We start from the raw sequence: 57,671 nt of genomic DNA on the forward strand, positions 1-57,671 counted from the left end.
GCGATCTGAAAGATAAAAATCTCGCGCTTGGGATCACCACCAATGACACGGTCAACAAACAAGAGAATGCCGCACACGCGAATACCAACGTGACCGACCGAGAAAATCAAAGGGCCATTCAAGCACAAAAAATAGCACCGCTGACCACTCAGGTGGTCAAAAGTCAGGCGCAAGTGGCATTAACGATTAAATCAGAAAAACCCATCACGGTAGATAACATCGCCCACGATAAAGGACTGGATTTGAGTGTAGATCTGGGCAATATGGCCTTGAGTTATTAATGGTAACCTGCAGTGTTCATTTTTAATAAGACAAGTCGACCCTAGGGTGAAACAAAAGGCTAGTCTTATTTTTAGGCAACATTAAAGAGTGCACTCAATGTCTCTTATTGAAAAAACACCCCTCGCTGCTATTGGTGTGCAGAGCTACTGTCCTTGCACACCAATTCACAGAGCAAAAGCCATGACAACCCAAATAATAAAAGAAAAAGACAACCTACCCGCAACCGAAGAAATGTTACTCAGTGAAATGATAGTTCCAAGCATTCGCACCGCCTCAGAGTTACATGGTCGCCTTACTTGCCTAGATAACATTTACAATGGGGAGGCATAGCATGCTACCGATTAAGAAAGGTCAAGAAGCCACGGTTGAACACATTATATTAGCCGCCTCTCGCGGCCCAATCACCCCTGAAAATATCAAGCTTCCCAATCAAAGCCACAATCATATAACCCTTATCTTTGAGCAACTCGCTTTTTTTGGTTATCTTCAACAATTAGAGAATGGCAAATACACTCGAACATAAAAATTTAACTGTATAAATATACAGCGTAGAATAACATTGATATAATACCTTCAGTTTTTATGCCTTGAGTACCTGAGACCCAGATGAATATTTGGAGAGGAAGCATATCAACCTACACAGCCACTTCCTGTGGCTGTGCTTCTTTGCATTCAAGGCTCTATTTTATTGGAGTATAAAATGCACACAACCACCCTGCACAACGGACAGCTGCAACTTATTCACGCTGACTGTTTGCACTACCTTAACACCTTACCTGATAATTCCATTGATTTAATTTTAACTGACCCACCCTACTTTCAAGTGAAGAAAAACGCATGGGATAACCAGTGGCCAAACGTCGAAACTTTTCTGGCGTGGCTTGATGAAATACTCCTGGAGTTATGGCGCGTACTAAAACCCTCTGGTAATTTATATCTGTTTTGTGGTTCAAAGTTAGCGGCTGATACAGAATTGCTTATCCGTGCGCGGTTTGATGTGTTTAATCATATCGTATGGGCTAAACCATCCGGTGTATGGCGACGAGCACACAAGCCTCACTTACGCTCGTTCTTTCCCTCAACTGAGCGCATTATCTTTGCAGGCCATTATGATTCGGAGGGGTTTGCGAAAGGATGCAGTCAATACGCGACTAAATGCACGGAATTGAAAAAGACCGTGTTTAAACCATTAATGGATTACTTCAAGAACGCGAAAGATGCACTCAATATTTCAGCAAAAGAAATCAATCAAGCCACCAGAACGCAAATGTGCTCGCATTGGTTCTCATCGAGTCAGTGGAAACTGCCAACGGAAGCGCAGTACAAGCAGTTGCAAGAATTGTTCGCATCAAAGAGTGGTCAACTATCCAAAACGCACACAGAGCTCACCAATGAATACCAAGCATTGCACAGTGAATATGGAAACCTCGTCAAAGAGTATGACGAACTAAAAGCGGAATATGAAACGCTAAGGCGTCCTTTTCGGGTTACTGCGGAAGTGCCATATACCGATGTATGGACGTTCGCGCCGGTACAATATTATCAAGGTAAACACCCATGCGAAAAGCCTGCGGATTTACTCGAGCACATCATTAAAAGCAGTAGTCGTGAAAATGCAGTGGTACTTGATGCGTTTATGGGCTCAGGTTCAACAGGTAAGGCGTGCCTAACGTTAAACCGACAATTCATTGGGATTGAGATGGAAGAATATACTTACAGTGCAACAGTAAACAAACTCAGTAGCTAACCTTTATAAAATAAAAAAACACTCGGCAAACGAAGAATACCGAGTGTAATAAATACAAACTAAAGTGCTAATTACCAAATTGTGTAAGTATGCTTTTTGACATAAATCAGCTTGATATTTTGCTCTAATTCACAATAGCCAGAATAACCCTATATTTATTTAACAGAGTATTTTAATCGCCTGAAGTTTTAACTACAGTAGCATTGACCACCATACGATTACCATTAGATTGCGCACAAAACAGCATTGTAATAATGAATAAGCCTTGGATTGTGATAGCCCAAGGGTGCAATTCTCCAAGGTGTGGAATACTCACTTCACACCACGCCCAAGCAGCCAAGAGAATAATTATAACTAAAGAGCCTGCGGTCGCATCTCGATACAATAAAAACTTCTGATGAGCTGACTGAACTTGAGGGCTATCCATTACAGGTTTGTAAATATGTTTATACCAAAGCCCATTTCTCTGTTTTTTTGATACGTGATCCCCAAATACATTTTGCCATGTTGCCTTCAGCTCATCTTCAGCAAGTCTTGGGTCGGAAAAGCAAAGTTTATCGCAACGATGACCTGGAAGCTCATTCCATAGTCTTAAAAAAACTAATTTATGTTTAAGTGACTGCGGAATAATATCGGACAACATAACTAAAACGGCTGAAGACACAGCTATTAGCCCTGCAGCTGCAACAAAGTAATCAACAGTAGCCTTAGCATTATCTAAACCAATTTGTAAGACTAAGATCAAAAGTAAAGGAGATCCCATTAACATAGCAAGCAATAATTTATTTTTATCTTTTAAATTTTTCATTGCTATTAAGCTTCCACATCATAATGATATTGATACGGCTGTTGAGATAACGAGTTCCAATCAGGACGATTTGGCGCGTCCAAGCTATGTCGTATTCCTAAGCCTTGCGTAGCTCTTGCTCCTGAAATACCTCGATGCTTAAAAGCATTCATAACAGCAGGATGAGGATGCTTAGGTTCACCTTCTTTTGCCGATGACGCGATGGCTGAAATTGGACGAGTTTCACCGTTTGCCACAGGTTTTCCAATAATTCGATTCAATACATCTGGTCCAACATTGCGCTTACTGCCATGGTGTGGAATTTGAATAAATTTTAAACTAGCTCCACTTGTACAAGCATCAATCTCGTTCGCAGCGTTATCTAAAGCTGTTATTCCAGCATCTCCTGTAAACAGCAATCGCTTACCATCAACAATAATTTGCGTGATGACACTGGAGTTATTTTTTGCAGATGTTGTATCTTCATTATCAAGTTGATCTTCCCCCCAAATGGCAAAGAGTCTTTTCATCGTTTTAACTGCTTTATTCATGGCGCTTTCAAAAAAACCTAACACTGAACTAGTGTCCGTTACAGATTTTGTTGCTGGCATACCATCAAATTGCACCAATAGCTCTTCGTAATACTCTTTGCTAGGGCCTAATACCTTTATAGAACCAGCAGCTCTGCCAGTGAAGGGTTCATTAATAATGATATTTTTTGCTTTTGCTTGCTCTACAAGGTTATAAGCGGATTCAAGATTATCCTTTAATCGCTCGCCAATACTATTATCTGTAATTCGACCATCTCTAAACTTACTAGAAAGCCCTTCATTATGCTCCCAGGCTTGGTGTATCCAAAGCTCAGAAACTTGCAGTTCCTCGATAACTTTAGATAAACCATTAATATGGTCTTGATCTGGATGTGTAGATATAACCAAATCTACCTTTTCAGTTAAATAATATTTTTTTACATGTTCAACAAGCTTTAAACCATCATCTTTATAGCCACCATCTATAATAACCACAGTTTGCTCTTCTCTATTTCCATGTAAGTTGCCATATCTTAGTGCAATAGCATCGCCACTATTTGATTTTTCACCTACAGCTAAAATATCAATTTCATACCCCATATAACACTCTCTCAAATACACAGCATTTATGATACGAATCAGGTTTATCTAATTCATGAAATTTAATTATAAATGAAAACTGGCCCAAAGAATAGAACACCATACGTATTAATGGTTTTATCAATAATCCCTTTAATACCTAGTCTCTATAAATGGAAGCATAGAAGAATTCTATGTCTAAATAGATAGTAAGGTGATTTCATTTATTTTTTTGTAAAATCAATTACAAGAAAAGCCCGCTAATAATTTAGCGGGCTTTTTTGTTCTGCATAACTATGCAATTGTATGGCAGGGGTGGAGAGATTCGAACTCCCAACACGCGGATTTGGAATCCGCCACTCTAACATTTAAAATATGCTAGCTATTTTCCTGAATGTATTGTGCATATAATATATCAGCAAAATCATGTTCAGAAATCTCACCTATAACCAGATCTCTAACAGCATTTGCCAATAAATCATTATCGCTAACTAATTCATAATCGTTTAACGATAGGTACTCCAGGGCAACTATTAACCCCGTTCGCTTATTTGCATCAGGAAGCGAGTGTGATATAGCAATACTTGCTGTATATTTGGCTGCAATCTCAAAAATATCATCCAACCCCTCATACACAATGGCGTTATCGATTCGACCTAAAGCCCCTTGTAATTTTGCTATATCGATACGGCCACCTTTCATGCCGGGTTCGGTCTCTAAGATAAATGAATTAATCTCGATAACCCGCTCGAATGGAAAGCAAATAATATTCATTACATGTCAGCCAGTTTTTCAAATGTTTTTCGATGGGTTCTTAATGCTAGTTTGGTCTCGGACTTTACAATCTGCTGCCCATGAGCGCCTGACAAATCAAGATGCTTGGTGGCTTTTATTTTTGGTCGTTCGACAGCACCAACACCATAAGCCTCAACTCTCTTATTCATAAATACCTCTCCTCATAATGTGTATGCACACCTAATTGCATACCATTGATGATACCGCGATTTGCTAGTTTATAAAGAGCTAATACAAAGAAAAAGCCGCTACATTATGTGGCGGCTTTCATTATTTCTAACGGTATGTGGTCAATTTGTGGCGGTAATTTTAATTATTCAACTAAAAATCAAATAGTTAATCTCACCAAAAAGGGCTGAAATAATCAGCCTTTTTAAATATAAAATACTTCACCAAAATTAAACGATTGGACGTTGCCCTTTACTGATTAAACGCATAAATACATTCTCTGCTGATTGACCAGCGATACCTGCTATTTTAGCGCCTAGCTTTTTCTTCTGTACGTAATGAATCACTAATACTTCACGATCCTTACACGCTTTTGTTAAGTAATCGTCAGATGTTTGAATCGCATCAATTAAGCCTAACTCTAGCGCTTGTTTACCAAACCAATGCTCACCCGTTGCTACTTTTTCAAGATCCAAATCAGCGCGATGTTCGTGAATGAAATCTTTAAATAATACGTGCGTTTCTTCCAACTCTAATTGAAATTTTTCACGTGCTTTATCACTGTTTTCACCAAACATAGTTAGCGTTCGTTTGTATTCACCTGCCGTCAGCTGCTCAAATTCAATATCGTTCTTTTTCAATAACTTATTAAAGTTTGGCAATTGCGCAACCACACCAATTGAACCAACAATAGCAAATGGTGCTGCGATAATTTTCTCACCTATACATGCCATCATATAGCCGCCAGAAGCCGCCACTTTATCAACAGAAATGGTCAGTTTAATTTGCGCGTCACGCAAGCGATCAAGTTGAGATGAAGCCAGTCCATAGCCATGAACCATACCGCCTCCACTCTCAAGACGAACAAGTACTTCATCACCTTCTGCCGCAACCGCTAAAATAGCCGATACTTCTTCACGAAGGCTTGCAACTTCTTTTGCATCAATGCTACCTTTAAAATCTAAAACGAATAGACGAGCATCGCGTTTTAACTCTAAAACACCTGATTTTGCAGCCAGCTTCACTGCCTTTTGTTTTGCTTTTTCGGCTTCTTTCGCAGCTTTTTTCTCTGCTTTTGCGCGTGCTTTTAACTCAGTATCATCAAATAAATGGTGCTCTAGTTCTTCAACCGTTGACTTATATTGTTCAGTCAAATTCGTAACTTCTAACTCACCTTTTGATGCTGAAGAATTACCACCCACAGCTTTAGCTGCAATCAAAATGGCGATAATAGAAACAACCACTGTTGCTATCTTTGCTAAAAAGAGACCGTAATCAAACAAAAATTCCAATGTAATACCCTCTTAAGTATGTTTCGTGTATTGTACCTAACTTAACCCAAAGTTAATTCATCTAATGATAGAAATTCGTACTAAATGTCTATTTTTACGGCGATAAATCGCAAAAAAGAATAGAAAGACTTAAGATGAACGTTGAAATACAAGGATTACAGAGTGGACTATCAGGTTTCTGCTGACGCATTAAAAAACAAAACAATTCTCGTAACTGGTGCAGGAGATGGCATTGGTAAACAAGCTGCATTACATTATGCTCAACATGGTGCTACGGTTATTCTTTTAGGACGCACCGTCGCTAAATTAGAAGCGGTCTATGATGAAATTGAAGCAGCAGGCTACCCAACACCAGCGATTGTTCCTTTAGATTTAAAAGGCGCAATAAAGCAGCATTATATCGACATGGCGGAAACCATTCAAAGTCAATTTGGTAAACTCGACGGCTTACTGCATAACGCGGGTTTGCTTGGTATGTTGAGTCCATTCGAGCAATTTGAAGAAGCTATTTTCGACGAAGTCATGCAAATTAACGTTAAAGCGCAGTTCTTAATGACTCAAGCACTACTGCCTGTTTTACAACAATCTGATGATGCTCGAATTGTCTTTACCACCTCTACTGTAGGTCACCAAGGTCGTGCTTTTTGGGGGGCTTATGCTATCTCAAAATTTGCTACTGAAGGCATGATGCAAACATTAGCACATGAAATGGAAGGTACTCAGGTTAAAGTAAATGCCATTAATCCAGGTGGAACTCATACACGTATGCGTGCTCAAGCCTTCCCTGCTGAAGACATTAGCTTACTTAAAACACCAAAAGATTTAATGCCGTTGTATGTCTATTTAATGTCACCTGAAAGCATTAACATAAATGGTCAGTGTATTGATGCACAACCAAAATAATACCAACTCCATTAATTATCAGATCTAATTAGTTTCATTGGTATAATTACTGATATTGATAGAAAGAATAAAAAAGGGTTGAAACCATATGGATTCAACCCTTTTTGTTTTAGCTCAATTCAACACGTTAACTTAACGTTGTCTTGGTGCTGATTTTGGTGCTTTACCATTTGGTGAAAATTTACTTCTCACAGGCTTAGAACCCGCTGCCGGCTTCTTACCTTTACCGCTTGGTTTACCTGTTGGTTTAGCATCACCATTTGAACTGCGCTTAGTTGATGGTAATGAACCGCCTACTGGTTTTTTATTATTACGACCACGGCGACCGCCTGAAGTATTACGATCTTCAACGGTACGTTCATCATGACGCTTCACTGCACGACGGATTTTTTGAGATTTAGACTTCGCGCGCTTGCGAGATTCTTTATCTACATCCAATAGGCTTTCTTTTTCATGTGGAAGCTCAACCATTTCACGAAGGTAATTTACTTCCTTCAATTCAAGTTCCATCCAACCACCACGAGGCAGAGCTTTTTCTAAGAAGATATCACCATAGCGAACACGCTTTAGACGACTAACCGTTACACCTTGAGAATCCCATAGGCGACGAACTTCACGATTACGACCTTCGTTAATTACTACATAGAAAGTATGGTTCATACCTTCACCACCAGCATACATAACGTCTTCGAAACGTGCTTCACCATCTTCCAGTTTTACACCAGAAACTAGGTTTTTAACCATTTTGTCGTTAACCTCACCAAATACACGACACATGTATTCACGTTCAACTTTACGACTAGGGTGCATAAGACGGTTTGCTAACTCACCATCAGTGGTGAACAACAATAGACCTGCGGTATTGGCATCAAGACGACCAACAGATACCCAACGAGAGTCTTTAATTTTTGGTAGGCGATCAAAAACAGTACGACGACCTTCTGGGTCATGACGAGTACATAGTTCACCTTCTGGTTTATGGTAAGCAAGCACACGACAAATCACATCAGTAGACTCTTTTACTGATACAACATGGCCATCAATACGAATTTTTGCATCGACATTTTCTAGGCGATCACCTAGCTTTGCTATCTGACCATCAACACTAACACGATTAGACTGAATCATCGTTTCTAATTCACGACGAGAACCAAGACCTGCTCGTGCTAATACTTTCTGTAATTTTTCGCTCATTTTTTACCTTATGATGTCGCCTTCACAGGCGTCAATTAACTTTTATTAATCAAGAACCTACCAAGTTCAGATAGTATTTCTCAATCATTTTAGAATTCTATAGATGATGATTATACAATAAGGTTGTGATGAATAGTAAAAAATTAAACAAAATTTTATACCATGAAGTGTTTTTCCGTATGATTAAAACTGCTGTGTCTAAAGCAGCATTTATTCATACTAAAAGGAAAATCAAATGGAAAAGTTAATTCGTTTTTTTAATGCTCTACCTTCTGAATCCACTGATTCGATTACACAAAAAAAACCTGCAAGATCAGTTTATCAAACTTGTTGACTCTCACTGCAACGAAACCGGAAAACCAACACTTTTAAAAGAGATAATAGAAAATAGAAAAACTACGATTCTAAACCAACTGCATGATTCAAATATTGGTAACCTAGCGGATATATTTTCAACCCAAACGGCTAAAAATATTATTGGAAAACAAGCAAGTCCAATTCTTCCTGAAGATTACTTTCTTATTGAGCAAATCGCTCATCGACTTTTTGGTTGTTTATTATCTTTCTGGACGGAGTTAGAAATATTTCGCACCATTCAAAGCTCAATGGCTATCAATCAGCATTCTCTCAATACACCAGACAAAACATACACATCAAAAAAAATAAATGATGACTATCACTATGAGATTGTTACTGATATAGCGCTAGATAAACGCGTTTTCTATACCGACTTTTGTGAACAACCATTATTACTTTCAGATGCCATTGTCCTCATCAATATTGCGACATTCATCAAGCAACATAAATGGTATGAAATGCTTAGTATTCTAGATATTTCATCTAAAGGAGAGCACTTTATTCTGTACCAATTTGATAATGATAATCCCTACCCTACTATCATTTCATCTGCACTAATTGAACCTTATCATGACAAAGTCAACTGGTTATTTTTTGATAATTTCTTTCAATCTGATAAATGGGAAAAAACACAAAATATACATACCGTTGCACAATTATTTCCCAATATGACCTCCTTATCTACCCAACAAGATCAAACTTTAGAACAATTAACTTGCTCAGAACTAGAAAACGAAATTTTTTCTTCTATAGTAGAAAAATCAACTGTCTGCGGTGTAATTCGCTTTACCGTCAATGGAGCAAAACCTAAAATGAATTACCATATGTATCTTGCACAGAAAGGATTAGCAATGGCTCTTTTTCATTCGAAAAGAACATTAATTTTTTCAATTATAGAGCAACCTGCAATGGTACTTTTCTATCAATCTATGGCTTGTATTGAAAACGATGACGTACCTTTCGTTTTTACTGGTAACCAAGATATCAATCAGTCCGGTTTAGTGACACATAAGGGCATTTGCTTTACAAAAAATGCAAGTAGCGCTTTCAATCGATATAATTTTAGAGAATACAATGCTAAAATAATCGAAAAAAGAAGAGAATTAAAACAACGATGAGTTTACTATAAATGCTAATTAGCCCCCCTAAAGATAACTTGTTGTTATTCATCGCCGTATTTGTCTTATTATGGGTGGCTTTTTTCATCCGGTCTTTATTTAAAGATCGGATGGAAGTAGACCCAAAGATTTACCATCCTTATATTGCATATTCTATTTTTATAGTTATTTGGATTTTAACTAACTACTACTTCCAATCCAATTTATTGCTTAGATTCAGTGAGCAGACTTCTGTAAATATGGCAATTATTGCTAATTTAAGTTCTTATTTCGCTTTTGGCTTCGCTTTCCTATTCTCTTGCAGACTCAGCTCTGAAGACAAAAAATTAAAAGTTTGGCAGGTTATACTTTTCTTTATCGAAACCACTTTTGCTCTAATTATCAACTTAATACCAAATTTGACGGTAACCGGTATTACAGTTGTTGATAAAGGGGTATTCACTATTCATTTCGGTCCATTTGCTACATTGTTTTTCCTAAATGCTTTCGTATTTATAGGTATCATCATTTATAATTTTACAAAGCTAAGAAAAAGTAAGCTCAAACTCAATAAAGAGAAATCCATCTACTTGTTATTTGGTATATTAGTCTTTATGTCTTCAACCATCATCTCTCAAATTATTATCCCTATAATATGGCAGGACTTTTCATTCGCTTGGGTTCCACCAGCATTATCTGTGACTGAAGCCGTCTTAATTGGCTATACATTGCTTTATCATCGCTTATACAGCTTTCGCTATATCTCATTCTGGCTCTCTTCTTATGTGATGAATTTAATCATCTTTTTAGTCCCATTCTTATATTTTCACAACACCAACTCAGGAGCAGATTTTCCTATCAGTATTATTTTCATTATTTTTACCGGTATATTTTGGAATAAAACCCTTTTAAAATCAAAAAGCATTGCTAGCCTTATGATATATAAAGACAAAAAGACACCTGTTGATAAAATATATGAATTAGCTGATGAATTTAAATATTCAAGTCAGCACGCAATTACTAAACTGGCTTTATTGCTCGATACACCACGAGATGACCTACTCTTGGTTGGAAAAAATACCAACTACAATATCTTTATTCCCCATTTAGAGCAGTCTAATTCAGCCTTAGTCAAAGATGAATTAGATTATCAAATCCATTACGCTCCAGACTCTAACCATTCTGAGTTACATCAAGTTCAAAAAGAGATGGACTCTCATAAAACAGCCTTAATTCTTCCTATTTTTGGGAAAAACAAGCTGATTTCACACTTGCTTGTTTCGGCAAAAAAACGGAATGGCTCAACATTTTCAAATGAAGAAATTTCAGCGCTTCAATGGGTATTGACTAAAGTTCAGGGCTATATTGAGAGTGAACGTAAAGTGCGCCAGTCTCAAGCACTTGCAAACTCTATTGCTCACGAAATGAGAAATCCACTGTCACAGTTAATGTATCACTTTGAACGTATTGGACTTCAATCAGATAAAAATGGTATTAGTAAAGAATTAGAACAGGGAAAATTAGCTATTCAGCGAGGTTCACAGTTAATTGATATCATTCTTAACGAGAGTAAAGGCGTTGATATTAATCAATCTCTATTTAAGACTTATTCTATTTCAGTGTTAACAGAGCAGTTTATTAATGAATATTCTTTTGAATCTGAAGATATTAAAAAACGAATCCATTTAGATCTCAATAATGAGTTTCTTATTAATGTTAATGATACTTTATTCGGCTTTATCTTATTTAATTTATTACGTAATGCCATTCATTACTTTGAATATCCTAATTGCTCTATATCAATACAATTAGTAAAAGGAAATACAACCAATTCTTTGATATTTAGAGATACTGGCCCTGGTATTGATGCAAATATTCTACCTAATATCTTTGATGACTTTTTCACTCATAATAAGCAAGGTGGCACAGGTTTAGGTCTTTCTTATTGCTTAAGAGTAATGCATTCTTTTAACGGCAATATTGCATGCTACTCAAAACAAGGAGAGTTTACTGAATTTGTTCTGAGTTTTCCTAAAATAAGTGCTGGCCATCAACCAATTACTATTGAACCAACGCCAACGCAGCAAGAAACCTTTGAAAGAACTAAGATTAAAAACAGTAATTCAAAAAAAACAGTTCTTATTGTTGATGATAAAAAAGTACAACGAATGCTAATTCAGACATTTATTACGAATGATAATCTTACCATTATCCAAGCTGAAAATGGGGCTGAAGCACTTAAAATAGTTAACGAAATACACATCGATTTGATCTTTATGGATTCACGTATGCCAGTAATGAATGGAGCGGAGGCTGCTGCACAAATTAAAGCATGCCATCCATTGCTTCCTATCATTGCGCTTACTGGCGAATCGTGCCATGAAGAAATAATAAATATAACAACAGTAATGGATGCATACTTAACTAAGCCAATCTCCAAGCCTCAACTATTACAAATGCTCGAAAAATGGATATAAAAATAGCCAGTCAATACTGGCTATTTATACTTAATTGTCTTTTTAATTATTGAAATGGGCTTGGATCACCAGCGCCAATACGAACCACATTGATTTCATCGTCACTAAAATCAACCACGGTTGTTGGCTGTTCACCTAAATAACCACCATTCATAATTAAATCTACAGCGTGTTCAAGCTGATCTCGGATCGCTTCTGGATCTGACTCTGCCATTTCATTACCTGGTAAAATCAGCGTTGTAGACATTAACGGTTCACCTAATGCTTCTAACAGATCAAGAGCGATCTTATTATCCGGTACACGCATGCCTATTGTTTTACGTTTCGGATTCATCAAACGACGTGGTACTTCTTTTGTTCCCTTAAAGATAAATGTGTATGCGCCCGGTGTATTATTTTTTAATAAGCGGAATACGCTATTATCAACACGAGCATAAATTGATAACTCAGAAAGATCGCGACATAACAAAGTAAAGTTATGCTTATCGTCTAAACGACGGATCTGGCAAATTCGCTCTAATGCTTGTTTATTCTCAAGCTGACAACCTAAAGCATAACCCGAGTCGGTTGGATAAATAACGACACCACCATCTCTAATGATGGTAACAGCTTGACTAATTAAGCGTGCTTGTGGGTTTTCTGGATGTACGTAAAAAAATTGGCTCATTATTCCTCCTGACGAGCAGGTCGTTGTTATTATTTAAGGATTAAGCCCTACTCAAATGTTGGTAAATCCCATTCTTGCCATACTGGAACTACCCCTTCAGGTAGCCATAAATTTCTTCCTAACTCTGTCCAAGGCGACGGATAATGAAAATCAGACCCTTGTGATGCCGCAAGTTCATATTGAATTGCATAATCTGCAAGGACTCGACGCTCTTGCACACCTTGCTGAGGTAGAGCAACTTCCATTGCATCCCCTTTCGCTTCAACAAATGCAGCTAATAATCGCTTCACCCATTTTGCGGTCAACTTATAACGACCAGGATGAGCAAGTATAGCGGTTCCTCCCGCATTATGAATTACCTTAACGGCTTCTTCAATTGAACACCATTCTGGTGGAACATAGCCTATGTTATTGCGTGTTAAAAACTTTTTGAATACTGCTTGCATCGTTTTCGCGTGGCCTTGGTCAACTAACCACTTACCAAAGTGCGCTCGAGTTAATGAACCCCCATCAGCCAGTGCCATTGCGCCTTCTAACGCCCCGACATAACCCGCTTTTTCAAGACGTTCTGCCATTTTTCGAGCCCGAGCATCTCTACGTTGCGCTTGTTCTTCTATCAATGCAATTAATTCAGGGTGATTTACATCAATATTAAGGCCAACAACATGAATATCCTTGTTGCTCCATAATGTTGAAATTTCAATACCTTCAATTAAATGCACTGGTAATGCTTTTTCTTTAATCGTTTGATGCGCTTCAGCTAATCCTGCAACGGTATCATGATCAGTAATAGCAAGTACTTTCACATCAAAAGTAACCGCTCTTTCTACTAATTCAGCAGGAGACATGCGTCCATCTGACGCAGTTGTGTGACTATGTAGGTCTATTTTCATAATAATTCTTGACTTTCACCTCGCGTACTAGTTTACTGGTACGCAGTTAAACACTTTCTCAATGAATAATTGATATTATCTTTGTTTTAATAGTAGGTACTTTATGTCACAGCTTAGCAAACAACAAGCGTTCTTAAAAACTAGCGTGATGACTCAACGTTGGTGGCACTACTTCGGGTAGTGTTTTTGTGCTTAGTTAATTTGACATAGAAACCTTGCCCGCCATCTAGCGGGTTTTTTTATGCCTTAAGCACAACCAATCAGTAAAACTAATAATAGATGAAAATCTAAACAGTCAGTCATTCAGCCCTCACAAGTTTTAAGAAAAGAGTGGCAACAAAAGTGAAATATGCGACTATGAAAACTAATAAAAATGTAACATCAATTCAACGCATTAGCAGGGAGGCTGGAATGCAGTCAGTAATATCCAATGATGGTCAGCTAGAAGTTCTTTCCCTTGACGTTCCATACGTTTCCGATCCAACCCAACTTTACTCTACCTTGTGTGAAAATAAAGAGATGAGCTTGTTGCTCGAAGGGGCTGAAGTAAACTCTAAGCAAAACATTATAAGCTTAATGCTGATTGATGCGGCGGTACGAATTCATTGTTTTGATAAAGACGTTACCTTAGAAGCCCTAACACTAAATGGAGAACGTTTATTACAGACCTTAGCGCTATCTCTGCCTTCTTCTTTGATTACTCTTTCTTCTCAAACTCTACTCACGCTGCACTTTCCAGAGATTAACCAAGATCTGGATGAGGACAGCCGTTTACGAGAACTCTCCTCTTTTGATGCGTTACGGTTTATTCAAAATCAATTCAATGTAACTGGTTTACCCTCTAATGCACTCTTTTTAGGTGGACTATTTGCTTATGACTTAGTCGCTAACTTTGAAAACCTTGGTGAGGAAGAGACTACAAACAAATGCCCTGATTATGTATTTTATGTAGCCGAAACACTGTTAGTTATCGATCATCAAACAGAAACGTCAGTACTTCAAGGCTCACTGTTTAATGCTGATGCAACAATCAAAACAAACCTTTCTGCTCGACTTACTGAAATTAAAGCGTTTTGCTCAGAGCCACATACCGTACCCGAAGCACCAACGCTAGAAAGCTGTGAAGCAATTCCAAGCGTCTCCGATGAAGATTTCTGTCAAACCGTATTAGATTTAAAAGAATTTGTTATTAAAGGCGATATTTTCCAAGTTGTTCCTTCTCGTAGATTCACTCTTCCTTGTCCTGCTCCATTGGCGGCTTATCGTGAACTTAAAATCGGTAACCCAAGTCCATACATGTTTTATCTGCAAGATCGTGATTTCACCTTGTTTGGGGCTTCGCCAGAATCTGCATTGAAATATGGCAAAGAAACAAACCAAGTTGAAATTTACCCAATCGCAGGCACTCGTCAACGTGGTAAAAATAGCAATGGCTCTATCAACCATGATTTAGACAGCCGCATTGAATTAGAACTGCGTTGTGATACCAAAGAAAACGCAGAGCACATGATGTTAGTTGACTTGGCTCGTAATGATGTTGCTCGTATTTCTGAAGCTGGCACCCGCTATGTTGCCGATCTTCTAAAAGTTGATCGCTACAGCCATGTCATGCACCTTGTTTCTCGTGTTGTTGGCCAACTTAGAGGGGATCTTGATGCCCTTCATGCTTATCAAGCGTGCATGAATATGGGAACCTTAACGGGTGCACCAAAGATCCGTGCTATGCAGCTTATTCGTGATGTAGAAAAAACACGTAGAGGCACTTATGGTGGCGCTGTTGGTTACTTAACGGGGGATGGCAACATGGATACTTGTATTGTTATTCGTTCAGCCTATGTTGAAGACGGTATCGCTCAAGTTCAAGCTGGAGCTGGTGTGGTTTATGATTCCAACCCACAAGCTGAAACTGATGAAACTCGTGGAAAAGCACAAGCGGTGATCTCTGCGATTCAAAAAGCACACTTAGCTCAACCAATAAACGTGAAGGAGAATAACTAATGGCTCATATTGTATTGCTCGATAACTTTGACTCCTTTACTTACAACTTGGTTGACCAATTTCGCTCTCTTGGCTATCCAGTTACTATTTACCGTAATAGCTTATCGGCAAGTGCTTTTGAAGAAGCGGTAAACAAATTAGATAACCCGATAGTTGTACTATCTCCAGGACCGGGGGCGCCATCAGAAGCCGGCTGTATGCCTGAAGTCATTCAACGCTTAAAAGGCAAAGTACCTATGATTGGCATTTGTCTTGGCCATCAAGCGATTGTAGAAGCGTATGATGGGACGGTTGCTGGTGCTGGTGAAATCGTTCATGGTAAATCTGCGATGATGAGGCATAACCAGCACGCAATTTTTAGTGGGTTACCAAATCCACTCTCTATTGCTCGTTATCACTCTTTAGTCGCAACAAAAGTGACAAAGCAACTCACTGTTACCGCTACTGTTAATGATTTAGTCATGGCTGTTATTCAGGAAGAAGATAAGGTTTGTGGGTTCCAATTTCACCCTGAGTCCATTTTAACAACGCAAGGTGCTGAACTACTAATTAATACATTAAACTGGGCTTTAAATTTGGATTCAAGCCATTCAGATAATAAAGAATAAGGATATTCTCATGACTCAAATTGAAGCTATTTTTACTAAACTGTATGACCAAACTTCGCTTTCAGAAACAGAAAGCCAAGTTCTTTTTGATGCCATAATTAAAGGTGAGTTAGATCCTATTCTACTTACCGCAGCACTGACTTGTTTAAAAATAAAAGGCGAAACGCCTAACGAGATTGCTGGCGCTGCAAAAGCTCTGCTTGATAATGCCAATGATTTTCCTCGCCCTGATTACGATTTCGCAGACATTGTTGGTACAGGTGGTGACGGTTCAAACACCATCAATATCTCCACCACTGCCGCATTTGTTGCTGCAGCATGTGGTCTTAAAATCGCAAAACACGGCAACCGTGGTGTATCAAGTAAATCAGGTTCTTCTGACTTATTAGATTCATTTGGTATTAATTTATCCATGTCAGCAGAAGATACACGTAAAGCGGTCGATGACTTAGGTGTAGCTTTCTTATTTGCACCTCACTATCACGGCGGTGTTCGTCATGCGATGCCAATTCGTCAAACCATGAAAACACGCACCATCTTTAATATCCTTGGTCCGTTGATCAACCCTGCCCGTCCAAACATTGAGTTAATGGGTGTGTACGATGAGTCACTGGTTCGCCCTATCGCAGAAACCATGGTGAACATGGGAATGAAACGCGCAGCGGTTGTATTTGGTTCAGGCTTAGATGAGGTTGCCATTCATGGCCCAACAACCGTCGCTGAAATTATTGATGGCGAAATCAAAGAATACACATTAACGCCTGAAGATTTTGGTTTAGACACTCATCCGCTTGAAGCAATTAAAGGCGGAGAACCAGAAGAAAACAGAGCCATTATTACTAATATTCTGACAGGTAAAGGGACTGACGCTCAACTGGGCGCGATTGCGGTTAACGTTGCTCTATTAATGCGCCTGTTTGGACATGAAGATTTAAAAGCCAATGCGCAAAAAGCCATTGATGCGATGAACTCAGGTAAAGCATTTGAGCTAGTTCAACAACTGGCTGCACGAGGATAAGAAAGATGACACAACAATTATCTGAGCACATCTCAGTAGAAAATACCCAAATGGCTGAAGTGCTAGTTAAAATTGTCAAAGACAAAGCGATTTGGATAAGTGAACGTAAAGAAAGTCAGCCTCTAGATACCTTTAAGAATGGCCTAACAAATTCTGATCGCAGTTTTTATGATGCATTAAAAACAGGCAAAACCGAGTTTATTCTTGAGTGTAAAAAAGCATCGCCATCGAAAGGATTAATTCGCCAAGATTTTGATCTTAACTACATAGCTTCAGTCTACAACAGACATGCCAGTGCAATTTCTGTGTTAACGGACGAAAAGTATTTCCAAGGCAGTTTTGATTTCTTACCAATTATTCGAGACCAAGTTAATCAGCCTATTCTATGCAAAGATTTTATGATTGATGCATACCAAGTGTATTTAGCTCGTCACTACGGTGCTGATGCGATTCTACTAATGCTTTCTGTGCTTAACGATGAAGAGTACAGAGAACTTGCAGAAGTTGCTCATTCATTTGGCATGGGTGTACTCACTGAAGTCAGTAATGAAGAAGAATTACACCGAGCGGTCGCATTAAAAGCACAAGTGATTGGTATTAATAACCGTAATCTACGTGATTTATCTACCGATTTGAACCGCACGAAAGAACTTGCACCACTGCTACCAAAAGGCACAACGATCATTTCTGAGTCTGGTATCTATAACCATCAGCAAGTGAAAGATCTAGCGAAACACGCAACAGGTTTTTTAATTGGTAGCTCGTTAATGGCAGAAAAAAATCTAGAGCTGGCAGCTCGAAAAGTGATTCTAGGTGAAAACAAAGTCTGTGGGTTAACTTCTATTGAAGATGCGAAAGCGGTCTATGACTCAGGTGCTGTGTATGGCGGATTGATCTTTGTAGAAAAATCACCTCGATCTGTTTCACTAGAGACAGCAAAAGCCATCACTCAAGCAACCACATTAAATTATGTGGGCGTTTTCCAAAATGAGACAATCTCTACTGTTGCGCAACGAGCAAATGAGCTATCTCTTGCGGTGGTTCAATTACATGGCACAGAGAGTGAAGACTACATTGCGGAGCTAAAACAACAACTGCCAGCGGGTTGCCAAGTGTGGAATGTTATTTCTGTGTCAGATGACGCACAAAGCATTTCCCTTCCTCAAAGCCTTGCTGATAAAGTGTTGGTAGATTGTAAAGTTGGCACTCAAGCAGGTGGCACTGGTGTCAGTTTTGATTGGAGTAAACTGCCACATAACAACATTATGCTAGCCGGTGGTTTATCGCTAGAAAATACCAAACAAGCTGCGCAACTTGGCTGTTATGGATTAGATTTCAACTCTGGTGTCGAATCGGCTCCTGGTAAAAAAGATCACAAAAAATTACGCGCCGTATTTAGCGCATTACGAGATTATTAAGGAAAATATCATGGCAAAATTAGATGCCTACTTCGGCGAATATGGTGGTCAATACGTTCCACAAATCTTAGTTCCAGCACTTGATCAACTTGAGCAAGCTTTCATTGACGCTCAAGCAGATGACGATTTCCGCGCTGAGTTTATGACGTTACTGCAAGAGTACGCCGGTCGTCCTACTGCCCTTACGCTTTGTCGTAATCTAACCAAGGGTACTAAAACTAAATTGTACCTAAAGCGTGAAGATTTACTGCACGGTGGCGCTCACAAAACTAACCAAGTATTAGGTCAAGCACTACTTGCAAAACGCATGGGTAAAAACGAAATTATTGCAGAGACTGGCGCAGGCCAACACGGCGTTGCAACAGCACTTGCTTGTGCTCTGCTTGGCTTAAAGTGCCGTGTTTACATGGGCGCTAAAGATATTGAACGTCAAAGCCCAAATGTATTCCGTATGGAATTAATGGGCGCAACAGTGATCCCTGTTCATTCAGGTTCATCAACACTAAAAGATGCCTGTAATGAAGCACTACGTGACTGGTCTGCCACTTATGAAACTGCGCACTACCTATTAGGTACAGCCGCTGGCCCTCACCCATTCCCAACGATTGTTCGTGATTTCCAACGAATGATTGGTGAAGAAACAAAAATGCAGATCCTTGCACGTGAAGGTCGTCTTCCTGATGCCGTTATTGCTTGTGTTGGTGGCGGTTCAAACGCCATTGGTATGTTTGCTGACTTCATTGAAGAAGAAAATGTGAAACTGATTGGTGTTGAGCCAGCCGGTAAAGGTATTGATACTGATCAGCACGGCGCTCCACTTAAACATGGTAAAACTGGCATCTTCTTTGGTATGAAAGCACCATTGATGCAAGATGAACATGGCCAGATCGAAGAATCATACTCAGTCTCTGCCGGTCTTGATTTCCCATCGGTTGGCCCACAGCACGCACATTTAAACGCTATTGGCCGTGCTGAATATGGTTCAGTAACTGATGATGAAGCGCTAGAAGCATTCCAAACCTTAGCAAAAGGCGAAGGTATTATTCCTGCATTAGAATCTTCTCACGCTCTGGCTTATGCACTTCAGCTAGCACACGCTGAACCAGAAAAAGAGCAGCTATTGGTTGTGAACCTATCAGGCCGTGGTGATAAAGATATTTTCACCGTTCATGACATTCTAAAAGAAAAGGGAGAAATCTAATGGATCGTTATCAAGACCTATTTGCTAAATTAGCAGACAAAAACCAAGGTGCCTTTGTTCCTTTTGTAACCATTGGCGATCCAAACCCTGAGCTTTCTTATCAGATCATGGAAACCCTAATTGAATCAGGTGCGGATGCCCTTGAACTAGGACTTCCATTCTCTGACCCCCTTGCGGATGGTCCAACAATTCAAGGCGCAAACATTCGTGCATTAAACAGCAAAACAACGCCTGTTGTATGTTTTGATTTAATCGCAAGAATCCGTGCTAAATACCCTGAAACACCAATTGGTCTATTAGTTTACGCTAACCTAGTGTTCGCAAATGGCATTGACACTTTTTATACTAAATGCCAACAGGCCGGTGTAGATTCAGTGTTAATTGCTGATGTACCAACCAATGAATCAGCAGAATTCAGAGCAAGTGCAATTAAGCATAATGTTCACCCTATCTTCATTGCTCCACCATCAGCATCAGATGAAACGTTAGAAACCGTTGCTAAATTAGGTGGCGGCTACACTTACCTTCTTTCTCGTGCTGGTGTTACAGGCGCAGAAACTAAAGCAGGTATGCCAGTAGCTCAACTATTAGAGCGCTTAAATCAATTTGATGCGCCCCCGGCTATCTTAGGCTTTGGTATTTCAGAACCAGCTCAAGTAGAAGAAGCTATTAAAGCCGGTGCTGCTGGGGCTATTTCAGGCTCTGCGACAGTAAAACTCATTGAACAAAATCAAAATAATCCAGCCGCTTTACTTAATGCTCTTTCATCATTTACTTCCCAGATGAAAGCTGCAACACAAAAATAACATTTAACACGTTATTGCACCCTAAAAGAGCTCATCACGAGCTCTTTTTTTATCTATCCCTTTTCTATGCTCGCTTTATTACGTTAAATGTTAATTAGATCCAACTTACTACATAAGTAATAACAAACATCGTAGAGTACAAAAAAGAAACAAACACCCTACATAAAATCACATAACCTACATAAAATGAGATCTATTTGATAAAAATATTGATAGATGTAAATATTACATGTAAAACACCTCTCAATATATTTAACCAATAACCACATATTTAACAAGTTATACGAACTTTATCTTGTTAAAAAAACAGCGCAGAGGTAAGTAAAGTGTTACAACAAAAAGGACTTCTCAACAATATTGGCGTTCAAGTCGTTATTGCAATGATCGTAGGTACCATGGTTGGTGCAACAATGGGGCAATCTGCCGCTATGTTTGCTCCTTTAGGTACAATCTTTATTAACCTAATAAAAATGCTAGTGATCCCACTGGTTGCAGTTGCTCTAATATCTGGTGCTGCTGGACTAGGTAATAGCAGTAATGCTGGTAAAGTTGGTTTAACAACTTTAGGCTACTTTGGTATCACTTCAGCACTCGCTGTTGCACTGGCACTGTTCATGGGTGAGATTTTTGAACCCGGTAAAGGCATTGATGTTTCTGGCGTTGAAGGTATGTTCTCATCAGCGTACGCCGCGAAAGGTGAGTTACCTACTTTCTGGGCGACCATTACTGGTATGATCCCAACCAACGTTTTCCAATCATTAAATGAAGCAAACATTCTTCAAATCCTCGTTTTTTGCTTATTTTTTGGTATTGGTCTTTCTAAATTAGAAAAAACACGTCGCGAGCCAATGATCAATGGTGTTAATGCTATTGTTGATGTAATGGTTTGGATGATTAATATAATCAAAAGAAAAACACCGCATATGAAAATTTGAAGTCAACCCATTGTTATAAATGGAAAAACAAAAGGGTTTTAATATGAAAACTCTTCTCTTTTTGTGTTTGTAAAGCCCCCTTTCAAGATTCAATTAACCCCAACCCAGAAAGCAAAAAACCACTCGTCTGAGTGGTTTTGATATGATTCAGTTGCTCTTGGTTGCCGACATACTAAGCTGCTTTTTGAACTAACTCTTTCAAGAGTTGTTCAGATGAACCCTCTTTTCGGAACTGTATAGCCAAATGATAATCAACCAAATGGCATACTTTCTTACCGTTAATATTCAGAAAGATCGGAAGCTTGTATTGCACCTTACTCATAGAGAATAACCTCTTTTGACCTTAAACGGTGCATTACCAATTTTTTAATGCTTACAGTGTTCCCTACACGTAATTTATGGCTATCCTGCCAATGACACTTGCCCTCAGACAAACAGGTAAGTCGGACAATCACAAGAGCGAAAGTATTGTTTCACAACCTGCTGTAAAACAAAACAAGATTATTATTAATCTTCGCATCATTTAAATGCTCTTTTTCGTTGATAGCACCAACAACAAAGTAAGTTTTTAAACCTTTGGTCGATAAGCGATAATATTCACAGTCCCTTTACCTTTATATTTTTTCATATCAAACTCATCTTTAAGGAGTGCTATTACCTCTGGCAATTTTGATACTCCATAGCTACGTGGATCAAAATCAGGTTTTGTTCTTTTTACAAATCCCCCTGTTGAAGCTACGTTTGCCCAACCAGTATCATCTTGAAATCGTTCCCATGCTTTGTTTAATAAAGAAATCAATGACACAAGTTGTTCCTGATTTTCATCATTTGTATTAGTATCTTTTACCTCAGATTCACATCCTAAATTTTCTATAAAAATAAAATCATCACAAGCATTTCTGAAAGAGATTGGTGTCTTGCTTTCCCCTACTCCAAAAACAAAAATATCAGATTCTCGTAGGCGAGAGGCCAACTTTGTGAAATCACTATCACTTGATACAATAGCAAACGCATCAAATTTATCAGAATATAGCAAATCCATTGCATCTATGATCAGATATGCATCTGTGGAATTTTTTCCCTGAGTGTAGGCAAACTGTTGAATTGGTTGGATAGCAAGTTCGTTGAGCGGTTTTTTCCAATTTTTTAAGTAATCACTCGACCAATCCCCATATGCCCGTTTAATAGCCATATGACCATGTGCTGATATTTCATCAAGAATCATATGTAGTTTTGAATGCTGGGTGTTATCAGCATCTATTAACACTGCAATCTTTTTATGCTCATCTAAATCTTTCATAACCAACCTCTATACAATGATTTTATAAATGCCATATTCCTTAACAGTTGATGCTTATTAAGTGCAAGGACCTTGGAAAGCGAATAAACGTGATGTTTGATTATCAAGTTCAAATTCTGAACAAATCAAGTAATCTGAACCGCCAAAATACTCAATCATTGCAACAGGGCATTCTATTGGTTTTGCAGAAGTTAACTCTAACGAGGCTTTTGACAATGACCCATCTGACCCAATCTTTAACCCATTATTTGTGTATATACTATTCTCATCTGCACCAATAACCATACTGTTCGCTGGGACAGAAATCTCTTTTAGAATCTTGTCATCATCTGCAAACTCAACGACAACATCCGTACCCTTCAGAAAGCCATTTGAATTTAAGCTTGGTAATGTTGAAACTTTCTCCTGTTTCATCCACCCACAAGGTCCGTCAAAATAACCTTCTTTATTCCAGTATTCTTCTGTATGTTGTTCAGTGATTATTGGTTCATCTTCACTTGAAACCCATGTATCGACTGAATAAGAACAACCTACCAAGAATGAAGAAAACAACATTAAAAATACATATCTATTCATTGAATAACCTATTGAGGAAGCAAATCCACGTATAAATTTACCGATTTAGTAGCCAATAAACTGTGAGAGTAAACATGTTTTCAGAAAGTGTAATTGATAACTTTAACTAATAACAAAATAGTGAATACAAAAGAACCTCAGACTTTCATCACCACTGTCTTTTAACTTCCATACAGTCATTTACGGCTTCTGAAATTGATCTGCCGTTACCTTGGCATACTTCGTAATTAAACCATCACAAACCCTTTCTCAGAGACTAACTTAAATAACCGATAATAGCGTATTATTATATGATGAAGACAAAGTTTCATTCTCGAAACTTATAGTTAACTACTTAATACATGTAAGATTTATAATGACATTTAATAATTCCAAGTATAAAATTACGCCAATACTCATACATATCGAGACCATAAAACAATTATAAAACATCACAAGTAACGGCTCAATGACAACTTCAAAATTAACATTCACCCCTCAAATAAACGACAAAAAACTTACTGGGGTATATATAAGTTCGCTTAACGAAGGGAACAATATCGATGTCACCTCATTTAATTCAATTTTAGATGAATTAAATGCACAAGAAGAAAAAGTAAGTATAACAATCAAGGTTGACTTGTCGATGATGTTAGATAGTGACTTTATTTCTTCATTATCCAAGAAAAACTACTCTAACCCAATCTATTTAGAATTTGAAATTCCTAATAACATTAATAAGATTTTATTAGAACAAATAGATGTAAATATTAAAAGAATGAAAGATATTGGTATTTTTTCATCATTACATTACTCAGAGTACAATCGTTTACAGATTGAGCTAATCTCTTCATTGAGTCTCGACCAAATTAATTTCGCCTCAAACCTCATTGATGAAATCGACCAAAAATATTTCAAATACAAGTACTTAAAATATTTAAATGATATTGCAATATCATTTGGAATAAAAAAAATAACGTTTAATGGTGTCAACACTCAAAAGTTGCGTGAATTAACTCTTTTAATCAACGAAAACAGTAGCGTTCAAGGTTCAATTTATAAAAATAGCAATAGCTTACACTCAATAATTGATAATTACACGCCGAGTTCTAAAGAAATAGATTCGAACAACAATAACGACTCTGAATGGTTGATTTACAATTACATAAAATCCAACCATCAGTCTAAAGTTTTAAATAATATAATACCATTATTGCCTGCTTATAATATAAATGGCAATGAGCAAAAAATACTGAAAAACTTGATGACATACCATCATGCAGACAAGACCGAGATACAGTTTTTTATTTTTAATGTTTTAAAAAATAGTGAACGAATATTCGCTCTAAGAAATTCAGATGGTGTAGTACTATTTGAAAACAAAAGTCATGAAAATTTCTTTGGTCGTTCTTTGATAGGAGTACCTGTAAAAGACGTTATTAGTATTGTCCCCGATTATTCTCTTTGCATAGATGATGACAAACATTTACTAAATTCTGCTGAAATGTTTTCAGTAAAAAAAGAAATAGTTAATAATCAACTATACTTTACCATTAGACAAAAAGTTTTATTAGAAAACAAAGTGTATATTTCTGTTACTGTTTATGAAGAAAACAAAGGCTTATTTATTGGAAAAGATAATCTAACTGGATGTAGAAGCAGAGACTGTATAAAAGGTATAGAAAAAAGCTTTTTCTACGAAAATAAAGTTTTAGCATTCATTGACTTAAATGGATTTAAAAAAATCAATGATGGTTATGGTCATGATATAGGTGATAGTGTTCTTGTTGAATTTAGTGAGATAATGCAAAGTCATATAAGATCAGATACACAAGAAGATATCATTGTTCGATATGGTGGTGATGAGTTTATAATTTTTTTCAACACGAACGATTTGGAACAAATAAATATTAAACTAAAACAAATAAATCAATATGTAAAAAATCACTTTGATAAAAAAGGGTTTAGATTATCATTCTCTTATGGTTTGTCCATTAACTTAAAAAATAACGTTGATAATGCAATAAAAATAGCTGACCAATCAATGTATATCGAAAAACGTTTGTTCAAAGAAGATTGACATAGAATTCACGTTCAGTCTACTAATGCAAATTTAACTTTAGAGTTAAAATAGTTAAAGAGTTATTTCAATGATTAATGATGCTGCAGAAAATTTAATTTACATTATGGAGAATAAAATCAATGAAATCAGAACTGACCTATTGAATATTAAAGACAAAAAAGTAATTGATGAATTGATAAATGACATAAAACCACAGATACTAAACTTATATATAGAATTCGATGGTGTTGATGAAGAAAAACTTGAACACATAAGAAATTTAAAAAAAGAGTACTTGCTACTATTAAGCTTATATGAGAGATAAAATGAACATAAAAAATAAATTATACTTGATACTTTCCATTACGGTTATTTCTTTGCTTGTTTCTTTTTCAGTACTATATTTTTCATTGGAAAAAACGAAAGAAAACAAAGATTATCTAATAGACCAAATAATTGGTTCTTATCGTTCAATTAGTAATATAGAAAACTTATTAAATGAAAAAAGAAGATATGAACTATTGGCTATAAACAATATAAATAAAACCACAAACTCAAATGTTGCTAATGAATTAACCAATTCATTAAAATTAGAATTCAACGTTTACGAAAAATATGATGCTAACGATGAAGACATTCGCACATTAAATTCACTGAAAAATCAAGTATTAGAATACGACAACAAGATTAAAAACTTATTACAGACTTATACTGAGGAGGGATATAAAGATTCGTTGACCTCACTCACTACAATTTTCAAAAGCACTGATAGATTGAAAGAAATCAATGAAATTTACATTACCGATTTTAACAAAAAATTTGAAAATGACATTCAATATTATGAATATCTTTCATTGTTAATTTATTTTTTGATTATAATTTTAGTTTCATTCCTAATAATTCAGTCTATAAGAAGTATTGTTACTCGACTAAATATAATTAATAGTTCAGTAAAAGAGTTTACTAACTTAAACATTGCTGAAGGTGAATTATGTGACTTTATTCGCAGCGATAAATTCAAAAAAGATGAAATAGGAACTTTAATGAATTTGTTAAAGGATTTTAGGATTGAAATTTGTGGCTTAATAGAGCTAACTAAAACTACTTGCAATGCAACGTCTGAAAAACTACAAACCTTCAACAATCAGGTGAATAACAATGCTAAATCAATGCAAGTCGCACAAGATAACATGAATCAATTGGTTACAGCGATAAATGAAATTGCTGCAACAGCAGAAGAAACGTCTAATAATATTTCAATGTCATCAGAATTAACAAATAATTCTCTTGCCACATCAGAAATCACTCAATCGTTCGTAGAAAAAACTTCAAGCAACATTTTAAATACGAATAACAAACTTGAAGCTTCAAATCAAGTAGTTCAGCAATTACAAGATGATTCAGAACGAATTTCATCAGTATTAGAAATGATAAGCACCATTGCAGATCAAACAAATTTACTCGCTCTAAATGCGGCAATTGAAGCAGCAAGAGCAGGAGAACAAGGTAGAGGATTTGCTGTCGTTGCGGATGAAGTAAGAATGTTGGCTCAGAAAACTCAAGAATCTACTTCAAACATTGAAGAAATAATAACTCAATTACAAAATAGAGCAAACGCTGTAAAATCAGAAGTACATAGTTGTTTTGAATTGATGGATTCTTGTATAGATTCATCAACAGAAGCGTTAAAAAACATGGAAGAAGTAAGCTCTAATATTTCAAAATTGAATGAAATGGAAGTACAGGTCGCAACTGCTGCCGAAGAACAGACATGTGTCATTAATGAAATAAACGTAAATGCGGTAAACATCAGCGATATCACATCATCAAGTTATGAAGTATCTAATGATTTAACAATTCAAATTATCGATATCAACAACGAAATGACCCAACTGAATGAAATGTTAATGAAATTCAAAACAGCGCATTGACAAGTCATCTCAACTAAAGTTATTATAGATCGTATTATTATTAATCAAAAACCTTAGTCCCTACTTCGCTAAGGTTTTTTAAGGCAACATATGAAAAACAAAGGCTTTACACTTATCGAATTAGTGGTCGTAATTGTCGTCCTTGGAATTCTCGCCGTTACTGCAATGCCGAGATTTTTAAATCTACAAAGTGACAGCAGAAAAGCAACTCTTGCTGCTACCAAAGGTACATTGGAAAGTGCATTTCAGATTTTTTCAGCTAAAGCCCAAGTTCCATCCGCTGATATTAAATTGAATGACAAAGGAGAGAAAATACTTACATTAAATGGATTTGAATTTGGACTTACGGATGACTTTTATCCAATTCTACCTATATTTCCATCAATAAAAAGTTTAGAACCATTATTATCAATTGTAAATTTAGATGTGAGTCTGGATGACAAAAGTGATGGACTAATTTATACATGGGACCATAATGGAGGAATTATTCTTCACTATGGGATAACTGATTTCAGTGATAGCCGCTGTTTTATTTCATACGCACCAGATAAATTTCATAATAATGACATATCATCTAATTCGAGAACTGATGGGTATTTTTATGTTCTCGATGATGGCTGTTAATTTTTAATTAAGATTAAAACGTACTTGATAAATAAACTCATATGGTACGTTTTCTTTTTTTATCTTGATACATCAACTTATCAACAATATTTAGCGTATTTTCAAGATTTATAGAGTATCGATGGTATCCGTAAGAAAATCCTAAATCAACATAATGGCTAAAAAAGTCAGTGAATTTATTTCTTATGACTTCGACCTTTTCATCGAAGTTAATCTGATTGTCATGAGTATCTACTATAACTAAAAATTCGTCCCCTCCTAATCTGATGATATGATCTTGGTTCTTCCTGAATGAATCTTTCAATATATTTGAAAAGTTCACTAAAATTTGATCACCTACTAAATGACCATAAACATCATTTATTATTTTAAAATTATTTAGATCGATGTAAATAAATACATCTGAATTTTTAAAATCTAAACGTGTAAATATCTTTCTATTATGTAACCCAGTCAACTCATCTGTAACTGCTTGTATTTCATAATTTTTGGTTTCATTGTATAGCTTTGTGATATCTTTTCCTTGAGTGAATATATACACTTTTCCCTGATACTCACATTTGAACTTCATAATATCAAAGTATAAAACAACATCATCTTCAATAAATTTGATAATTTTGTTATTGGTATTGATATCATACATATAGCTTATAGTTAAATCATGACATTCTTGAAAAACTTCAGCTACATTAGGGTCTAAGTCCTTTGCAATTTCTTCATTTGTCAGTCCAATAACATCAATGTCTGTAAATTTTCTAATCCATGTTTTAAACGTTTCATTCAGATAGACTAACCTATGTTCTTCATCTCTGATAGATAAGAACCCAGGAAAAGACGTCATAAAAAGATCATACAAACCACAAAAATCCGCATCAGATTCATTAAACATAAATCAACCTACAATAATTTTTAAACACATTATTTGAAAAACTCATCATCAAAAATCACTTTTTTTGAAAAATCTTTTTTGCCAAATTACCTATAGTAATAGCAACATCGTCATCATAAATTAGTTTGTTAACATCATTATTTTTAACAAAACAATTCAATTCTGAACTATAAATACTACCTTCTGATGATATGTTATTACTCATAAAATTAAAAACATGTTTATACAGTTCCTCAACTTCTCTCTCAACACCTAATATTACCGTTTCACTAAACTTGTTTTTATATTTGATTTTTAATTCCGATAATTTCATTGGCTTTTCTAAATAGTAACCTTGAATTATAGCGTTAGGATTAATCAATTTTATCAATTCAAATTGCTTGATGTTTTCTACTTGCTCAAAAACGACTAATGCATCTAAAAGATCTACAATCATAGAGTTGATATGATTAAGCAGTTTGAGTTTTAACTCCTTGGATTCTATACCTTTGATTAATGCTCCGTCTATTTTCACTTTATCTACTGGAACATGAACTAAACTTTCACTGTTGGAAAACTGTTGTCCAAAATCATCTATCGCAATTTGAATTCCAAAAGTTCTTAAATAGCGCATATAAAAAAATGTTAACGAGTCAAATTGATAAGATTCATACTCTATGATTTCAAGAACTATTCTCGTACTGGTTTTCATCCTGAGCATTACGCATAAATGGATAAAATCATAATGATTTAAACTACTTGGGTGGACATTGATATGAACCTCTTTAATATATGAATGGGATTGAACATCTGAAATTACAGCTTGTATCACGTCTTTGTCCAGCTGTAATGTGCTAATGTAAGATCCGATAAAAGATATAATACTTAAAGAGCTATCGACTGGACGTAGTAATGCCTCTACTGCTACGATTCTATCATTTTGAAATAATGGCTGATATACCATGTAAAAGTTATTTGACATTTAATTTCCACAACAAATACGCTTTATTATTTTACATTATTTACATGAGCTTTAAGCGGAAATTTATTTATCGTCTCTATGAAGTTTTTCGATTGATAAGAAATAGAAAATTGCTCGTAAACCGTTTAAAAATTCATCATGTAATCAAAACATAGCTATACATAAAGATATGCAACGTCGGATTTTTAGAGCCGATCTTTTCTTACCAGCAATGAACTTGCTAATTCAATTGAAACCAGCGTAGTAATGCTTGAAGAGCTTGAATATAGGAACCAATAAAAAGTTGGTGGTGATACTTACACCGTACCAAAAACTATGGTTTATTGAGGAATTGATCTGTAAGTATATTTGAAAAGAAAACGAGTGATAATGATCACTCGCTTTCTTTTATGTGAAACTTTCAAATGTCCCTTTTAAAATCTCAATTGTTGCATTTGCATTAAAGAGTGCAGCACAGCCAATCAAACCAAGAATCACTTTGAATGCGTCAGTTTTCTGATTATGTGATTCGCTACTTTTCTTCATGTAAACCATAATGTTGATGAACCAGATGAATCCGAGCAATTGAAGCGTATAGAACGCAGATTCTATCCACTTTGAAACAGATTTTTGTTCCTCAGAATCAAGTTTTGCTTTAAGTTCTGGTGATAAAAAGTCAGCTCCCTCACCTTTCCAGCAATTTGATGAAATTTCCGTTGCACTATCAACACTCTCTTCTAACCCGAAACAAAAACCAGCGTCATCTCCAATGAATGACAGACTGAATGATGCAATCATTTGTGAATAGCTCATCAAAACTGAACCTACAAACAGAAATACAAATGGCGTTGAGCCGACTCTGCTTTGGTTTTGATTATCTCCATAGTCTTTCAGCTTTTTAAGCCCAAAAAATATTGATGACAAACCGATCAAAACAGCGACCCAAGTCGCAACAGAGTATGCACTTGCGACTAACTGATCATAGCTTGATGTTTCAGCAGCAAAGCTAAAACCAAACATTGTTGTTATAAATAAAATTTTTCCTTTCATAATTTTTAAGTTCCTTGTTTATATAAACATTGAACCACAGAATAAAAATCATTCAATTTATGAAAAGATTTGTAAGACTGAAAATGCTTTACTTAAAAGAAAAACTTAATGAAAAAAGTTTTTTAAAAGGTGAAAAATGTATAGCAAAAAAAGCATAACAACAGAAATAAAAAAGCCACTCTATTGAGTGGCGAAACAATTAATAAAAAAATAAATAGAAAACTTTGTGATAGTAATTTCATTAAAGAAAAAACAATCTTTCTATAAGCAATTAATACATAGATAAAATAAAAGTCAATAGAGTTTTAATAAAAACATTTAGAACTATGATTGCAGCAGCTTTGCTACTGCTTTTCTGGAAAAGAAATGATTGGAATGTTGTTCATAGATTTATGCACTTTTGCAAAACTTGCAAATGTGCTTAACCATTATTTTAAAACAAAAAGAGAAGCAAATAGCTTCTCTCTTCATTAACGTGGTCGATTGCGACTTCTATTAGTTTTCTTTTCATCTTGCTTTAAATCAATTGCTTTATCTTTCTTTTGATATGCTTCACTATCACGTTTTAGTAAAGTTAATAAGTCTACATCAACTTCATCTAATGACAGTGTTGATGGATAAACCTCCTCACATTTGGATGTGAAAAAATCAGAACCATATTTACCAGTAGTTTTTAAGAAATGGTTTTTTGGGAATCCTTGATCAATAAAACTCATTTTTAACATATCAAGTTCTAACGAATCTTTAATCTGAACTTCTTCAAGACCTAATGTAATATTTAAATCTAAATCTTCACTTTCGAAGTGATTCTTTATAGTTTGCTCAACTTCATTAATCGAATTTAGTTCATAACTAATTAAATCCGACTCATTTGAGTCAAAAATGTAGTATGAGAATTTATCATCTTCATAAAATATGACGATTTGGTAATTTTTACAATCGTAATCATCATTGTTTACTTCAATGTCCATAACTTTAATTAAATCAGATTGAATTGCATTAAAAATGAATGTACCTTCCTTGTCTTCATCTACTTCAAGTAAATTAGATTTGAATTGACTAAGAGATAATCTTTTTCCAAATCCATTCTCATCAATATCAACCTCTATTTTATTGATGGGGCTACTTCTAATATATGAGTTAAATTTGTAATCATAAAGACGTAGAAAATCTTCAACATCTTCATCATTATCTGTGTCTAAAAATTCATTATCGTAAGTAGTTAAGTCATAAAATTCAGCGAATTCATATGCCACTTCATTTGTTGTTTTTAAACCTTCAAAATCTAAATATCTTGTTTCTATCATTACCTTTTCCTTAATTTTTGTATTGTAATTTTTCTTTAAATATTTCTTGTAGATGATCTGCAAGCCTTTTGTCAATCAACACCGATTCTTTAAGCTCACCATCTATTTTTATGTATACCTTCTTCAACGTGCCTTTCTGTTTACGCAGAATCTTAGAGAACTTCATCAGTTTGGTATCAGCTAAACGTGTATCAAACCTAATTCGCTTTCCCTTTTTCCAAGCAACCACTTCATTTCTGATTTGATTCTGCAAGTCATTCTCAACCAGTTCTTGAAACTCTGGCATTTCGGCAATTGAATCATAGATTAGTTTATAGTGATTTTTTGCAATGTAGACGTTTCTATCATCAGCAACACGAATAACTAAGCTATGTTCAATCAGTAGCTTAGAAACGTATCTAAGCTCACTATCTTTGACTTTGATAAGTGTTGAGTGTGCTTCTACGAACTCAACAGCATCTATCATTCTCCTTGTCATATCTTTCATTCAATTACTCCACCACAAAATGAATCTGATAATCTCTAAGCTTGTTGGTCAAGTTTGTTATGTTAGTCATAAGCTCCCCTTGAAATTCTCTTGCATAGTTTTCGCTGTAAAACTCTGATGTTGGGATAAAACCTTTGCCGCTAACCACATCTCTTACAGGTATTAAATGATCTCCTTTTAGTCTTGAATTAACGATTGGATACTTGTTATCAGCAAGTAGTTTTAAATCAACACAAAATCTATTGTTTGAATTTTCATTGATAAATAATTCATTGAACAATTCTAACGAACCACCTTTAACAGCATTGTCTTTTATCACTGATGAAGGTATGTATTTTTCTTGTATCATTGCCTCAATTAGTTTCTCTATATGATGTTCGTGAACAAATGACTTAAATTCGATATCTTTACTTGAAATGTATTCAATTGTTTGTTGTGTGTTTGATGAAATATGTTTCATTGTTTACCCTTTTTTAATTAATTGTTTTTGTTTCTAATTATGTTTTATCATTAAAAAATAAAAGTTCAAGAGCAGTTGCAAAAGTTTTTTTAATCAAAATAAAGAAAGGCGCATTTTAAGGGATTATTTCAATGAAAATAATTTTTAAAAATGTTGATTTGATAAGATAATTGAAAGGAATAATAGAAGATTAAGCACATTTGCAAAACTTACAAAATTGCTTATTGGTTGATTTAAAGTAAAAAAAGAAGCTCTCGCTTCTTTTTACTCTTCTACAAAGTGAATTTGATAATAACAAATCTTATTAATAATGTTTGACATCTTATCGATAAGAGCATCTTGAAATTCTTCTGTATAATTTTTACAAAAATACTTTGAAGATTTTGAAGAAGCTATACCATTAGCTATATCTCTTAGAGTAATTAAATAATCACCTTTTAAATAGCCATCATTAACTATAGGGTATTTATCTTCTGAAAGTAAATTCAAATCAACACAAAATCTAAAATTTGAGTTTTCATTAACAAATAACTCATTAATTAGTTCCAAAGAACCACCTTTCACAGTATTTTTCTTTATAACTGACGAAGTTGAATATTCTTCATTTATCATTTGAAAAATCATCTTTTCCAAATCTTGCTCATGCATAAATGATTTGAACTCGATTTCTCTACTTGTAATGTATTCGATAGTTTGTTTCGTGTTTAATAGTTTGTGTTTCATTATCTTATTTCCTTAATTATTTTGTTGTTTCTAATATTGTTTTATCATTAAAAAATAAAAGTTCAAGAGCAATTGCAAAAGTTTTTTTAATCAAAATAAAGAAAGGCGCATTTTAAGGGGTTATTTCAATGAAAATAATTTTTAAAAATGTTGATTTGATAAGATAATTGAAAGGAATAATAGAAGATTAAGCACATTTGCAAAACTTACAAAATTGCTTATTGGTTGATTTAAAGTAAAAAAAGAAGCTCTCGCTTCTTTTTACTCTTCTACAAAGTGAATTTGATAATAACAAATCTTATTAATAATGTTTGACATCTTATCGATAAGAGCATCTTGAAATTCTTCTGTATAATTTTTACAAAAATACTTTGAAGATTTTGAAGAAGCCATACCATTAGCTATATCTCTTAGAGTAATTAAATAATCACCTTTTAAATAGCCATCATTAACTATCGGGTATTTATCTTCTGAAAGTAAATTCAAATCAACACAAAATCTAAAATTTGAGTTTTCATTAACAAATAATTCATTAATTAGTTCCAAAGAACCACCTTTCACTGTATTTTTCTTTATAACTGACGAAGTTGTATATTCTTCATTTATCATTTGAAAAAGCATCTTTTCTAAATCTTGCTCATGCATAAATGATTTGAACTCGATTTCTCTACTTGTAATGTATTCGATAGTTTGTTTCGTGTTTAATAGTTTGTGTTTCATTATCTTATTTCCTTAATTATTTTGTTTAAATTTTTGTTGTTTCTACAATTGTTTTATCATTAAAAAATAAAAGTTCAAGAGCAATTGCAAAAGTTTTTTTAATCAAAATAAAGAAAGGCGCATTTTAAGGGATTATTTCAATGAAAATAATTTTTAAAAATGTTGATTTGATAAGATAATTGAAAGGAATAATAGAAAATTAAGCACATTTGCAAAACTTGCAAAAGTGCTATCGACAAGAAATCTTAGGTAAGTCTGACCATTTTGTTGTGTATTGCTTTGATAAAAGTTGTCGTTTCATAGACCACTTTTGATTGATACCTTGTCCAGCTATAAAAACTGAATCTGTACCATATTTTTTATTCAGAAAATCAAAGACAGTGTTTAGCTTGTCATTAGTTGGCTTTTCATTCAGCAGGTCAAATTGTTCGTGTCTACCATCCGAAAGATCGAGAAGACCTACGCCTATCTTGTAATAACGCACACCATCTCTAAAAAGCTGATTTACAGCATCGCCAGCGACTTTTGATAATTGTGTAATGTCAGACGTAGGGTAAGCAAAACGATGAGTGATTTTGAAGCTTGCAGGGTTATCATCAAACGGAGAAGAAGAAGCAAAGCACATCATCACTCGTGTAAGTGAATGTTGCTCTCTGGCTTTACGAGAAGCAATACAAGCGTGTTTAACCAACGCTTGTCGTAAACTATCAATATCAGTGATTCTTTCACCAACAGAACGTGTCGAAAAGATTTGCTGCTTATCTGCTTTAACAAAGTCCCACTTCTTACAAATTTCACCATTCAACTCTCTGCAAGTCCGTTCAACTTCAACGTTAAAATCTTTACGCAAAAGCGCAGGAGGACGTTTCATTAGATCATAAGCTGTATTGATACCCATGAACTGCATACGATTTGACAAACGTTTACCGATACCCCAAACATCTCCAACATCAACACTTTTCAACAGTTGTTCGATAGTGTATTTATCTTCAAGTAAGCAAACACCATTCAAATCACCATTTTTCTTTGCAAGATGATTAGCTAACTTTGCCAGTGTAAGAGTAGTACCAAGCCCAACGCATACAGGCAAACGGCACTCTTTCCAAACGGCTTTACGAAGTGTCTGACCGTGTTCTATCAAACACGGTATTGCTGATGATGTTCGTTCAAACGACAAAAATGACTCATCGATAGAGTAGATAAATTGCTCTGGCGCAAAACGTCCAATTACATTCATCATTTTGGAGCTTAGATCGCTATACAGTTCGTAATTTGATGAGAATGCATAGACACCTTTAAACTCACATTCAGCTTGAATTTTGAAGTAAGGAGAAAATTTTGGAATGCCAAGCTCTTTTGCTTGGCGGTTCGCTGCTACGATACAACCATCATTATTTGATAAAACAACGATAGGTTTACCACGCAAATCAGGTCTAAACACTTGTTCAGCACTGCAATAGAAAGAATTAGCATCAACTAATGCAAACACGTTCAAGCACTCAACAGATAGCTTTTACGGAACATACGAATAGATGCAACAACAACCCCCTCAATCGTAAATGTGTCGTGGTCATTGATAGTAACAGAGCTGTATTTTGAGTTAGCAGATAGAAGCTGACGTTTGTGCATATCAAGCACTTTACAGATAAATTCACCATTTAGATTAGCTACGATTACATCGTTATGTTTAGCTATTGGAAATCGGTCAACAATCAGCAAATCACCATCAAAAATGCCAAGTTCAGTCATACTATCCCCATTTGCAAACCCAAGGAACGTTGAAGACGGTCGTTCGACAAGAAGCTGATCAAGAGATAGATCAAGCTGATTATACTCAGCAGCAGGGCTTTCAAACCCTGTGATACCCGCACTTGCAGGAACAGGAATAACTTTCATAAGACAACTAAGCTGTATATATATACAGTTAGTATGACTTAAGACAGCAGATCGATCAAGAGGGTAAAATTCAAGTGCTCAGTCTATAAACAAAAACAGAAGCTATCAGCTTCTATTTTTTTAGTAATTCTTGTCTAACTCGCTTGCAACCTGTTAATTTCGAATCAGTGCCAGTCCAAGATTTGTTTTTGTTAATATAAGGTGAGTATGGATAGCCATTGAAGCATTGATAAGATATTGTTTTTCTATTAGATTCAACATAATCAAACACTTGTTTCAAATACCAAATCTTGTCTTTAAAATGAATCGTTTGAACTACTTTCGCAACAACTACACCTTTTTCATTTCGAGTATAAAAAGTTGTGTCGTATTCGATAGCAAAAGCGCTACAAGATGACACTAAAACTGCTGTAATAATGGTCTTTAAAAGACAGTTAAAAATATTCATATCACTTCCCAATTTTATCAGGACAACCACTAAGATTCTTATCTGTATGCTGCCACGAGTTCACTTTATAAGGATCGTAAGGGAAACCATTTAAACACTCGTAAAAGATTTTTGTTGGAGATTTGCGACCTCTACGATCTTTTGAATAAACTTTACGTTCTAAATACCAAATACCTCGCTTTTTCATTAATTTTTGAGTAGTAGTAAGTGTTGTTTTATCTGCTGAAAAATATTCTGAAATAGTGAAATTATACTTATCAGCGAAAGCATTAGTGCTGATTAACATTGTTGCGATTAAAAGTGATTGTCTTATCATAAATTGCTTCTCCTTTTTTATGTCTATAACTACACAGTTATCATAAAAAAAGAATATTTCAATATACGATTACAGATATAAAAAAAGCCACTATGAAAAGTGGCTTAAACAATAGAATTTAAACTAATTTTTATTTTAGTTTAGCAAGTAATTCTTCGACATTTCGAGCAGCAAAAAAGTCTCTGTAAGACTGAATTAGCTTTTTACTTACTTGTGGCTTTGGAGACTCATCATCGATAAATGCTTCAATAGAATCTTCGTGAAGAAGTTGCCATTGTTCTTTTGATGATAGAGCCATTGCTGTTAGTGCAGCTTTAAAGGCTTGATCTGGATTTGATTTAGTACGTTCAACAGTACCGCCAATAGTGTAAAACTTATAAACTGGCTTTGCGGTTTTTTCATTAACTGTTTTAGACTCAGACTTTTCAACAGATTGAGGTTGTGAAAGTGCAGCAAGCAATTCTTTTGCTTTTGCTTCAATCGATTCATCATCTTGCTTATCTGCTGGGAGTTCAAGTTTTGCAACTTCTTTAAACAGCTTAAACTTCTCTTCATACTTAGCTTTTGCTTCTTCTTCCGCAAGACGAGCTTTTTCAGCTTCCTCAGCCTTACGTTTTTCTTCTGCTTCAATGTTAGCTTCAATGTAAGTTGTAAGACTCTCTTGAAGTTGTTGTAGAGCTTTAAACGAGTATGCTTCTTTGAATTGATCAAGATTAGAGAAAACCTTTTTATTTTCACCTTCTCCAAAACTTGTTAGTTCATTATGAGTTTCATTTTTATCATCAAACTTTTCTACTTTAAAGATAAGTTTAACCACACTAATCTTTTTATCGATTGCATTCATCGCCATAGCTATTATCACCTTATAAATAATTTACTATGCAAAATTAAATCAATTCGATGCTTTTATCAAGTTTAGAACGAAAAGTTATCAATGAAACAATCAAAATCATCTACATCAGACACAGCTTCGCTTGTTGTTTTAGTTTTAACAACATTATTCTTAACTTTTGATTGTGTGTTTGAAGCATACTGCTTCGGTTTTGTCGCTGTAAAAACCTTACTCAACTGTTCTTTAATCGCTTTGGTTGAGGCTTTATCAGCTAATTTACTTGCTTTTTCTGCTAATGAATCAAGAACATTAACAGCAGTTTTAACTACTCTTTTCGCTGCTCTTGCTGCTTTATCAAGCATTGTCACTTCTGTAAGTTCATAAAAGAATCTGAAAGTGTTTTTGCACCATCTGATAGTGCTTGAATCAACAGTAGAACAAGCTTTTAACGCCTTTTTGCAAGCTGCTTTAAACGTCTGGTGTCTAACCTTTTTGCATTCGATTGTAGTAGTAGAGAACTTGCCAGCTTCATTAGCAAAATCGTTCAGATAAACGAAATTCTCTTTATCAGCACTTATGAACTTGTGCTTTAACTCTCTTGCGAAAACTGACATTGATTTTGTGTTTAGTTCAGTCAGATTCACACGTAAGTTAGCATTAGCAAAATCACTGTAATAAACAGCATTTACTTGAACTTTAATCGCTTGGCGTTCTGTTCTGTAATCATATTCGTAAGATAGTGTGAAATACTCATCATTCCAGTCTTTAACTATTGATTTTATTGAAAAACTGTCTGTAAAAGGGTAATCACAGCTCACTGATTTTCTCGTATTTAAAGACACAAAGAACGTGCTTTGTTTGTTAAACTGCATTTGAGTTCGTGAAAATAGATAGTTTCTGAACTTAACTTGTGATTCAGATAATGAAGAGTTAATGAATCTTGATTTAACTTCTTTGTTTAGTAAATGTTCTCTTGTAATAGAGAAAAAGTTTGATTTGAACTTGCTTTGATAAGAATTGTTGATTGACATAAAAATACTCCATAATAATTAAATTTTAAGACTCTTAGTTAAAAGCATTAAAATAATTTTTAATTATTTATGGAGTTTCTATTGACAAATCGATTAGATTTTTTACAATATCTATAAGTTTCGCAGACTTAGATATGTTAATTGAGTGCCTTCTCCAAGGTGCTTTTTTTTCGTCTTAATAAAAGTTGTATCATTTCTTTATTTTAAGTCAATATCAGATCAGCAATTTTATTCAATAAATCGCTAAGAAATCCAATAAATACACAATTATTTTTCTTTTCTTTATTCCATTCTTTTAAATCAGTATTAAAATACTAATTTCAATAATCTACAAAACTCAAAAAAAGGCAAGGCGTGATCGTTTTAGCTCAGGCAAGTCGTGATCGCTAATTAAGATAATTAAATTTATAACTATATTTAATATAATAAGTAAACTTTGCCAAGTTTACGATTTTTAAAAGAAAGTTATTTGTCGCTTTGCTCCTTTTTCTGTAAGTAAAATATTCAGAGGTTGTTTATGGTTAACAACTGATTGTCTTGTCAATTCATTTCACCAGAATAAAAAACCACTTGTGGTTTTTCGATATGCTTTTTCAATTTGCATTTTCTCTAAAATGTGGATCACTGTCTATATGTTCAATAGTATAATTAAGGAGAAAGAACATATGGATTATTCAAAACTATTAAAGCAAGATTTGATTGAGTTATTAGAGCAAAGGTCTTTTGCTGATTTTATCTACAAAGAAGAAGCTGAAATGAGAAAAATCATTTTAAAGCAAAATGCTGATAAAGATGAGCAGATAAAACAACTATACAAAGAATTATCATTGCAACAAGGTTTAAAAGATTGTTTTCAATATGATAGAAATAAATTATCAGATGAAATAACAGAGATAAGAGACAAACATAGCAAAGAACTATCATCAGTAAAAGATAAACTTGTTAACGCTGAAAAGTTAATCGATACAATTGAAGATCTGTTTGAAGTATTTTTAGACTTATGTGAAGACCAAGATTCAAAAGACTTACTGATAAAAATTATTGACAGAAATTCTATACAATCAACCCCGAAATCAAATAAAAATGGATTTGATGATCTTGATTTAGACTTTGATGAGTTAGATGAAGATATTGATGGTTTTAGTGCTTCTGAACTTGAAGATGTTGAACTTGATTTATTAGACGATGATGATTTGGACGATGACTTAGAACTTGATGATGATCTTGACGATTTAGACGTAGATTTTGATGAACTGGACGATAAACCAGAAGCAAAGTCATTTGTGTCGAGTTTACTAAATAGAAAGAAATAAAAGAAAGAGATTTTTTAACTCTCTCTTTTTATTGGATTTATGCACATTTCCAATTTTTGCAAAAGTGCATAGATTAAACAGCTTTGCAAAAATCCCTCACTTTATTATTCACTTACACATTTGAAGTTATTGCGATACTCGATTGAATCTTCTATCGCTGCATACCTTACCGCAGTAGCAATATCAGCACCTTGCACGAACTTGGTTGATGGAGTATCCCAAACAACTGTTTTATCTCTTAAACCGCCCTCATAACGTGGTTTAAGCACTGTTATATCGTATGTGTATGGTTTTATACGCTCAATGACGAACTTAAAAGCATTAAGCTTATTCTTGTATCTACCAACCCCATCTTTTTTAACCTCAGTCTCAAAGCTCATTACCCCACCATTTTCTTTATAGTTATACATAGTGAACGCTTTTGCACTGTTTAACGATACTGTTGAATTAGCTCCAACTGCAAAACTCATATTTTCTATGACGCTTCGATCAAGGTCGTCTTTTGCTACAAGTGTTAAACCATTCAGTTCAGACACTCCGTATTTTTCTTTGTTAAATTCAATTTGTTCACAAGTCATAGCAAAACTTGATGTTGAAACTAAAACTGTTGTTAGTGTTAATATTTTTTTAATCATAATTATTCTCCTTACTGTATAAATATTGTTATACCAATAAAAGAATAATAATCAAATCACAGACAAAAAAAGAAAGTGTTTAAAGCACTTTCTTTTAAAAAATTATTTTATCACATTTGCTATACCAGCAACTTTTCTTGTGTTTTGTTCTAAGCCTTTCGATTCAGCTTTAAAGATTGAACCATTAAATGTTGTTTGCTGCTCTAACACTTCAAACACATTTCTAAAACAGAAAAGAAAGATAATCATTGTCGATAGCACGTAAACAGTCCAAAAAATTATTGGTGATATAATATCCAATGATATTGAATCAGTTCCCACAACCAGTAGATTTGCTTCATTCATCAACACGAAAAGCAAAGAGCTTAAAAATGTTGACGCTAAGATCGATAGAAACACACCAAACACGAACCTCGACACACTCAAAAACGCTTCTGCAATAGCCAGAATTACAGCTATGAAACTCTTCTTACCAATCAAGTTAGTAGTCAGCTTAACTACAACGTCAATCAACACTAAAAACGTTTTTTGAAAGACGTTCCCAACAATGTAAGCAAAAAGCACAAGCGACACACAAAAGCTTAAAATCAACACGTTCTGCACTAACGAACCAAGCTTTTGAGCTTTCTTACCAGCAACTTTAAGAGAAGCATTTTTTGAGTTAACCAACGCCTTGCCAGTAAAATTCAAACCCAGACTAATTGTTGCAAGTGGAATCGCATTTTCTTGAACACTCTTTAAAGGAACTTCATCAACCGTAAAGCCTTTCTTTTCGTAAGTGCCAATAAAGCGTTTCGGATCTCGAATAGCGTCCATAAACTCGTTAGTTATGACACTGTTTATCTCATCACTGGCATAGACTGAATCAACCTCTTTAATGATGTAAGCGTAGAAGTCTTCAACTGATTCAATGCGTGTTGATACAGTCTCTTGCTGTCTATCAGTCTCATTACCAAACGCTTGATTGATTATGAATGGCTCTTGAACCTCTATACCAGACAATGCTTTGCTTGTTGCCTCAATCACCTCAGTTTCATCGAATGGTGCGCTTAAAATCCCCTTGATTTGACTATAAAAGCTAAACGTATCTATATCAGTTTTTAAATCTTTGCTGATCTCATACCCGATTGACTCTTTTAAAGCCTCTGTTAACGCTGCTGTAAGCAAAATCACTGATTCATTTGCTTTCGCTACATCAAGATTAGAACTCTTCAAAATAAAGCTCTCAGAGTCCCACGTTCTACATAGATGCTTGGCTTGCTCATAGCTTGTTTTTGTTTGAGATTCTTGATTACAGATGATGCCCTGATATTGTTTAGCCAGTTCAATGTATTTCACTGCAAATTCATCAAAGACGCTGTTTATTGAACTATTAGAGTAGTTCCTGATAGATCCACAGTCGTAAATCTCACCCCTTACTTTTTGACTACACATTTTCACAGCGTAGTTAAGCGGAGAACGACCGCCAGCTTCCATGAAACCAACCTTTTCGCCGATTTTTTTCTGTTCTTCAAGACACTCAGACACATCACTATTAGCCCAGGTATTTTGGTCATTAAAGTCGTGTTGAATCATCTCGTTTTGCTCGTATTCCGCTGCGCATAGCTCATTTTCTAAGATGGAGTAGCTGACGATTTGAGCCTTTTCATTGATTGGTATGATGTTGTAATCAAGCACTTCTCTTGTATCACTACTCGATAATTGCTGAATCTTGTTTGCAACAGTAAACGCTTCAAGAGCTGGATTTTGGATCTGGTCAATCATAAACGTATTAAGCAAAGATACTCTATGAGGCGACACAGCGAAGATCCCAAGAAAAACACCAGTAGCGATATTCAGACTCATATCAGCTTTGGTTTTTAGCTCAATCTTCCCGAAATACTTTAATATTGATATGAAGAAGGTGAAGATTATCATTATGATTGATAATTTTGATGCGTATGACCAAAGCGGATCAATTTCTCTAATCGTTGTATCAGTTAAATTTTCATAAGCATTTTTAGTTTTATCAGCGTTATTGTTTTGACGCTGCTCATCTATACATTTACTTACTTCTTCAAATTGATTCATCATTGTGCTTCCATACCCTGACAAGGTAGGACAATCATCAATCTTACTGTTTGTTGCAAAGCTCAGTTGACTGGCAAAAAGCAACATAATCATTAATATTATTCTTTTCATTTTTAAGCCTTTTTATAATTGTTTCTTACTAATACGATTATCATAAAAAAAGCATAATTCAATAAAACGAGACTCAATAAGATTCAGCTATGAAGTAAAAGCTTTTATAACAGCAAAAAAAAGCAACCTCATTGAGATTGCTTTTGAAATTATTTTTCTATTGTTTTTTCTGTATTCTTTGATTTAGTTGAAGTTTTAGGTTTTTGTCCTTGCACTTCTTCTTTATTAAACCTTCTGGTTATACTCTTTGAGAAACTACCCAAACCATTTTTCACGTTGCTAAATGATTGCGCACCTAAGTAAGCCGTTGCAAAATTCAGATCATTATCATCAGGTGTGCTTCTAAGGTTCAAAGCCGTTCTACCAGTGTTTCTAATGTGGTCTATCGAAGAGACTGCATAAACAACAACACCTATCAAAATACAAACGAATAAGAATCCGTGGAAAGCTTGACTCATTAAATCATCACTTGCAGTAGCAAAAACCAATTCGTGTATCGCACCACCAATTGAAGAGCTTGTTAAAATTGTCGTGATATAGACTATCTCAATCGGGAAAAATGCAAACACAAAGAACAAGTCTTTTAACGCTGTTGTTGTTTTATCAAACCCTGCATTTTCGCCAGCACACAATTTAACAATGTTGCTAATCACTTCTACAACGAATGTCCATATCAGTATTAAGAGCCTAACAAACACTTCTTTTATAGGGTAAATCAGATACTTGATACCAAGTAGCAAACCAATGTAGCTTATTGCATATAGAGCAATAGTGATAATCAACATCACTGCAAAAGCAAAACCTATCGGTCCTTGAAGCGCATCTATCATTGTATCTAAACCAGCGTTTACAGCACCACTTAACAGAGCTATTGCATCTCCTATAATTCCGCCACCTTTCCCAACGCTTAATATACTCGAAGCACCACTTTTGATAGTTTGAAAAGCTTCAAGACCTAATCCAAATGAACCAAATATGACAGTCCAAGTCGTAGCAGGATCTTTGTTCTGATTCACTTGTTGTATCAAGTTCATATCACAACGGTTGTCAGTAGTTCGTAAAGGACATTGACCAAACATTAGTGATTCTTTTAGTTTTTCACTTATACCAATTGCACCAATCAGATCATCAAGTGTCGATTCATCACTTTGTGTTTGCGTTCTCTCTGCAACAGGGATCTCATCAAGTAAGTATGAAGCGTCATAGTATTTCAAGTTGTGCGACTGATTAAAAAGCTTAATGTTGCTTTCGTCCAAGTCTTCAATCATTAGCTCATAAGGGAAGTAAGTCTGAGGTTTTGACACATCCCAAGTCTTTTGTTCAATACTGTAAATGTCTTGATAAGCATTTAGTATCTGACTCATCTCTTTGTTCACTTCAATCATCTTTTGATCAAAAGATAAGACTGAATGAATTGTTGGTCTAATGTCGTTCATAATTTCACTTACAAGATCTTCAACAAATGCAGAATGATTTTGTGCTGCTTTACGATATACAGCTTCATCAATTGCGTTTAACAAGAATTCAAAGGCTAACTCTCTATCAATTACATCAAGCCTCATTTCTTCTGCTTTTGAATTGTCAGCTTTTGCTGTTAAGACGGAGTGTTTTCCGATTACATTTTTTAACTCAAAATCATCTAAATGAAATGCATTTGTTATTGTTGAATACTTTGAGTTTGGTTTACTTAAATCAAACTGATTAAATGTAGTAGCGTGTTGAATCATCAATGCATATTCGTGATCAGAAGTTTTCAACGCTGATTGTTGATTCAAGAACAGTGTTGCGGTGTCGCCAATCCAACTTTCAATAGCCTGATAGCCTGAGATACACTCACCAGTTGTTTCATCTTCATCGTGGCAGTAACCACCTAAAAAACTAAACTTAAAAGCTTCTCCTGCATTACGCATTGAAGTAAGAGCTTCGGCAACAGAGAAATCAGCGTCTTTGAATAGAATTTCATCTCCTAACAATCCCTCAATTTGTTTAACGACTTTCTCATATTGAGCTGTTTGCTGAATGTTCGTTCTCGACTCGTTAGACGACTTAACCGCAGCATAGCTTTGCATCAATAAACCTTCTGCTTGAAGGTTGGCATTTGAACCGTTCTCTGACACCTTCTCAAATATCTTTTGAGCATCACCCAAGCTTGCGTTGAACATTGATTTAAAGTCAGTAGTAAGGCTTGTGCTCTCACTCATATCAGACTGAAATTTTTGCTCAAAAAATCTTGTCAGTATGTTTGCAAAATCTGCTCGAATAGATAGAGTGTCGTGCTTTTTACCAAAGTATTCTTTTTCACACTCATAGTTAGCCGTAGTGCCTCCTGATCTAATTGCCATTGCTTCTGGCAATTGCGTTGAAACATCTAACTCAAAAATCCCTGTTAGATTGATCTCTGTGTTGTAATCCATCACAGCTTGATTCGTTGATAAACATTCAGACGAAATATCAAGGGCTTGTTGGCCACTTGGTTTTATCTTTCCGACTTCTGTCCACGCATTATTATCGTAGCGATTTCGTGATCCAAATTGATTTTTGTAGACCCAATTTTCGAATACTTTTCTTTCAAGCATTTGCTGATGAAAAGCTTTACTCAATTTCTTGTTTGTTGATGTAGCAGTGGAACTTGTCAAAGTGCTTAAAAAATTATCGTTAAGACTATTCAGATACTCAACTTCGTGCTGATCGATTAGAAACTTATTCACTAATGCTGTTGGGTAGTAAACTGCTCTTACTCTTATACTTGAAGATGAAGCAGCAGTTAGTAAAACTAATGCAAAACAAATCGAAACCATAGCTGATGTAAAAGCTGTTTTATTTTTGTTGTTTTGACTTAAAACGGCTATTGATGAAAATGCTAAAACAGATAAAAGCAAAACGACAAAAACACTGAGTTCAATAGCTGTAAATCCCCACAGGAAAAGTTGTTCTGTTAGATGTGGTTTTACCTCATCAACTTTCAAACCTTTCTTAGTTAAAAACTCCCTCTGACTTTCAACATCACTTTGAGTAAGTGTTGTCTTGCTCCAACTGATGAAGCGATGATCATAACCGATCAATTGTTCATCACACGGCTTTAAAAACTTACCTCCATCTACATCACCTATCTGCTTTGCAAAAGCTTCTGGTGATAAACAGTTTGTTTCATCATTTGCGTAAACATTTATTGATAGTGTCATTGCAAAAATGATTAACAACATTTGTTTAATTTTTAATAATTGTTTCTCCATAAAATTTCTCTCCTTTTATGATTTTATTAATCCATAAAAACAAAGAAAGTCAATATTATTATTTGCATAATTCTTTTACAGAAAAAGCAACAAGAGCCTGTCTCGAAGTTGCAAAGACACAAGCAACACAGAGTTATTCTATTAACTACTTTATAATTTTAATCGACTTGTAGTTTTACCGAAGAAAATTGAGTTAATGATATCTCAGTAAATCGTCAAAATATTTTTATACTTTTCTGTAAGTTTTTTTAAAAAATTATCAGATACTTTTTCAATCAAAAAACGACTTTTAGATCACTTCCAAAATCTCATTACCACGTTAGGTAATGAACTTTGTAATGAAAAAACGAAATACCTTAGATAAGGGAATATTATCTTTTAGCAAGACGAAAGGTATTCATTACATTACCAAAATTGGTAATGATAAAGAAAACCAAAACATTTACTGAAAGCTAAATGTACTCCTTGTCAGTCGTTTGATGATGTGTTTGACGAATCTTTTTAAGATGATAATAAATATAAATGAGAGCATAAATTATTAAAGAGAGGACTCATACAATGCACAACAATGAACAAGAAAAAATCATTACAAACGACAACACAGAAATGAAAAAAGAGAAGTCGCCAAAACAACTACTGAATGAATCTATCAACAAACATTCAAGAGAGTGTAAAGAACTAAAATCATCATTAGAAAAATCAAAAGATTCTTCTAAGTTTCTGAAAGAAGTTGAACAGCTTGAAAAGATTCTACAACCAAATCTTAACGCTATGATTCAAGACCAACAAAACACAGCTTCACAGGTCTATGTCATTGAACTAATTGTCAATGACAAATCTGATTTCATTAAGAATGTGTTAAAAGAATACAGAGCGTCTAAATCAATCAAACACTTTGAAAACAGAGAACAAGTTTTAGAGTTTTTGAACAGAGCCAAAAGCAAAGCTCAACGCCTTACTGATACTTCACAAACAGATCAAAAATTACAAACTTTGAAGAGTGAAGCTCTATCACTTTTAACTCAGAAAATTGAACTGGAAGAGTTATCAAATGAAACAGCAATAACTCTTTTCGAATCTCTTGTAAAAATGAATTTGAAGCAGTTCATTTCACAGCAAAATAAAAAGAAAATCACAACTAAAAAATCACAGAAGGAACAAGCATAAGCGAGCTACAAACTCGCTTTAAAAAATGGAGAGAAATACAATGAACTGGTCATATAAATCAAACACAGAAATGGAGAACCTAATTTTAAAATTGAGAAGTGAATTTGCTCACGATTCAAAGAAGCTTTTAAGCAAGGTTGAGCTGTTTGATTCGCTTATCAAACATAAGCCTTTGACAAAACTTTCAACTACTGAAAGTGAAGAAAAACAGAAAGGTTTTGCTAAAACTTTTCAACCTAACAAACAACAAATCACAGCACACGTAAAGCAGCTTCAAAGTGGTGTTGTTCTACCTCAAATGATCAGTAAGTCGTATGAGGGATTGAACTTAGATCAAGCTAAAACTTTTCTCGAAAACATCGACTTCAAATCAGAGTATTTATGTCTTTATAATGATGGTAGTTTTACAGAGATGTTGTTTTATTTTTTAGAGACTTGTTTCTCTATCATTGACGATTTTTCAAAGCCAAAATTTAAAGCTCAACCTCTTGCAGAAGATGACGAGTATTACACTCAAATTATCGCTTCTGTTAACAACTTAAAACGTCTTAAATCAACCAAGACTGCTACCACTTCAATCAAGTCAGTGAAGCAGTTAAACGAGCGTATAGAGCAGATAAAAATCAGTGATGAAAAAGCTCTACACAATTCAAAGATGAGTGAGAGATTTACGCAGTTGTCAAACTATCTTGCAAAGAACAAAACAACGGCTGAAATGGTAGATGAAGATACTATCTTAATCCTGTCAAAACTGTCAGAGCTTTACGCTTTGAACAGCTTCGATGTATCAGCATTTTTGAAAAACGAAACAGCGACACAGCAAGACTCATTAACACGATATGAGATAGTCATTAAGCTACTATCATCAATCAAGATTCAAGAACTTGTAGCTGATGATAAAAATAACAATCTGATCGACGAAATTAAGGTCTACACAGACAAAATCAATACAGCTTTAACGCAAGTAAATGAGTATGTAAAAAAGAATGGTGATGATCCTGCAAGATGTGTTCACGCAAGAACTAAGTTGCTGGAACATCTACATAAAAATACTATCGAAATAGTTAATCTTACTTATGTAAACGTTGATGAAATCTGGCTGTCTAAAAATGGTTGGTAAGTCTATCTTTTTGATTTGACTAAAGTTTTTATTTTAACTATTGTTATGCTTTAACGTTCAAGAGTTAGAGCTATGGAAAACGAAACCAAAACTTTCTATGAAATTATTGAAACTGCTATGAGAAATCGTGGCAGTCTTTTTACTCGTTTTCTTGCTTTAAAAACTGAATACAATCAGATAGTTTGCGGTTTTATTCACGTAGACTTTGCAGCTCTCACAAGCTTCACAAACACTGACTCTCAGTTCTATCGAATCATTGAACATCTTGACCCACAAATCACGATTTGCGATAGCTTGCCAATCGAAGGTCGATTAGCTGATTTAGTCTATCGTAGACTCTTCAAACCGTTAGAGTATAAAGACAAGAAAGACACTCTAATCAATGAGTATGTCAGCACCTTAAAACAAGATAATGTCCTTTACCCACCTCAGACAATTTCAAGTGAAGTAGACCGTTTGGCACAGCAAGTTTTAGAGCCTCTTGACGCAGGGCAATTCACTCATTTTCTGTATGAGGTTCACCCAATTTTATCTGATGAAATAGTTGAGTTTTACAATCGAACTGGTGATCTTGAAAAGGCTTTAAATGTATTGATTAACTTTGATTTAAACAAGCAAGACGCAGTAAGAGTAATCGACTTTGATAAGCATTGCTTTATGTCTGAAATGGATTCTCAATCAATGTATGAAGGTTTGTTGAATGTAGATGAACTTTGTATCTATAAGAATGAATCTGGTTTTGTTTTACGTGATAGAAATGAATCTATTAGAATTTCAAAGTTAGTGAGTGATTATGATGTTTTAGAAAGTTTGATAGTATCTGATAAGTTAGTCATTTAAGAAGAATAAAAATCAGAAAATCGCTTTGATAAAAGCGTAGAAAAGAATTGTTTTATTTTTAGTTGTCTGGTTAAAGTTTATGTATAAGAAAACACTACAAACGTAGTGCTTCTTTAAAATCCAGCTAAAAAGCTATTAACATATTCATAGATATTGAATCCAGCGATAGTTAATGTGATTAGTCCACCGTAAAAATGCAATGCACTTTGACACATCGTATCACGAATTGCGTTGTAAACCATTCCGATAAATATGCCAGTATAACGAAATATACCAAAGAAAACAGCGCAAAAAACACCAAAATACCATTGAAAACTTGTAGTCATATCATACCTCTCTTATTAAATTATTTATTTTATCTTTGTTTAAAATTATACAGATTTTTACTTGAAAAGTCAATCTATTTATGCGTTATGCGATGGTTTGTAGTTCAAAAACTTGTTAAAGTTATAGATACTTTCTGCACCATCATTAATTAAAATTACTCTATTCTTTACTAAATCAATTGTTAGATCATCAAATACAAAATTTAGCTTCTCGATGTATTTTAAAGTTGCATTAATCTTGAATGTTTTTAAGCGTGAAATTGTTGAAATTGGCATTTCTAACATCTTCACTAAATCTGATTTTTTTAAGCCTTTCGTCGCTAAAACTAAACTTGTTGCGTGGACTGCCACTCTGTTTAACTGCTCTTCATAGCTCAAAACCTCTGATACTTTTTCAACTTCTGGATTGCCGTTTAACTCCCATTCGATAAGCTGATTTACATAGTTATTTAAACTAACAGTGAAAAGTTGCTCTCGCTTTTTATCATTAAACATTTTGAAAAAATCATCATTAAGTTTTACATTTACTAACTTACCTTTCGATTGTTTTTTATCATTATCTACAATAAATCTTTTATCGCTACTATGTGCAGTCGTAATGATGTTAGATGTTGTTTTAGCAATATCAGTATCAAAACAATCATTCTCATAGATTCTTTGCACAATCTCTTCATTCAATCTAATGAACGTATAACCTGATTTTGTGCTTTGATTCTTCTCTACGATTTTATCAAAAGAGACTGAATCTTTTTCAGTAGCAATAACTTCTTGTTGTTGCACTTCTACTTTACTTTTTTTACTTTTAATCTTAAATGCCATTGTTCTAATCTCCTTTTTCTTACGCAATATTTTTTAATAGTTGTTTGACTGCAACAGTCATATCTTGACGTTCTTCAATTAGTTTCATTGTGTGGAAACAAATACCTTTCTGTTCTAACTCGTATCGAGTTATAAAGTAGCTAACGCCAGCTTCTTCAAACACTTCAAAATTCATCCTTGGAACGTAGATTAGTTGAATCTTAACGTTGTATTCCTTTTCTACTTCACGAAGTTCTTGCTTAGTTTTAGAAAAGTCTTTTTTACAGCCTCTTGTATCTCTATGAATGTAAGCGTATTTGTATGTAATCCCTTGCTCTTGTTTTATTTCAGCGATTTCGTCAGCACTATAATCAGCATAATCATCACCAGATTCAGCAATAGCAGCTTTTAACGCTTCATCTTCTGCTTTGATTGTTTTTAGAATTGAAACAAAAGCACGTTGCTTTGATTTTGCGCTGTTTGCATTGGCAACAGTGATAAAGTGGTCAATTGAATCCTGCTTCACTTCATCAGTCTCAATCTGATCGATACCACCTGCAATGTCATAAATGATCATATCGACAGGTTTGATTTCACCTTTGTCTTCTAAGAAAAATGTGTTCTCCAACTCATCTTCTGTTAAAGATTCTTCATTCTTTTCAAGAAAACTTTCTAATCGCTCATCAGCCAATAGTTTAGATTTAATCTCTTGGTTGATTTGGTTCTTTGATTTCTTATCAGCGTTTTCAATAGCGATAAGTTTTAGATTTAACTTTCTACCAAGTTGCTTTTGACAAAACTCCTCATTCAGATACTTCAACAAACATTCATTCACATCAGCAGTAACGATAACGACAGTGGTTTCTTTATCTCTTAAACTAAACGCTTGTGCTATTTGAGTAGCGATTGTTGATTTACCAATGCCACCTTTATCTGTATGCACTTTTACTACGATTGTTTTACTAAACTCTTTTCTTTTGAAAGTTTTAATGAACTTTTGTTTCCACGAATTATACATAATTATTTTCCTTAAAATTGTTTCTTATAATTTAAATTATCAGGACCATTTCTTTTGTCAATAGCACTTTTGCAACTTTTGCAAATGTGAAAGTGGGCATATAGAAATAAGGTTTATTTTAAAGTAATAGCACTTTTGCAAGTTTTTGCAAAAATGCTTAATCATATTGAAAAAAGAATAATTTTTGTTTGTGCATTGTAAGTTTTCTTATACGTGTTATGAAATAAGAAAAAGGAGAAAAACAATGATTTCAAAAGTATATAGATTAGAAAAGTTTGAATTGAATGCAATTTCTACTCACTTCAAATATTGGAACAAACAAAAGAAAGGCAAAGGTTATAGTGTTGAAAGATCACTTGATGTATCTAACATAGACAGTGATGTTGATATCAAAAGCTGGTTTAAGTTAAGAGCTAAAAACGCACCAAATCAAGCTTTTGATGATAAGTGTGAACAATACATAAAATCAGTTATGTCTAATGTTCATAACAACTATAAATCATCAAAAAAATGGAAAAACATTGATGAAAATGGAAATGTAAAAGCTTTATCAAATCGTCAAATTACTACTATTGATGAACATACTAAACAAACAACTACTAAGAACATTCCAGAAGTGCCAGTTCGTTTAGGACACCACAGGCTTGATGATTCTGAATTGGCTTTGATTAGAGAAGACGCTTACAACAACTACAACACTATCTCAGATGAGTTTAAAGTTGAATATGGTATTGATACAGCAGAAGACTACGCAAGATATTGCGTAGCAGACTTTTTAACGCTTTATGCTAAGGAGTTTTCAAAAGAATTTGCTAATTACTGTAAAGATGAACAGACCCATAAAACAAAGAAATATAAAACAAAAACTAAGATCGGTGATGTTCAATTGCTGATGAATATTCACGTTTCACCAGACTGGAAAAGTGGCGCACACATTCACTATATCGACTTTCCATTTGATCCAACAACAGGACTGTTTTTAAACCCAAGAAATTATGTTGAGGCTTATCGTGCTGTATCAACTAAGTTAGAAAAAAAATACAGCAAATACTTACTTCAAGGTGTGGCGCAAGGTCTACACAAAAAAGAAGCGAATGACTTGAAAGCTGATGAAGTTGAGAAGCTAAAACCTAAGCTTGGTGATAATGCCGAGAGCTATTATGACGACCGTAAAGCCTTTGTTTCAAACCAACTTGATGAACTACTTTCGCAAAGCGGAATGACGTTCGAGAAGCTGCAAGAAGAGCTTTTAAAACGTGGTTTGCTTATCGATAAACGTGAAATAAAAAACAAAACAGAATCTAAGCACTATGCTTCAAAGCACAAAGACGCTGAACAGATTTTTACCATCACAGATCAACAATCTGGTATTAGTTTCGTAAACGATAGCTTTACTCACAACACTCGTAAAATCTTAAAGAAATACGCTAAAAATCTAATCACTAAACAGACGTTTGAAAAGATTTTGACCAAAGACAAAAATTTCAGAATAGACGCAGTTGAGCGAGTGATTAGAGACAAGTATGACAGGGCTATGAACAAGCTTAATCAACAGCTTGTAATTGGTTCAGAACCAACAGAAGAACTAACTAAGCTTAAACAACAACAGTTCTTCGAGTTCTTCAACAACTGTTTGAGCGTTGGGATTATCGTTAATATCAACAAGCAAAAGCATTTGACGTATCACAAGATTGTTGAGAATCAGAAAGGGAATTTCGACTTTAAAGCGATTAAATACAAGTCGAGTATCTTTGCTGATGAAGAGTTGCAAGGTAAGTCGATAGCAGAAGCTTTTGATCTTGATGATGAGTCAATCTTAGAGCTACAAAGCAACTATATAATGAATGCTTTCCCGAACAATCGTTTTATGCGCTACAACGTTGCACACATCAACGCCAGCTCTATCACTGATAGAATCTTGATAGGCACAGACAAAGAAGCGTTTCTTTTATCTGGTATTGAAAAGGAGCTTGAACGTAGAAACCGTGAAATCGTTTCATTCAATAATAAGCTTATCGTTCTTAACAAAAATACGTCAGAGCCAACCATTCAGATCTTCAAAAAGAATGACTTAACTGACATTGTTGAATACAACGCTTTTCGTCCAAGAGAATCAGCGTTAGACGCTCTACTGATAGATAAAGAGCTGTTAAGAAATGACCCTGATATTAAGACCCTTAGCTACAAACCAGAGTCAGGTCAGATCGATGATTTTCACAGGTGGTTGTTTGTCGAAGTGGCACTGAACAAAGATCCTAACATCAGAAATAAAATTGAGGTTGAAGGTTTTGACTCGAAGACTCAGCAGATGTTGAATGAGCGATTAGAACAGATGTTAGATCGTGCAGAACAAGCGATAGACAAAGCAGCTAACAAGCCTAATCAAACCAAATTCAATTTCACAGATACGCACTTGGTTTACTTACTCGACAGCAAGCATTTAGACACTGCTTCTAAGAAACGAATTGAAGAGTTTTTAGAGAAGTCTGTATCTAAGCTAAGAAGTAAAGGTATCGAAAATATCACGATAGACCGAAAGCCTGTTTCAAGCTTCATCAAAGAGCCAGAAACTCAACAGCCAAAGCGCAAACTCAACAACAGACAATCACCATCATTGTCTATATAAACAAAAACAACGCATTAAAGCGTTGTTTTTATTTGATTTATGCACATTTCCAATTTTTGCAAAAGTGCTATTTTGCCTTGTTTAGTTTGAAATGCTCATCAATCCCGTAGTAGATAGCTTGCACGTAAAACTTAGTGATAAAAGCAGAATACAGCACAGCCAATTTATTCACATCTACAACATTCAAATAGAACTTAATGTCATCATTGTAGTCAAGAAAACCGTGATCGATTGCTGTCAATACAAGCTTCTTATTCTGATCAGCTTTCTGCATTAACTCATCTTCGTGATTAAAGAGAACGCTTTGAAGCGGTTTCAGATGATCGACTATGCACTGATTGATGAAAGTAAAAGCGTCTTTGTTTTGAATCTTTTCACGAATTCTATTTGATATGAATTTCTGTAATGCAAATTCGTTGCTCAACGGCTCTATGCGACTTCCAGAAGATAGCGTTAAGCCATTGGCTAAAAACTCATTAAAATGCTCAAATACAGGCATATAAGAGCTTCTGTAAGCTTTACCGTAGAGCTTGTTTATGAACAAGATGATGAATAGTAAAGCCTCTTCTTCAATTTCAACAGTGTCAGTCTCGACAAGCGTATTTTTAAACGTCAAATGCACAGTGTCTATCAATCCATCTCGTTTAGAGTGAGACAGAACTAATCGCTTGTCATAGACTGGTTTCAGCATATCTCTAACACGAACTAAATCAGTGTTTGAGATAATCCCAGAGCGATAAAGTGCATTAAACAACACCTCATCAACTTTCAGTATTATTTTAAAAGGCGTTATGCGCTTCTTAGTTTCTGTATCTGCTGGATTAAAGGTTATGATGGTTAGCGGATCAACTTCATCTTTTTCATTAGGCTTGCTAACACCAAAGCTTGGTGTTTCGTCTGATTCAAAATCATCTAATGACTCTTCAAATGACACATCAATTTCACTCACAGGGAAATCATTAGTGTTGAATTGTTTCTCATCTTCAAAAACAATTTCTTTACCAAGACTTTGATGTAAAAACCTCTTGAAATTGTTTTTCTTTTCTTCCTTTTCATTATGTTCATAGTTATCAAAAGCCACAGGTAGTTTTTTCACAACAACCACATCACCTTTATCAACCAATTCGACATCTTTAATATTAGTTAAAGCAGAGTCATTTTCTACAAAATCTAAAAATTCTTGTACTGTCCTTATCATTTTTATTCCTTATTTTTAAATGTTATACAATTATAGACATAACATTTTATTAAATAAGTTCAAGCAGTCAGCTTGTAGAAACTCTATTTCATGGTATTTAATAGTTATGGAATGGAGATTTTTTATGAGTGAAGATTTAAGAAAAAAACAAATAAAACTAACATATACAATTTTCAAGAACTTGAAAGATGAAGAGTATAAGTTTTGTTTTGAGTCAGAGATAAAAGAGAGAGGCTTTACATTGTCTGATTTTGAAGAGCATTTCGCACATCACAGGCAGCTATTGTCAGTGATAAAAACAAAGCAATACAGACAGTTGCAGATCATACCTGATTTGAGTGTTTATGATAAAAATATCAGATATTTAAGAGACTTACATAGAGTAGTCGTGAACAACGTTGAGTTATCTCAACGTCTTCGATCTGGTGATTTTGACTGGTGTTAGTCGTTGAATGATGGACTGACAAAAGAAAGGACATTTCTTAGCATTTGTTCATTCATAATCCAGCGAGGAAGCTCTTCTTTAACAGCAGATTTAAGCCAAATATTGGCTTTAAAAAACAATCCTGACTCTTGAATAGAGTAGACAAAAGCAGGTTCACCACTATCATCATTTAGTGGGAAAAACGAGATTGATTCATCATCAATGACAAGTTCAATATTTCTTCTTTCAGCGTAGTTAATCGTTGTTTTTGATACTTTCATTCTTATAATCCCAATCGCTTAATTTATAGTATTATTTTATCAGGACCTACAACATTCACAATCATACAAGCAAAGAAAAACCAAAGTTTTTCACTTCGGTTTTTTTCCTTTAAGTTTTCTTCTCTTAACTTTATGTTTGAACTCCACAAGTTCTTCAACGATTCTTACACAAAGCTCAAACAGCTCTAAAACATGTTCTTTTTCATTTATTCTTATCAAGAGTTGCTTCACATCATTCTTTTCAATTTCTGTCAAATCACGCTGATCATAAACAGCATTGATTAAGCAAAGTTTGTATGACCTTTTGACAAGACTTTCTTTGTATAAAGTTAAAATCACAGGCTTTTGCAACTGCATAAGTCGTGAGTGAATTTCTTCGCCCATTTCTCTGTTGCAAGTTTCATCAATAAACACCGTCAGATCATTAGCGCAAGCGGTTAAGGCTTGTGATAGAGCAGTCTGAAAAGAATCAGACTGTTTAAGCTCTGCTATAAAACCATCATAAGTATTATAGTGCTGTGGACTATCAAACTTCTCTAAAAACAAGTGATGAAAGAAGCTTAATGTAGCTTGTTGCGAGTCGTTTAATTCTCTTTGCATAACAACCCCTTACAGCTTATTCACTGCTTTTTCTATCTCAACTTGATTCTGTTTCAAGAACTTAACAACAACGAATATCGAAAAGATTGCATACATCAAAAACTGAAAAATGTTTAAGAAGAAATTCTCGATTGACACAAACTCAAACGAGTAGTTATACATCAAGTCATCAACAAAACTCATAATCAAAATGTCTAAGAAATCAAAACTCATCAGCATAGTTATTGTATAGATAACTAATAATGACAACTGCTTAAAAAATGCGATAACAAGACTTCTCACTGAACCATATTCATTGATTGCAGCTATCACAATTGTCAATGATGAAATTTGAATCATCGTTATGATTTTCACGACAGTAGCAAGTAAGCGAGTGATTAAGATGAATGGGATTGCTAAAACAATCACAAACAACGCAATTCCAAACCAAATCATCTTCCAACCAATGTCAGAGATTATGTTATTCAAATCGCTGTTCAATTGCGGATCGCTGATCATTAAACTGATAATGATTTTTGAACTAATTAAAGCTTCAACAGTTCCATCGAACTGATACGGAGTGTTTAAAAATGGCTTGTCAGTCAGATA

57 protein-coding genes and 1 pseudogene (1 of these 58 running past the window's edge) are annotated in these 57,671 nt (G+C 34.8%); 24 read left to right on the forward strand and 34 right to left on the reverse strand.

Features of this window, described 5'->3' with window-relative positions; translation table 11 throughout:
* From PVK71_RS14080 to PVK71_RS14095, 4 genes and pseudogenes are all read left to right on the forward strand, one after another.
* Positions 1-281, forward strand: a pseudogene (locus tag PVK71_RS14080) (hypothetical protein); the annotation flags it as partial.
* 97 nt (positions 282-378) lie between these two features.
* Positions 379-612 carry a hypothetical protein gene (locus PVK71_RS14085; RefSeq protein WP_274419564.1) on the forward strand — a complete coding sequence of 78 codons (234 nt, stop codon included), beginning with the start codon at positions 379-381 and terminating at the stop codon, positions 610-612.
* Position 613: 1 nt separating this feature from the next.
* Entirely contained in the window at positions 614-805 is a 192-nt protein-coding gene (locus PVK71_RS14090) for a hypothetical protein (RefSeq protein ID WP_274419565.1), read from the forward strand.
* A 177-nt stretch (positions 806-982) separates the two neighbouring features.
* Positions 983-2,029, forward strand: a complete 1,047-nt coding sequence (locus PVK71_RS14095; protein WP_274419566.1) for a DNA methyltransferase — start codon at positions 983-985, stop codon at positions 2,027-2,029.
* 172 nt (positions 2,030-2,201) lie between these two features.
* Here PVK71_RS14095 and PVK71_RS14100 read toward each other — a convergent pair whose 3' ends face one another.
* From PVK71_RS14100 to sohB, 5 genes are all read right to left on the reverse strand, one after another.
* Entirely contained in the window at positions 2,202-2,837 is a 636-nt protein-coding gene (locus PVK71_RS14100) for a hypothetical protein (protein WP_274419567.1), read from the reverse strand.
* A 5-nt stretch (positions 2,838-2,842) separates the two neighbouring features.
* The gene (locus PVK71_RS14105; protein WP_274419568.1) at positions 2,843-3,946 is read right to left on the reverse strand and encodes a ComEC/Rec2 family competence protein; all 1,104 of its coding nucleotides are present in this window, start codon (positions 3,944-3,946) and stop codon (positions 2,843-2,845) included.
* Between the two features lie 357 nt (positions 3,947-4,303).
* Complete coding sequence (locus tag PVK71_RS14110) at positions 4,304-4,699, reverse strand: type II toxin-antitoxin system death-on-curing family toxin (RefSeq protein ID WP_274419569.1); 396 nt, start codon at positions 4,697-4,699, stop codon at positions 4,304-4,306.
* Positions 4,699-4,869 carry an acetyltransferase gene (locus PVK71_RS14115; protein WP_274419570.1) on the reverse strand — a complete coding sequence of 57 codons (171 nt, stop codon included), beginning with the start codon at positions 4,867-4,869 and terminating at the stop codon, positions 4,699-4,701. Before PVK71_RS14115 ends, PVK71_RS14110 begins: the two co-directional genes overlap by 1 nt.
* 249 nt (positions 4,870-5,118) lie before the next feature.
* Positions 5,119-6,180, reverse strand: coding sequence for a protease SohB (sohB, locus tag PVK71_RS14120; protein ID WP_274419571.1), 1,062 nt, complete (start codon positions 6,178-6,180; stop codon positions 5,119-5,121).
* A gap of 162 nt (positions 6,181-6,342) precedes the next feature.
* Between sohB and PVK71_RS14125 the strand changes: the two genes are divergently transcribed.
* Positions 6,343-7,083, forward strand: a complete 741-nt coding sequence (locus tag PVK71_RS14125) for a YciK family oxidoreductase (protein WP_274419572.1) — start codon at positions 6,343-6,345, stop codon at positions 7,081-7,083.
* A gap of 132 nt (positions 7,084-7,215) precedes the next feature.
* On the opposite strand, the gene rluB is transcribed toward PVK71_RS14125, so the two are convergent.
* Entirely contained in the window at positions 7,216-8,277 is a 1,062-nt protein-coding gene (gene rluB / locus PVK71_RS14130; RefSeq protein WP_274419573.1) for a 23S rRNA pseudouridine(2605) synthase RluB, read from the reverse strand.
* Positions 8,278-8,537: 260 nt separating this feature from the next.
* Here rluB and PVK71_RS14135 point away from each other — a divergent pair, with 260 nt between their 5' ends.
* Positions 8,538-9,752: an acyl-homoserine-lactone synthase gene (locus tag PVK71_RS14135; protein ID WP_274419574.1), complete on the forward strand. Its 1,215-nt coding sequence runs from the start codon at positions 8,538-8,540 to the stop codon at positions 9,750-9,752.
* A 41-nt stretch (positions 9,753-9,793) separates the two neighbouring features.
* On the forward strand, positions 9,794-12,208 hold the full coding sequence (locus PVK71_RS14140) for an ATP-binding response regulator (protein WP_274421839.1): 2,415 nt from the start codon (positions 9,794-9,796) through the stop codon (positions 12,206-12,208).
* Positions 12,209-12,254: 46 nt separating this feature from the next.
* On the opposite strand, the gene PVK71_RS14145 is transcribed toward PVK71_RS14140, so the two are convergent.
* Together PVK71_RS14145 and rnm are read right to left on the reverse strand one after the other, a co-directional pair.
* The gene (locus PVK71_RS14145) at positions 12,255-12,875 is read right to left on the reverse strand and encodes an L-threonylcarbamoyladenylate synthase (RefSeq protein ID WP_274419576.1); all 621 of its coding nucleotides are present in this window, start codon (positions 12,873-12,875) and stop codon (positions 12,255-12,257) included.
* A 47-nt stretch (positions 12,876-12,922) separates the two neighbouring features.
* The gene (gene rnm, locus PVK71_RS14150) at positions 12,923-13,768 is read right to left on the reverse strand and encodes an RNase RNM (RefSeq protein ID WP_274419577.1); all 846 of its coding nucleotides are present in this window, start codon (positions 13,766-13,768) and stop codon (positions 12,923-12,925) included.
* A gap of 411 nt (positions 13,769-14,179) precedes the next feature.
* Here rnm and PVK71_RS14155 point away from each other — a divergent pair, with 411 nt between their 5' ends.
* The 7 genes from PVK71_RS14155 (at position 14,180) to PVK71_RS14185 (ending at position 21,752) form a co-directional block, all read left to right on the forward strand.
* A complete protein-coding gene (locus PVK71_RS14155; RefSeq protein WP_274419578.1) occupies positions 14,180-15,766 on the forward strand; it encodes an anthranilate synthase component 1 in 1,587 nt (528 codons plus the stop codon).
* The gene (locus PVK71_RS14160; RefSeq protein WP_274419579.1) at positions 15,766-16,374 is read left to right on the forward strand and encodes an aminodeoxychorismate/anthranilate synthase component II; all 609 of its coding nucleotides are present in this window, start codon (positions 15,766-15,768) and stop codon (positions 16,372-16,374) included. The genes PVK71_RS14155 and PVK71_RS14160 overlap by 1 nt, the downstream gene beginning before the upstream one ends.
* A gap of 10 nt (positions 16,375-16,384) precedes the next feature.
* Positions 16,385-17,392 (forward strand): anthranilate phosphoribosyltransferase, encoded by a 1,008-nt coding sequence (gene trpD / locus PVK71_RS14165; protein WP_274419580.1) that lies wholly within the window; start codon positions 16,385-16,387, stop codon positions 17,390-17,392.
* Between the two features lie 5 nt (positions 17,393-17,397).
* On the forward strand, positions 17,398-18,810 hold the full coding sequence (trpCF, locus tag PVK71_RS14170) for a bifunctional indole-3-glycerol-phosphate synthase TrpC/phosphoribosylanthranilate isomerase TrpF (RefSeq protein WP_274419581.1): 1,413 nt from the start codon (positions 17,398-17,400) through the stop codon (positions 18,808-18,810).
* A gap of 10 nt (positions 18,811-18,820) precedes the next feature.
* The gene (gene trpB / locus PVK71_RS14175; RefSeq protein WP_274419582.1) at positions 18,821-20,011 is read left to right on the forward strand and encodes a tryptophan synthase subunit beta; all 1,191 of its coding nucleotides are present in this window, start codon (positions 18,821-18,823) and stop codon (positions 20,009-20,011) included.
* Positions 20,011-20,817: a tryptophan synthase subunit alpha gene (gene trpA, locus PVK71_RS14180; protein WP_274419583.1), complete on the forward strand. Its 807-nt coding sequence runs from the start codon at positions 20,011-20,013 to the stop codon at positions 20,815-20,817. The genes trpB and trpA overlap by 1 nt, the downstream gene beginning before the upstream one ends.
* Positions 20,818-21,143: 326 nt before the next feature.
* Positions 21,144-21,752 (forward strand): dicarboxylate/amino acid:cation symporter, encoded by a 609-nt coding sequence (locus PVK71_RS14185; RefSeq protein ID WP_274419584.1) that lies wholly within the window; start codon positions 21,144-21,146, stop codon positions 21,750-21,752.
* Positions 21,753-22,320: 568 nt separating this feature from the next.
* On the opposite strand, the gene PVK71_RS14190 is transcribed toward PVK71_RS14185, so the two are convergent.
* Complete coding sequence (locus PVK71_RS14190; protein ID WP_130043380.1) at positions 22,321-23,052, reverse strand: NYN domain-containing protein; 732 nt, start codon at positions 23,050-23,052, stop codon at positions 22,321-22,323.
* Positions 23,053-23,109: 57 nt separating this feature from the next.
* On the reverse strand, positions 23,110-23,628 hold the full coding sequence (locus tag PVK71_RS14195; RefSeq protein ID WP_130043379.1) for a hypothetical protein: 519 nt from the start codon (positions 23,626-23,628) through the stop codon (positions 23,110-23,112).
* A gap of 448 nt (positions 23,629-24,076) precedes the next feature.
* Between PVK71_RS14195 and PVK71_RS14200 the strand changes: the two genes are divergently transcribed.
* The 4 genes from PVK71_RS14200 (at position 24,077) to PVK71_RS14215 (ending at position 28,224) form a co-directional block, all read left to right on the forward strand.
* Complete coding sequence (locus tag PVK71_RS14200; protein ID WP_130043378.1) at positions 24,077-25,687, forward strand: GGDEF domain-containing protein; 1,611 nt, start codon at positions 24,077-24,079, stop codon at positions 25,685-25,687.
* 70 nt (positions 25,688-25,757) lie between these two features.
* Positions 25,758-25,994, forward strand: coding sequence for a hypothetical protein (locus tag PVK71_RS14205; RefSeq protein ID WP_130043377.1), 237 nt, complete (start codon positions 25,758-25,760; stop codon positions 25,992-25,994).
* Between the two features lies 1 nt (position 25,995).
* Positions 25,996-27,600 carry a methyl-accepting chemotaxis protein gene (locus PVK71_RS14210; protein WP_130043376.1) on the forward strand — a complete coding sequence of 535 codons (1,605 nt, stop codon included), beginning with the start codon at positions 25,996-25,998 and terminating at the stop codon, positions 27,598-27,600.
* A 90-nt stretch (positions 27,601-27,690) separates the two neighbouring features.
* Positions 27,691-28,224 (forward strand): prepilin-type N-terminal cleavage/methylation domain-containing protein, encoded by a 534-nt coding sequence (locus PVK71_RS14215; RefSeq protein WP_274419585.1) that lies wholly within the window; start codon positions 27,691-27,693, stop codon positions 28,222-28,224.
* Positions 28,225-28,261: 37 nt separating this feature from the next.
* Here PVK71_RS14215 and PVK71_RS14220 read toward each other — a convergent pair whose 3' ends face one another.
* From PVK71_RS14220 to PVK71_RS14285, 14 genes are all read right to left on the reverse strand, one after another.
* On the reverse strand, positions 28,262-29,113 hold the full coding sequence (locus PVK71_RS14220; RefSeq protein ID WP_130043375.1) for a GGDEF domain-containing protein: 852 nt from the start codon (positions 29,111-29,113) through the stop codon (positions 28,262-28,264).
* Positions 29,114-29,168: 55 nt separating this feature from the next.
* The gene (locus tag PVK71_RS14225; protein WP_274419586.1) at positions 29,169-30,074 is read right to left on the reverse strand and encodes an EAL domain-containing protein; all 906 of its coding nucleotides are present in this window, start codon (positions 30,072-30,074) and stop codon (positions 29,169-29,171) included.
* 387 nt (positions 30,075-30,461) lie between these two features.
* A complete protein-coding gene (locus PVK71_RS14230; protein WP_130043373.1) occupies positions 30,462-31,103 on the reverse strand; it encodes a hypothetical protein in 642 nt (213 codons plus the stop codon).
* 470 nt (positions 31,104-31,573) lie between these two features.
* Positions 31,574-32,410, reverse strand: coding sequence for a hypothetical protein (locus tag PVK71_RS14235; protein ID WP_130043372.1), 837 nt, complete (start codon positions 32,408-32,410; stop codon positions 31,574-31,576).
* 10 nt (positions 32,411-32,420) lie between these two features.
* Positions 32,421-32,897: a hypothetical protein gene (locus PVK71_RS14240; protein ID WP_130043371.1), complete on the reverse strand. Its 477-nt coding sequence runs from the start codon at positions 32,895-32,897 to the stop codon at positions 32,421-32,423.
* 4 nt (positions 32,898-32,901) lie between these two features.
* A complete protein-coding gene (locus PVK71_RS14245) occupies positions 32,902-33,357 on the reverse strand; it encodes a hypothetical protein (RefSeq protein WP_130043370.1) in 456 nt (151 codons plus the stop codon).
* Positions 33,358-33,621: 264 nt separating this feature from the next.
* Positions 33,622-34,080 carry a hypothetical protein gene (locus PVK71_RS14250; RefSeq protein ID WP_130043369.1) on the reverse strand — a complete coding sequence of 153 codons (459 nt, stop codon included), beginning with the start codon at positions 34,078-34,080 and terminating at the stop codon, positions 33,622-33,624.
* Between the two features lie 261 nt (positions 34,081-34,341).
* Positions 34,342-34,800: a hypothetical protein gene (locus PVK71_RS14255; protein WP_130043368.1), complete on the reverse strand. Its 459-nt coding sequence runs from the start codon at positions 34,798-34,800 to the stop codon at positions 34,342-34,344.
* A 229-nt stretch (positions 34,801-35,029) separates the two neighbouring features.
* Positions 35,030-36,289 (reverse strand): Y-family DNA polymerase, encoded by a 1,260-nt coding sequence (locus PVK71_RS14260; protein ID WP_130043367.1) that lies wholly within the window; start codon positions 36,287-36,289, stop codon positions 35,030-35,032.
* A 2-nt stretch (positions 36,290-36,291) separates the two neighbouring features.
* Positions 36,292-36,696 (reverse strand): LexA family protein, encoded by a 405-nt coding sequence (locus PVK71_RS14265; RefSeq protein WP_130043366.1) that lies wholly within the window; start codon positions 36,694-36,696, stop codon positions 36,292-36,294.
* Between the two features lie 112 nt (positions 36,697-36,808).
* Complete coding sequence (locus tag PVK71_RS14270) at positions 36,809-37,144, reverse strand: hypothetical protein (RefSeq protein ID WP_130043365.1); 336 nt, start codon at positions 37,142-37,144, stop codon at positions 36,809-36,811.
* Position 37,145: 1 nt separating this feature from the next.
* A complete protein-coding gene (locus tag PVK71_RS14275; RefSeq protein ID WP_130043364.1) occupies positions 37,146-37,460 on the reverse strand; it encodes a hypothetical protein in 315 nt (104 codons plus the stop codon).
* A 130-nt stretch (positions 37,461-37,590) separates the two neighbouring features.
* Complete coding sequence (locus PVK71_RS14280; RefSeq protein ID WP_130043363.1) at positions 37,591-38,310, reverse strand: hypothetical protein; 720 nt, start codon at positions 38,308-38,310, stop codon at positions 37,591-37,593.
* A 65-nt stretch (positions 38,311-38,375) separates the two neighbouring features.
* Positions 38,376-39,164, reverse strand: a complete 789-nt coding sequence (locus tag PVK71_RS14285; RefSeq protein ID WP_130071954.1) for a hypothetical protein — start codon at positions 39,162-39,164, stop codon at positions 38,376-38,378.
* A gap of 824 nt (positions 39,165-39,988) precedes the next feature.
* Here PVK71_RS14285 and PVK71_RS14290 point away from each other — a divergent pair.
* Positions 39,989-40,636: a hypothetical protein gene (locus PVK71_RS14290; RefSeq protein WP_130043361.1), complete on the forward strand. Its 648-nt coding sequence runs from the start codon at positions 39,989-39,991 to the stop codon at positions 40,634-40,636.
* A 104-nt stretch (positions 40,637-40,740) separates the two neighbouring features.
* On the opposite strand, the gene PVK71_RS14295 is transcribed toward PVK71_RS14290, so the two are convergent.
* From PVK71_RS14295 to PVK71_RS14305, 3 genes are all read right to left on the reverse strand, one after another.
* Positions 40,741-41,271 carry a hypothetical protein gene (locus PVK71_RS14295; RefSeq protein ID WP_130043360.1) on the reverse strand — a complete coding sequence of 177 codons (531 nt, stop codon included), beginning with the start codon at positions 41,269-41,271 and terminating at the stop codon, positions 40,741-40,743.
* A gap of 102 nt (positions 41,272-41,373) precedes the next feature.
* The gene (locus tag PVK71_RS14300; protein WP_130043359.1) at positions 41,374-43,452 is read right to left on the reverse strand and encodes a hypothetical protein; all 2,079 of its coding nucleotides are present in this window, start codon (positions 43,450-43,452) and stop codon (positions 41,374-41,376) included.
* 149 nt (positions 43,453-43,601) lie between these two features.
* Positions 43,602-46,685, reverse strand: coding sequence for a hypothetical protein (locus PVK71_RS14305; protein WP_130043358.1), 3,084 nt, complete (start codon positions 46,683-46,685; stop codon positions 43,602-43,604).
* 558 nt (positions 46,686-47,243) lie between these two features.
* Here PVK71_RS14305 and PVK71_RS14310 point away from each other — a divergent pair.
* The 3 genes from PVK71_RS14310 (at position 47,244) to PVK71_RS14320 (ending at position 49,812) form a co-directional block, all read left to right on the forward strand.
* Positions 47,244-47,852 carry a hypothetical protein gene (locus PVK71_RS14310; RefSeq protein ID WP_130043357.1) on the forward strand — a complete coding sequence of 203 codons (609 nt, stop codon included), beginning with the start codon at positions 47,244-47,246 and terminating at the stop codon, positions 47,850-47,852.
* A 40-nt stretch (positions 47,853-47,892) separates the two neighbouring features.
* On the forward strand, positions 47,893-48,972 hold the full coding sequence (locus PVK71_RS14315; protein WP_130043356.1) for a hypothetical protein: 1,080 nt from the start codon (positions 47,893-47,895) through the stop codon (positions 48,970-48,972).
* 72 nt (positions 48,973-49,044) lie between these two features.
* Positions 49,045-49,812: a hypothetical protein gene (locus PVK71_RS14320; protein WP_130043355.1), complete on the forward strand. Its 768-nt coding sequence runs from the start codon at positions 49,045-49,047 to the stop codon at positions 49,810-49,812.
* Positions 49,813-49,925: 113 nt separating this feature from the next.
* Here PVK71_RS14320 and PVK71_RS14325 read toward each other — a convergent pair whose 3' ends face one another.
* The 3 genes from PVK71_RS14325 to PVK71_RS14335 all read right to left on the reverse strand — a co-directional run bounded on the left by PVK71_RS14325 (position 49,926) and on the right by PVK71_RS14335 (position 51,954).
* Entirely contained in the window at positions 49,926-50,138 is a 213-nt protein-coding gene (locus PVK71_RS14325) for a hypothetical protein (RefSeq protein WP_130043354.1), read from the reverse strand.
* 78 nt (positions 50,139-50,216) lie between these two features.
* Complete coding sequence (locus PVK71_RS14330; RefSeq protein ID WP_130043353.1) at positions 50,217-50,957, reverse strand: hypothetical protein; 741 nt, start codon at positions 50,955-50,957, stop codon at positions 50,217-50,219.
* A gap of 19 nt (positions 50,958-50,976) precedes the next feature.
* The gene (locus PVK71_RS14335) at positions 50,977-51,954 is read right to left on the reverse strand and encodes an ArsA-related P-loop ATPase (RefSeq protein WP_130043352.1); all 978 of its coding nucleotides are present in this window, start codon (positions 51,952-51,954) and stop codon (positions 50,977-50,979) included.
* Positions 51,955-52,198: 244 nt separating this feature from the next.
* Here PVK71_RS14335 and PVK71_RS14340 point away from each other — a divergent pair, with 244 nt between their 5' ends.
* Complete coding sequence (locus PVK71_RS14340) at positions 52,199-54,580, forward strand: hypothetical protein (protein WP_130043351.1); 2,382 nt, start codon at positions 52,199-52,201, stop codon at positions 54,578-54,580.
* Positions 54,581-54,647: 67 nt separating this feature from the next.
* Here PVK71_RS14340 and PVK71_RS14345 read toward each other — a convergent pair whose 3' ends face one another.
* Positions 54,648-55,778 carry a hypothetical protein gene (locus tag PVK71_RS14345; RefSeq protein WP_130043350.1) on the reverse strand — a complete coding sequence of 377 codons (1,131 nt, stop codon included), beginning with the start codon at positions 55,776-55,778 and terminating at the stop codon, positions 54,648-54,650.
* 124 nt (positions 55,779-55,902) lie between these two features.
* On the opposite strand from PVK71_RS14345, the gene PVK71_RS14350 reads away from it, so the two are divergent.
* Complete coding sequence (locus PVK71_RS14350) at positions 55,903-56,223, forward strand: hypothetical protein (protein ID WP_130043349.1); 321 nt, start codon at positions 55,903-55,905, stop codon at positions 56,221-56,223.
* Here PVK71_RS14350 and PVK71_RS14355 read toward each other — a convergent pair.
* The 3 genes from PVK71_RS14355 to PVK71_RS14365 all read right to left on the reverse strand — a co-directional run.
* Entirely contained in the window at positions 56,220-56,483 is a 264-nt protein-coding gene (locus tag PVK71_RS14355; protein WP_130043348.1) for a hypothetical protein, read from the reverse strand. The genes PVK71_RS14350 and PVK71_RS14355 overlap by 4 nt on opposite strands.
* Before the next feature lie 90 nt (positions 56,484-56,573).
* A complete protein-coding gene (locus PVK71_RS14360) occupies positions 56,574-57,083 on the reverse strand; it encodes a hypothetical protein (protein ID WP_130043347.1) in 510 nt (169 codons plus the stop codon).
* A 9-nt stretch (positions 57,084-57,092) separates the two neighbouring features.
* On the reverse strand, positions 57,093-57,671 hold the end of the coding sequence (locus PVK71_RS14365; protein ID WP_274421841.1) for a hypothetical protein. The gene runs 1,872 nt beyond the window's last position; only the last 579 of its 2,451 coding nucleotides appear in the window; its start codon lies beyond the right edge, outside the window — the gene reads right to left on this strand; the stop codon is at positions 57,093-57,095.

It is taken from the genome of Aliivibrio sp. S4MY1 (genome assembly GCF_028765545.1).
GTDB lineage: Bacteria > Pseudomonadota > Gammaproteobacteria > Enterobacterales > Vibrionaceae > Aliivibrio.

Excerpts from the sequence above, each read along its gene's own strand:
- trpB (WP_274419582.1), top strand. The coding sequence starts at position 18,821 with ATGGCAAAATTAGATGCCTACTTCGGCGAATATGGTGGTCAATACGTT.
- PVK71_RS14135 (WP_274419574.1), top strand. The coding sequence starts at position 8,538 with ATGCTCTACCTTCTGAATCCACTGATTCGATTACACAAAAAAAACCTG.
- PVK71_RS14245 (WP_130043370.1), bottom strand. The coding sequence starts at position 33,357 with ATGAAACATATTTCATCAAACACACAACAAACAATTGAATACATTTCA.
- PVK71_RS14110 (WP_274419569.1), bottom strand. The coding sequence starts at position 4,699 with ATGAATATTATTTGCTTTCCATTCGAGCGGGTTATCGAGATTAATTCA.
- PVK71_RS14345 (WP_130043350.1), bottom strand. The coding sequence starts at position 55,778 with ATGATAAGGACAGTACAAGAATTTTTAGATTTTGTAGAAAATGACTCT.
- PVK71_RS14355 (WP_130043348.1), bottom strand. The coding sequence starts at position 56,483 with ATGAAAGTATCAAAAACAACGATTAACTACGCTGAAAGAAGAAATATT.
- PVK71_RS14360 (WP_130043347.1), bottom strand. The coding sequence starts at position 57,083 with ATGCAAAGAGAATTAAACGACTCGCAACAAGCTACATTAAGCTTCTTT.
- PVK71_RS14225 (WP_274419586.1), bottom strand. The coding sequence starts at position 30,074 with ATGTCAAATAACTTTTACATGGTATATCAGCCATTATTTCAAAATGAT.
- PVK71_RS14230 (WP_130043373.1), bottom strand. The coding sequence starts at position 31,103 with ATGAAAGGAAAAATTTTATTTATAACAACAATGTTTGGTTTTAGCTTT.
- PVK71_RS14300 (WP_130043359.1), bottom strand. The coding sequence starts at position 43,452 with ATGAAAAGAATAATATTAATGATTATGTTGCTTTTTGCCAGTCAACTG.
- PVK71_RS14195 (WP_130043379.1), bottom strand. The coding sequence starts at position 23,628 with ATGAATAGATATGTATTTTTAATGTTGTTTTCTTCATTCTTGGTAGGT.
- PVK71_RS14200 (WP_130043378.1), top strand. The coding sequence starts at position 24,077 with ATGACAACTTCAAAATTAACATTCACCCCTCAAATAAACGACAAAAAA.
- trpCF (WP_274419581.1), top strand. The coding sequence starts at position 17,398 with ATGACACAACAATTATCTGAGCACATCTCAGTAGAAAATACCCAAATG.
- PVK71_RS14105 (WP_274419568.1), bottom strand. The coding sequence starts at position 3,946 with ATGGGGTATGAAATTGATATTTTAGCTGTAGGTGAAAAATCAAATAGT.
- PVK71_RS14340 (WP_130043351.1), top strand. The coding sequence starts at position 52,199 with ATGATTTCAAAAGTATATAGATTAGAAAAGTTTGAATTGAATGCAATT.
- PVK71_RS14255 (WP_130043368.1), bottom strand. The coding sequence starts at position 34,800 with ATGAAACACAAACTATTAAACACGAAACAAACTATCGAATACATTACA.
- PVK71_RS14220 (WP_130043375.1), bottom strand. The coding sequence starts at position 29,113 with ATGTTTAATGAATCTGATGCGGATTTTTGTGGTTTGTATGATCTTTTT.
- PVK71_RS14090 (WP_274419565.1), top strand. The coding sequence starts at position 614 with ATGCTACCGATTAAGAAAGGTCAAGAAGCCACGGTTGAACACATTATA.
- PVK71_RS14100 (WP_274419567.1), bottom strand. The coding sequence starts at position 2,837 with ATGAAAAATTTAAAAGATAAAAATAAATTATTGCTTGCTATGTTAATG.
- PVK71_RS14270 (WP_130043365.1), bottom strand. The coding sequence starts at position 37,144 with ATGAATATTTTTAACTGTCTTTTAAAGACCATTATTACAGCAGTTTTA.
- PVK71_RS14290 (WP_130043361.1), top strand. The coding sequence starts at position 39,989 with ATGGATTATTCAAAACTATTAAAGCAAGATTTGATTGAGTTATTAGAG.
- PVK71_RS14250 (WP_130043369.1), bottom strand. The coding sequence starts at position 34,080 with ATGAAACACAAACTATTAAACACGAAACAAACTATCGAATACATTACA.
- PVK71_RS14205 (WP_130043377.1), top strand. The coding sequence starts at position 25,758 with ATGATTAATGATGCTGCAGAAAATTTAATTTACATTATGGAGAATAAA.
- PVK71_RS14210 (WP_130043376.1), top strand. The coding sequence starts at position 25,996 with ATGAACATAAAAAATAAATTATACTTGATACTTTCCATTACGGTTATT.
- PVK71_RS14085 (WP_274419564.1), top strand. The coding sequence starts at position 379 with ATGTCTCTTATTGAAAAAACACCCCTCGCTGCTATTGGTGTGCAGAGC.
- PVK71_RS14155 (WP_274419578.1), top strand. The coding sequence starts at position 14,180 with ATGCAGTCAGTAATATCCAATGATGGTCAGCTAGAAGTTCTTTCCCTT.
- PVK71_RS14350 (WP_130043349.1), top strand. The coding sequence starts at position 55,903 with ATGAGTGAAGATTTAAGAAAAAAACAAATAAAACTAACATATACAATT.
- rnm (WP_274419577.1), bottom strand. The coding sequence starts at position 13,768 with ATGAAAATAGACCTACATAGTCACACAACTGCGTCAGATGGACGCATG.
- PVK71_RS14160 (WP_274419579.1), top strand. The coding sequence starts at position 15,766 with ATGGCTCATATTGTATTGCTCGATAACTTTGACTCCTTTACTTACAAC.
- PVK71_RS14315 (WP_130043356.1), top strand. The coding sequence starts at position 47,893 with ATGAACTGGTCATATAAATCAAACACAGAAATGGAGAACCTAATTTTA.
- trpA (WP_274419583.1), top strand. The coding sequence starts at position 20,011 with ATGGATCGTTATCAAGACCTATTTGCTAAATTAGCAGACAAAAACCAA.
- PVK71_RS14320 (WP_130043355.1), top strand. The coding sequence starts at position 49,045 with ATGGAAAACGAAACCAAAACTTTCTATGAAATTATTGAAACTGCTATG.
- PVK71_RS14240 (WP_130043371.1), bottom strand. The coding sequence starts at position 32,897 with ATGAAAGATATGACAAGGAGAATGATAGATGCTGTTGAGTTCGTAGAA.
- PVK71_RS14190 (WP_130043380.1), bottom strand. The coding sequence starts at position 23,052 with ATGAAAGATTTAGATGAGCATAAAAAGATTGCAGTGTTAATAGATGCT.
- PVK71_RS14335 (WP_130043352.1), bottom strand. The coding sequence starts at position 51,954 with ATGTATAATTCGTGGAAACAAAAGTTCATTAAAACTTTCAAAAGAAAA.
- PVK71_RS14265 (WP_130043366.1), bottom strand. The coding sequence starts at position 36,696 with ATGAAAGTTATTCCTGTTCCTGCAAGTGCGGGTATCACAGGGTTTGAA.
- PVK71_RS14310 (WP_130043357.1), top strand. The coding sequence starts at position 47,244 with ATGCACAACAATGAACAAGAAAAAATCATTACAAACGACAACACAGAA.
- trpD (WP_274419580.1), top strand. The coding sequence starts at position 16,385 with ATGACTCAAATTGAAGCTATTTTTACTAAACTGTATGACCAAACTTCG.
- rluB (WP_274419573.1), bottom strand. The coding sequence starts at position 8,277 with ATGAGCGAAAAATTACAGAAAGTATTAGCACGAGCAGGTCTTGGTTCT.
- PVK71_RS14115 (WP_274419570.1), bottom strand. The coding sequence starts at position 4,869 with ATGAATAAGAGAGTTGAGGCTTATGGTGTTGGTGCTGTCGAACGACCA.
- PVK71_RS14285 (WP_130071954.1), bottom strand. The coding sequence starts at position 39,164 with ATGCAGTTTAACAAACAAAGCACGTTCTTTGTGTCTTTAAATACGAGA.
- PVK71_RS14275 (WP_130043364.1), bottom strand. The coding sequence starts at position 37,460 with ATGATAAGACAATCACTTTTAATCGCAACAATGTTAATCAGCACTAAT.
- PVK71_RS14215 (WP_274419585.1), top strand. The coding sequence starts at position 27,691 with ATGAAAAACAAAGGCTTTACACTTATCGAATTAGTGGTCGTAATTGTC.
- PVK71_RS14295 (WP_130043360.1), bottom strand. The coding sequence starts at position 41,271 with ATGATTAAAAAAATATTAACACTAACAACAGTTTTAGTTTCAACATCA.
- PVK71_RS14280 (WP_130043363.1), bottom strand. The coding sequence starts at position 38,310 with ATGGCGATGAATGCAATCGATAAAAAGATTAGTGTGGTTAAACTTATC.
- PVK71_RS14145 (WP_274419576.1), bottom strand. The coding sequence starts at position 12,875 with ATGAGCCAATTTTTTTACGTACATCCAGAAAACCCACAAGCACGCTTA.
- PVK71_RS14095 (WP_274419566.1), top strand. The coding sequence starts at position 983 with ATGCACACAACCACCCTGCACAACGGACAGCTGCAACTTATTCACGCT.
- PVK71_RS14330 (WP_130043353.1), bottom strand. The coding sequence starts at position 50,957 with ATGGCATTTAAGATTAAAAGTAAAAAAAGTAAAGTAGAAGTGCAACAA.
- PVK71_RS14305 (WP_130043358.1), bottom strand. The coding sequence starts at position 46,685 with ATGGAGAAACAATTATTAAAAATTAAACAAATGTTGTTAATCATTTTT.
- PVK71_RS14235 (WP_130043372.1), bottom strand. The coding sequence starts at position 32,410 with ATGATAGAAACAAGATATTTAGATTTTGAAGGTTTAAAAACAACAAAT.
- PVK71_RS14325 (WP_130043354.1), bottom strand. The coding sequence starts at position 50,138 with ATGACTACAAGTTTTCAATGGTATTTTGGTGTTTTTTGCGCTGTTTTC.